This is a genomic window from Luteibacter sp. KNZ12-1A, assembly GCF_056755675.1.
In genome coordinates this window covers 1-57,519 of the sequence record NZ_JBPGXU010000005.1, presented here as the reverse complement: position 1 = coordinate 57,519, position 57,519 = coordinate 1, and the positions used below count along the sequence as shown (strand labels likewise).

Genomic DNA, 57,519 nt, shown 5'->3' with positions numbered 1-57,519 from the left:
CTGATTGTATAATCGCCGGCGCCGCCACCGGGGCGCGTGTCAAAGGGGATCGCCTTGGTTCACTGGAAGCAAGCATGGGTCACTCGTCGCGCGTGGGTGCTGCCCCTGGCGATATTCCTGGGCCTCGTCCTTCTCCATGCGGACCTACCCGGCATCTATATGGACGCGGCGAACCCCGACTTTCTCGCTGCGCGCTGGCTGCACCACGGCCATAACCCCGGGGCAGGCATACCGTCGAAGATCTTTCCCATCCTCGGCAGCTTCTACCACGGTATGCAGAATGCCTACCTGGGCCTGCCCTTTTTCGCCGTGGCTGGGTTCAGCGTCACTTCCCTTCGCCTCGAACAGGCGGTGTTCGGCGTTATCCTGCTGCTGGCGCTGTACCACCTGACCCGCCGGCTCACGGGATCGCCTGGCGTGGCCTTTGCAGTGAGCATCGGCCTTGCTACGGAACTCGCATTTACCGCGTCGTTTCGTACCCAGTTCTACATCGTGCTTGGCGGCGCGGCGTGGTTCATCCTATCGATGCTGCTGGCGCTTCCCGCCGAGATCGGATCCCGGATCGTGCGTCGCCGCGTTTTCTGGTCGGGCGTGTTTTTCGGCCTCGCCAGTTATGGCTACTTCGTCCTCTCGTTCTTCGCACCCGCCATGGCCTTGCTGGTCGCGTGCTGGGTCCCCCGTCGCGACTGGGGGCGTTGGGTGGCGGGCGCCGTCCTTGGCGTAAGCCCCTTCCTGCTCGGCTTCCTGTCGCTGCTAGCGAAGAAACACGGCCTGGAGCCGACGCTCGAGTTCGTGCGCGGGATGCTGGGTCAATTGAAACCCTTCGACGCCAGTGGTGCCTCGGGAAACAACCTCACTTACGCGTGGGACATGGTCGGCCTGGCGACGAGCGATGCCGCCAACGAGGGCATGATCTTCGGCCAGGCGATATCCGGTCCTTGGGGTGCAAGCAAGGTATGGTGGCTTGCAGTCAGTGTCCTGGGCCTGGTCGTACTCGGCATCATTCACCTGCTCGGACGTCAGCCGCGCTTGACGATGACGATCCTGCCGGCGGTGATGCCGATCTCGTTCGTCGCGGTCGCCTCCTTGTTCGGTCATCGGCTCTGGGCCCACCACTTCAGCGTGTTGCTGCCATTCGTCTACCTGCTGCCCGCGCTGCTGATGGTCCAGATCTTTGCGACGATTCGCCAGCCGGCCCCGCGTGCGCGGGCCGCTGCTCTCGTGGTGCTGGCGACCGTCGTACTCGGCGGCAATTTGTTCCAGCAGACTCGCTTCCACGAATGGCTCGCCAAGACGGGAGGCCGGGGGCATAGCAGCGACGCGTTGACGACACTGGCCATCGAGGCGCGCGGCGTACCGAAGAATGTCGCCTACCTTTTCCCTGAGTGGGGATTCTTCACTTCGTTTGCCTTCCTCACGGAGAATCGCGTTCCCTACAGGGTGGACATCGAGCCCGGCACGATCGACCAGCTCAAGGAAGACGGCATCACCGAATTTCGCCTCGTTTACTGGAATGCTGGCGATGAGGACCGCTATCGGCGGGCCTTGCAGGCTAGTGGTGTGCCTTCAGCGGAACATCGTACCTTCCTTTCCCGGGAGGGCGAGCCGGTATTCCATTGGCTGCGTGGTAGCCTCGGCGAAGCCCCTCGGCCTTGAGGGGCGGGGCCGGTGCGGCGACAATAGAGCGCTGAATCGCCGGAACCACACTCATGAAGTGTTTCAAAGCCTACGACATCCGCGGCCGTGTGCAAGACGAACTGAATGACGACATCGCGTACCGCCTGGGGCGCGCCTTTGCGCGTACTGTAGGCGAGGGTGCCGTCGTCGTCGGCTTCGACATCCGGCGTGATAGCCCCGGACTGGCGGAGGCCATCGTCCGAGGACTCAACGACGAAGGTCGCGATGTGATCGACATCGGTTTGTGCGGTACGGAAGAAGTCTACTTCCAGACCTTCCATCGCCAGGTGGCCGGCGGGATCATGGTCACCGCCAGCCACAATCCCATCGACTACAACGGCATGAAGCTGGTGCGCGAGGGTGCGCGGCCGATCAGCGGCGACACCGGCCTGCGCGACATCGAGCGCTTGGTTGAAGAAGACGCTTTTGGTAAGCCATCGGACGTACGCGGCGGCATTGTCCACGACCACGACAAGAATGCCTATATCCAGCACTTGCTGGGGTACATCGATCCTGCGGCGTTCAAGCCCTTGAAGGTGGTGGTGAACGCCGGTAACGGTGGTGCAGGAAGGATCGTCGACCTGCTCGAAGCGCACCTTCCACTGCGGTTCGTTCGCGTTAATCACGAACCTGACGGCAGCTTCCCCAATGGCATTCCCAACCCGCTCTTGCCTGAGAACCGTTCGGCCACGGCAGATGCCGTACGCGAACATGGAGCCGACTTCGGCATCGCATGGGACGGCGATTTCGATCGCTGCTTCCTGTTCGATGCACGCGGGGAGTTCATCGAGGGCTATTACATCGTCGGTCTGCTGGCGGCGCAGATCCTGGAAAAGCATCCAGGTGCGAAGATCATCCACGATCCGCGTCTGACCTGGAACACGATCGACATGGTGGAGCGGGCAGGCGGCGTAGCCATCGAAAGCAAGACCGGGCATGCCTTTATCAAGGAGCGAATGCGCACGGAGGATGCCATCTACGGCGGTGAGATGAGCGCGCACCACTACTTTCGCGAATTCGCCTATTGCGACTCGGGCATGATTCCCTGGCTGCTCGTTGCAGAGCGATTGTCACGGACGGGTATGAGTCTTGCGGACATGCTGACCCAGCGTATGGCCGCCTATCCCTGCAGTGGCGAAATCAATTTCGTGGTGGACGACGCGAAGGCGGCGGTGGCTCGCGTCCTCGCGTATTACGAGAAAGATGCGCCTTCGCTGGAATACATCGACGGCACCAGCGCCGATTTTGGAACGTGGCGCTTCAATCTACGCTCGTCGAACACGGAGCCATTGCTGCGCCTCAATGTCGAATCGCGAGGCGATTCCAGTCTCATGTCTGCGCGGACGGCCGAGCTTTCCCGGCTGATCCGGGGTTAGCCCGCCCTGCCGTACACGTCGTCGAAGCGAACGATGTCGTCTTCCCCGAGGTAGCTTCCCGACTGCACTTCGATCAGTTCGACAGGAAGCTTGCCCGGGTTGCGAAGGCGGTGCTTGCTACCCAGTGGTAGGTAGGTGCTCTGGTTTTCCGAAAGCAGGAAGACATTGTCATCGCACGTGACTTCGGCCACGCCTTTAACGACGATCCAGTGCTCTGCCCGGTGGTGGTGCATCTGCAGGCTGAGCGCGGCGCCTGGCTTGACGACGATGCGCTTTACCTGGAATCGATCGCCGGACTCCAGTGAGTCGTAGCTGCCCCAGGGCCTGTGGACGACGCGATGGAGGTCGTGCTCGGTACGGCCGGCGGCCTTCAGTTGTTCGACGACCTTCTTGACGTCCTGCGACGCGTCGCGGCGGGCGACCAGCGTGGCGTCGGGCGTCGTGACGACTACGACATCATCGAGCCCGATCGTGGCCACCAGGTGACGGTCGTGAGACCTGACCAGGGAGCCGCGTGTGTCGAGGGCGATGACGTCGCCTTCGAGATGATTGCCGTTGGCGTCTTTCTCCGTGGAAAGCCAGAGAGCGTCCCACGAACCGATGTCGCTCCAGCCACAGGTAACGGGGACTACAGCAGCCCGCGTCGTCTTTTCCATCACTGCATAGTCTATGGAATCGCTAGGTGCGGCAGCGAATGCTTCGTGGTCAAGCCTGATGAAATCGAGATCCTTGTTCGCTTTGCCGAAAGCCGATTCCACAGCCTGCCGCATGGCCGGCGCGAACTGGCTTAATTCGTCGAGGTAACGAGATGCGCGGAAAAGGAACATGCCGGAATTCCAGTCGTATTCGCCGCTGGCGAGATACTGATCCGCGATCTCCTGTTTTGGCTTCTCAACGAACTGGCTGACCCGGAAGGTGTCACCTTCAAGTGCCTCGCCGCGGCGGATATAGCCGAATCCTGTTTCGGCACGATCAGGGCGAATGCCGAAGGTAACGAGCCAACCCTGCTCGGCCAGTGGCAGGGCTCGGGCAACGGCGTCCGCGAAGGAGACGCTGTCGCCGATCAGATGATCCGCGGGAAGGACGAGGATCAGGGCGTCCGGATCCTTCTGGATGGCCTGCAAGGCACCCGCCGCTATCGCCGGCGCCGTGTTCCTGGCTGTCGGCTCGAGCAGGATGCTGGCGCCCTCCACGCCGAGTTCCTGCAACTGCTCCGCCGCAAGGAAGCGCTGATCGTCGCTTGCCACGACGATGGGCGCGGCGACGTCGGGAAGACCGCTCGCGCGCTGAATGGTCTGCTGAAACAGCGTTTCCTTCCCGGCAAGGGAGAGGAACTGTTTAGGCAGGTTACGACGCGAGATCGGCCAGAGGCGCGTGCCGCTGCCGCCGCTGAGGATGAGGGGGATTAGCATGGTTGCCTCACTGCGATGCGAGCGAGTGGACGATATCGTGCAGGCCGTCGCGCCAAGCCGGCAGGGCATGACGGAACGTCTCCGCAAAGCTGCGATTGTCCAGTACCGAATAGGCTGGACGGCGCGCGGGCGTTGGAAAATCGCTCGTGCTGATCGGATGCACCATGGGCCGCCGCGCAAGGACTCCTGCGGTAACGGCTTCGTCGAATATCGCTTCGGCAAAGCCGTGCCACGTCGTCTCGCCGCTGGCGGTCAGATGGTAGGTGCCCGTGAGTGCAGGGCGGTTGGTCTCTTCGACAAACCGGTCGATGGCGACGATGCTCCCTTCGACGATAAGGGTGGTCGTTGTGGGTGTTCCACGCTGATCGGCAACCACTTTGAGTTCATCGCGCTCGCGGCCGAGACGCAACATGGTCTTCAGGAAGTTGTGTCCCACGGTCGAATATACCCATGCCGTGCGCAGGATCAGGTGGTTTGCGCCGCTCGCGCGAAGCGCCAGTTCGCCGGCAAGCTTGCTTCGGCCGTAAGCGCCTTGCGGGCCGGTGGTCGCATCGGGCACGTATGGCGTTCGAGCGTCGCCGGGGAAGACATAGTCCGTGGAATAGTGGATCACTCCCGCATCCCTTGTCGCAGCCCAGCGACCCAGGATGGCGGGGGCCTGTCCGTTGACGGCCGTAGCAGTCGCTTCGTCCGTCTCCGCCTTGTCCACGGCCGTATACGCTGCCGCATTGACGATGAGATCCGGGTTTACATGGTCCAGGACGGCTCGCAATGCGCTCTCGTCGGCGAGGTCGGCCTGCACGCCCCTGGTGCCTGCGGGAACATTCCCATCGCGGGACGCGGCGATCAGTTCACCGCGAGCGGCGAGACCGCCGTGGGCGATGAACGTCTGCCCCAGCTGGCCCTGGGCGCCCAGCAACAGGATTCTCACGCCAGGTACTCCGGGAGCCTGCCTGCGGGAACCTCGGCCAGGAGCGGGGCTTTCGCATCCTTGTCAGACAACAAGGGCGACGACACAGGCCAGTCGATACCAATGGCGGGGTCGTCCCAGCGAACGCCGCCGTCAGCCTTGGCGTCGTAAAGGTCGGTGCATTGATATGAGAACGTCGCGTGCTCGGACACGACACAGAAACCGTGGGCGAAGCCCTCCGGTATCCAGAAATGTCGATGGTTCTCCGCGGTCAACATCACGCCTGCCCACCGGCCAAACGTGGGAGAGCCTCGCCGAATGTCGACAGCGACGTCGTAGACCTCTCCTTCGAGCACGCTGACCAGCTTTCCTTGGGGATTGGGCCACTGGTAATGCAGGCCCCGGAGCACGCCGCGCGCGGATCGGGAGACATTGGACTGGACGAACTTGCGGTCGATGCCCGCATCGCGGAATTTCGCCTCGTTGTAACTTTCGTAAAAAAAGCCCCGGGAATCGCCAAAAACCTGCGGCTCGATCACTACGCATCCGGGCAAGCTGGTCTCGATGAACTTCATCCGACGTAGCCCTGCTTGATCAGGTTCTGCAGATATTGGCCATAACCGGTCTTGGCCAGTGGTTCGGCGAGGCGCAATAGTTGCTCGGCATCGATCCATTTGTTCACGTAGGCGATTTCCTCAGGGCAGCAGACCTTGAGGCCCTGGCGGTTTTCGATGGTCTGAATGTACTCGCCGGCTTCCATCAGCGACTCGTGCGTTCCGGTATCGAGCCACGCGTAGCCGCGACCGAGTTGCTCGAGGTGCAGCGAATGGTCGTCCAGATAACAGCGGTTGAGATCGGTGATCTCAAGCTCCCCACGCGCAGACGGCTTCAGGTCGGCTGCGTAGTCGACGACCCGGTTGTCATAGAAATACAGGCCGGTAACGGCATAGTTCGACTTCGGTTTAGCCGGTTTCTCTTCAAGGCCGATGACCCTACCGCCGGCATCGAACTCTGCCACGCCGTAGCGCTCCGGATCCTTCACGAAGTAGCCGAACACGGTGGCGCCGGTTTCGCGGGTCGCCGCGCGCTTCATGCGTTCGGTCAGGCCCACACCGTAAAAGATATTGTCGCCCAGTACGAGACAGCTCGGGTCCTTGCCAATGAACTCCTTGCCGATGATGAAGGCCTGGGCGAGGCCATCGGGGGAGGGCTGCACGGCATAGGTGATATTGATGCCCCACTGACTGCCATCACCGAGCAGGCGCTGGAACAGGGCCTGCTCATGCGGGGTGTTGATGACCAGGACGTCCCGGACCCCCGCCAGCATCAGCGTTGCCAGGGGGTAATAGATCATGGGCTTGTCGTACACCGGCAACAGCTGTTTGCTCACTGCCTGGGTGATCGGATAGAGCCGGGTGCCGGAACCACCGGCAAGGATGATGCCTTTGGTCGTCATGCGCCCAGTCGCTCCAGTTGGTAGCTGCCGTCGAGGATGCCCTGCACCCACGGCGTGTTATCCAGGTACCACTGCACGGTGGCCTGGATCCCGCTCTCGAACGTGTGCGCCGGGGTCCAGCCCAGTTCGTCCCTCAGCTTGCTTGCATCGATCGCATAGCGGCGATCGTGACCTGGGCGGTCGCGGACGAACGTGATCAGGCTTTCGTGCGGCTTGCCATTGGCGAGGGGGGCGACCTGGTCCAGGATGGCGCAGATAGTCTTGACCACCACGATATTCGCCTGCTCGGAATTGCCGCCCACGTTATAGGTTTCACCCACACGGCCCGCTTCAAGAACCCGGCGGATGGCGCTGCAGTGGTCTTCGACGTAGAGCCAGTCGCGAACGTTCATGCCGTCGCCGTAGACCGGGAGGGGTTCGCCTGCCAGTGCCTTCTGGATTACCAGGGGGATCAGCTTTTCAGGGAACTGGTAGGGGCCGTAGTTGTTCGAGCAGTTGGTCGTCAGCACCGGCAGGCCGTAGGTGTGGTGGAAGGCGCGGACCAGGTGGTCGGACGCAGCCTTCGACGCGGAATACGGTGAATTGGGGGCGTAGGGGGTGGTTTCGGTGAAGAAACCCTCGGCGCCCAGCGATCCGTAGACCTCGTCCGTGGAAACGTGGAGGAATCGGAACGCCTTGCCGCCGGCCTCGTCGAGCCCGCGCCAGTAGTCGCGGGTGGCCTCGAGCAGGCCCAGGGTGCCGACGACGTTGGTTTCGATGAACGCGGCGGGGCCGTCGATCGAACGGTCGACGTGGCTTTCGGCGGCGAAGTTGACGACCGCAACAGGGCGGTGTTCAGCCAGTAAGCGTGCAATCAGTTCACGGTCGCCAATATCACCCTGTACGAACACATGCAGGGGGTTCTCCGCCACCGGCTGGAGCGTCTGGACGTTGCCCGCATAGGTGAGTTTGTCCAGGTTGACGATCTTCAAGCCATCCTGAATGGCCTGAAGCACGAAATTTGCGCCAATGAAGCCGGCTCCGCCGGTTACGAGCAGGGTTTCCATGTGTCCTCTGAGGTCGACCTTTCAGACCGGTATTGTGTCACGGATGACCCGTGCCGCTGTCCCCTTATGGGAAGGATGCTGAACAAAAGTTCATGCTCACTGGGGGGCTGCGGGCGTTGGGGGACGGGGCCCCGGCCTCCGTCAGTGTATGATTCGCCGTTGATCTTGGCCCCGCCATTGGCGATGGGTCAGCCCATTTCTACCCTACAAAGCGGTAACCACTTATGGCAACGAGCGAGCGAGCGCAGAAGCTGGCGACCCGGGTGATCCATGCCGGGCAGGCGCCTGACCCGACCACCGGTGCGGTCATGGTCCCGATCTATGCAACATCCACCTACGCCCAAAAAAGCCCCGGAGTACATTCGGGATTCGAGTATTCGCGGACCCAGAACCCCACGCGCTTCGCCTATGAGCGATGCGTCGCGGACCTGGAAAGTGGCGATGCCGGATTTGCCTTCGCGTCGGGAATGGCGGCGACGGCCACGGTCCTGGAACTTCTGGACGCAGGCTCGCACATCATCGCGATGGACGACCTCTACGGCGGCACCTACCGTCTGTTCGAGAGGGTTCGTCGGCGTACCGCTGGGCTGGCCATCACCTATCTCGACCTTAACGACGGCGATGGCCTGGCTGCGGCACTGACCCCGGCTACAAGGATGATCTGGGTCGAAACACCTACCAATCCAACCTTGAAGCTGGTGGATATCGCTGCGGTCTCGGCGTTTGCAAAAAAGCACGGCCTGATCATGGTCGTGGACAACACCTTCGCGTCTCCGATTCTGCAGCGTCCGATCGAGCTGGGTGCAGATCTGGTCCTCCATTCAGCCACCAAGTATCTAAACGGGCACTCCGATATGGTCGGAGGCATGGTTGTCTCAGCGACGAAAGAGATTTCGGACCGAATGGCCTTCCTTCAGAACTCGGCAGGAGCGGTTCAGGGGCCCTTCGATAGCTTTCTTGCTCTTCGTGGGCTGAAAACCCTCGCGCTGAGGATGAAGGCACATTGTGAGAATGCGTTCGAGCTTGCTCGGCGTCTCGAACGGCACCCGGGCATTGCAGAGGTGATTTACCCGGGCCTTGAAAGTCATCCGCAGCACGCACTGGCCGCACGGCAGATGGCCGGCTTTGGCGGCTTGATTTCGATTCGTCTGAAGGGCGGTGAAGCCGCCGCTATTCGGGTCTGCGAGCGCACTCAGCTTTTCACCCTCGCGGAGTCGCTTGGAGGCGTCGAGAGCCTAGTCAATCATCCGGCTCTTATGACGCATGCGTCGATTCCCCCGGAGAGGCGGGAAGCTCTTGGCATCACGGCGGACCTGGTCCGTCTCAGCGTGGGCGTCGAGGACGTCGACGATCTGTACGCAGATATTGTCCAGGCGCTGGGCAGCTAATTCCGTACTGGAACTCCATGCAAAAGCACGCCCATCTCATCTTCTTGTTCAAGCAGCTCCTCGGCCGGGAGCTCGCATCGCGTTATCGGACGACGGCGTTAGGCTCGATCTGGCTGGTGTTGCAACCGTTGCTGATGCTCGGCGTGTACACGCTTGTCTTCAGCGGCATCTTCAAAGTCAAGTGGACTGGTGCCGCCACGACGTCGGGTTTCGCCTTGGTCCTGTTTGCCGGGCTGATTGTCTTCACGTTCTTTTCGGACGTGCTGGTGACTGCTCCATCGCTGATCTCGTCCCAGCCCAACTATGTCAAGAAAGTCGTCTTTCCAGTCGGAATTCTGGCGGTGGTGCGCGTTGCCGCAGCTTACGTGACGGCCCTTGTCGGTTTGGCGATCCTGATCATTGCACAGTGCGTCAGTGGTGCCTGGCCTAACGGTTGGGTAATCGTCTCGCCGCTTATCCTGGCTGAGCTAATACCGATGTTGCTGGGGATTGCGTGGCTGATGTCTGCGCTGGGTGTGTACCTACGCGACATCGCGCAGTTCACAGGTATTATTTCGAGCGTAATGCTTTTCGTTAGTCCCATTTTCTTTCCTCCGACCGCAATCCCTGAGCAGCTACGGGCGCTGGTGGATTTCAATCCGCTCGTTCTGCCCATGGGTGCCTTGCGTGCCGTGACGGTCCAGGGTCAAGCCCCGGAATGGGCCGGTTTGACAGAGCACTTCGTGGTTTCGTGTGCTTTCGCCTGGATGGGATATTTTGTGTTCCGTCGCCTTTCACGCGGTTTCTCGGACGTCCTATGAAAGATGTACGCACATTTCATGATGGCGAGTTGGCGATTTCTGTCCAGGACGTCGTCAAGGACTATCCGGTCTACGGTAGTCCCCGCGATCGCCTTGCCAGCCTCATCCGGCCGAGTAGAGAGGCGAAGGTTCGTCGGTTCCGTGCGCTCGACGGCATTTCCTTCGATGTGCCTCGCGGCGAAACAATGGGAATTATCGGACGCAATGGAGCAGGCAAGTCAACGCTCCTGCAGATACTCTGCGGCACGGTTAATCCCAGTTCGGGTAGCGTATCCATTAATGGTCGATTCGCTGCACTGTTAGAGCTGGGTGCCGGCTTCAACCCGGATTTCAACGGACGCGAGAATGTGTATCTCAATGCGTCGCTCCTGGGCTTGTCGCGCGAAGAGATCGACAGCCGTCTTGACGACATTCGCGCGTTCGCGGATATCGGCGATTTCTTCGACAGGCCGGTCAAGACCTATTCAAGCGGCATGTATGTGCGCCTCGCCTTCGCGGTGGCCATTCATACAGAACCCGACGTGCTCATCATTGACGAGGCGTTATCTGTCGGCGACATTCGTTTCCAGATGAAGTGCCTCGCGCGCATCGAAGTGCTGCGCGCACGCGGAGCCACAATCCTTTTCGTTTCGCATTCCTTGGAACAGGTAAAGCGATTCTGCCAGACGGCGGTATGGCTGGAAGCCGGCAAGGTCAAGCTGCGTGGAGACGCAGCCTTCGTGGCGGATCAGTTCCGCGACCACGAACTAGGACTTTCCGAGCCTGCGGATGTGGTGCCGCGCGAACAGCTGACCCACAATACGTCGGCGCCTGCGTTCCTCGAGACCGTGTCTGCGTCCACCGATTTCATGAGCCCGTTCGAGCCATTGTCGGTTGATGTTACGTATCAGGTCCGAGATGAGTCGATCAGCGGCCTTCTGGTGGGTGTCGCAATCAAAGGGCTAGACGGACTGCACATCTTCGGACCCAATACACACTTGGAACGTGTCCACATCCCGACGGACCGTGGCTCGCACCGACTGACTTACCATATTCCCTCAATGCCATTGCTGAGTGGCACGTACCAGATCGACGTGGGCCTGTTTACCGACAAAGGCCTTGTGTGTCTGGACTATCTCGGCGATGTAGCCCGCGTGACCGTCGCGGCGCCTTATTTCAGCGAGGGCGTCGTGTACATCCCGCACGAATGGAAGATCCATGAAATCTGAGCTCACCAGCCTTCCGTTCGATCATTTCCAGCGCTACGGGGCCGCATCGTCCGTCGTGGAATCCCTGGGTGGCGATCCGGTGCGTACGGTACTCGAAGTAGGTGCCAACCGGCAGCGGATACTCAAAGACTTCATGCCTGGCGCGCGCTTCGTATTTAGTGACCTCGAACCGCAGGATCCGGTCGAGGGCGGCGAAGACGTCTTCGTACAAGCCGATGCGACTCAGCTTCCGTTCGTGGACCGCGAGTTCGACATCGTCGTGTCGCTCGATGTGATGGAGCACATTCCCCCTGAACTGCGCCGCCAGGCAACGAGCGAGATGGCCCGCACAGCGGCCCGCGCGGTTATCATTGGCTGTCCGCTCGACCATGCCTGGGTGCACGCGGCAGAGGCAGAGGCAAATACGGTATGGGAGCGCCATTTCGGTACGGCATACCCATGGCTGGAAGAGCACAAAGAATTCGGCCTCGTCGACCCGGTAGTGGTCGAGGACGCGTTGCGCGACGCCGGAATGCGGGTCATTCGCTTTGGTCAGGGTGACGTATCCGTCTGGACAGGAATGATGAGCGCTCACTTCGTGAAAGAGGCGGTGCCGGAACTTGCCGAACTCGTGGCCAGTGCCGACCGACTTTACAACGAGCGCGTGTTCGCCGGAGATCGCTCGAACCACGCATATCGCGAGTTTTTCGTTGCTGTCCGCTCCGAAGCGGACTACGAGGCTTTATCGGCCTCCCATTTTCTGAATGCTCCTCCTGAGGAGTCGATCAAACGCGTCTTCGCGGCTCTTCCCGGGCATTTGCGTCCTGTCGTCGAACGTCTCGCGCGCGCGGAACAGGAATGGAGCAATACGGCCTTAGTAGTTCGTGGCCTTGAAGAAACGCTCCACGCCGAACGTGGCGAGGCGGAACAGGTAGCGAAAGCGACAGCGGAACTTCATGCGTCGGTGATCGCCGAGCGCGACGCCATTCTTGCAGAGCGCGACGATGCGCTCCGTCGCAGCGAGGAACGAACCATCGAGCTTGCGCTGTCATCGGGTCAGCTGATATCGGTCGCCGACAGCTTGCGAGATTATAACGATGAGCTGAGGCAGGACCTAGCGAGGTGCAACTCCCATCGCGAAATACTCACTGACCGTGTACATACATTTGAACGTCGGCAGCGCTTTGTCCTTTGGATTTCCAGCCTGTTCCTCGCTGTCGCGGCAACCGCTGCGCTGGTTTACCATTTCGTCGGCTGACGGAGGCCTTGATGACTAAATCCTCGCTTCAGCGACCAAGCCTTGTGACGCGACTTCGTGCGTTGGTACAGGCCTCTGTGAGTGCCTTCCAGTTCGCCCGGCGCTCAGGGCTGAGCATCCCCGCAATGTTCGGGCTCGTCCTGCGGAGACTGGCCGAGGGGCCGCGTCCCTTCGCCCGTCGAATTATTGCCCTGTCCTCGCGCGCTCGAGTGATCGAGGAGCATTTTGAGGTGCGTTCCGATTCCGGCTTATCGACCTACGAAGCGTGGATCGAGGACGATGCGTCGCGTTTTCCTTACATTGCCGGATCGTCACAACGGCTGGTGAGTATCGTCATGCCCACGTGCAACACGCCGGTGCTCTTCCTGGAAGAGGTGGTAGCCAGTGTACGGGGTCAAAGCTACCCGTATTGGGAGCTATGCATTGCCGACGATGCATCGACCGAGCCACACGTCCGCGCACTACTTGATGCCTATTCGGATAACGACTCCCGCATCAGGGTGACCTACCGGACGGACCGCGGCGGGATATCCAACGCGAGCAACGATGCCCTCGCCATGGCGCGTGGAGAGATCATCACGTTCCTCGATCACGACGATGTTCTCCACGTCGATGCCCTGGGGGAGGTGATGGCGCGTTTTGATGCCGGCGACGTCGATGTCGTTTACACCGACCATGACGCACTGGGCGAGGACGGTCGCCGTCGCTTCCCGTTCTTCAAGCCCGCGTTCAGCCCTGACCTGTTGTTGTCGCAGATGTACATGGGCCATCTCGTTGCATTCGACAAGCGGATGCTGGATCGCGTCGGATCCTTGCGGCCGCAATTCGACGGCGCTCAGGACTACGACTTGATGCTGCGTTGCATGGGGGCGCAAGCACGAGTGGGCCACGTTCCCAAGGTGCTTTACCATTGGCGCCAGCACAGTGGATCCACGTCATCCAACGTGGATTCAAAGCCCTATGCACACGTTGCGGGCGTGCTCGCAATCCAGGACTATCTCGATCACCATGTTCCGGGTGCCCGAGCTACGGATGGCGTTGGCACATTCTGCTATGACGTCCGCTATCCATTCGCGGACGATGAGCCGCTCGCAAGCATCATCATTCCCACACGAGACGGTGTCGACCTCCTCGAGACTTGCGTAAATAGCATCATCGAGCGCACACGTTATGCGCGCTACGAGATCCTCGTGGTCGACAACGGGTCCGTGCATCCCGAGACTCACGAGTGGCTCGCACGTCGTAGCCAGTCAGGGGACGTCCGCGTCATCGACGCACCTGTGCCCTTCAACTGGTCGCATCTCAATAATCTCGCCGCGGTGGACGCCCGCGGCGAGGTATTGGTATTCCTGAACAACGATACCGAAGTGCTTGACGAAGACTGGTTACGCCGGCTTTGCGAGAACGCGCTGCGTCCCGACGTCGGCGTTGTGGGTCCGTTATTGCTCTATCCGGACTGTACCATCCAGCATGCAGGCGTCGTCGTGGGCATGGGTGGCTGGGCCGACCACGTATTCAAGGCACTCGAGCCGGTCCATGCGCAGATGCTGTATGTGTCTCCCGTGATACGTCGTAACGTTCTTGCCGTGACCGGCGCTTGCATGGCGATCGCGCGTTCGACATTCGCAAGGCTTGGCGGTTTCGATGAAGCGTTCATTGTATGCGGCAGCGACGTGGAAATCTGTCTCAGGGCCTTCCACGCTGGCCTGCTCAATGTCTACTTGCCCGAGGCCCGTCTCGTTCACCACGAATCCAAGACGCGCGATCCTCGCGCGATCCCCGAGAACGATTTCGTGCTCTCGGCGCGTGCCTATTCGCCATACCGCGAGGACGGCGATCCGTACTTCAGTCGAAACCTCGACTCGATGTCGCCGGTACCTGCGTTCCGGAGAAGTGCATGACTGACCTGTTCCAGCGTGCGGCACGTCGCGTCGCGCGCGGCATGTTGCGTTTTGCCGATGGCGCCGCCAGCACGCCGCCGGCGACGCATGTGTACGAGACCACCCCGATGACTCCACGTGTGTCGGCGTTCCGGCCGCGTCGTCTTAACCTTCTCGTGCCGTCGATCCGTGCTCAGCACTACTTCGGGGGCATTCACACCGCGATGCAGATGTTTGACGCCATGGCTTCGCACTTCGAAGCACGGCGTATCATCCTGACTGATTCGCCCCCCGATCAGGCGGCACTCTCCCGGTTTTCTCGCTACCAGTCCGTGGTCGCATCGGACGATTCCGACGCCCTGGCCCAGGTCGTTGCCTTTAGTGATCGCTACGGCGAGACCTTGCCCGTTGGTCGGGATGACCAGTGGTTAGCCACTGCGTGGTGGACAGCGCACGGGGCGCAGCGCATGGCCGCATGGCAGGGCCACACGTACGGAGTCGAGGGCCGGTTGGCGTACATGATCCAAGACTTCGAGCCCGGGTTCTATCCGTGGTCGAGCCAGTCGGCGCTGGCGTTGGCGTCGTATCGTCCCTCGCGTGACGTAGGTATTTTCAATACCTCGCTGCTTGCGGAGTACTTCGCAACACAAGGCATCGGATACGACCGGAGTGTCATCTTCGAGCCGACGATCAATGATGGCTTGCGTGCGGCCCTGTACGCGGCACGCACGGAGCGCGTGCCGCGTGCCCGGCGTATCGTGGTTTATGGACGTCCCTCAACGCCGCGGAATGCGTTCCCCTTGATTTGCGAGGCGCTTCGCACATGGGGCTGGAATGATTCGCGCGCGAAAGAGTGGGAGGTGGTTGCGCCCGGCGAGCTCATCGACGACGTCGATCTCGGCTCCCTGACCGTGCGTGCGCTGGGCAAGCTGGACATCGAAAGCTATGCCGAATTGCTCCGCACTTCCTCCATTGGCCTGTCGTTGATGGTGTCACCTCATCCTAGCTATCCACCCCTCGAGATGTCGGCTTTTGGTATGGAGGTCGTTACGAACCGCTTCGCGAACAAGGAGCTCACGCCCTTCGCGCCAACGATTCGGTCGGTTGGCGAGATGACTCCCGAGGCGATCGCGGCTGCGCTCAGTTCAGCTTGCGATGCCTGGGAGAGCCGTGCGATGGCGCCTGGCTGGATTATGCCGGCAGACCATGCGTTTCTAGGCGAACCGGCGTTTTCGCCACTGGCCGCACTGGCTGTCCAAGCTCTCGATACGGACTAAAACGACTGGCAACGGCTTTCGCCAGCCAAGGTAATCTGCGTCTGCTAACATCCGGAAAGGTTGTTTCGTCGGTCTTGCCTATGAACTGGAGAGCTCATGAACATGCACGAGAACACGCAGCCGCACGCGTCCGTCACGAAGCTGGAACTCGGGTGCGGTAGTAACAAGCGGGAAGGGTTCTTTGGCATCGATATTATTGATGCGCCCGGCGTCGACCTAGTATTGGACTACGAGAGCAACCCGCTCCCATTCGCGACGGATTCAATCGACTACGTCTATTCCAGCCATTCGTTCGAGCACATTACCCGGTATCCGGAAGTGTTCCGTGAACTGCTCCGGGTCTGTCGGCACGACGCAACCATCGAAATCTGGACGCCGTATGGCAAGAGTGACGATGGCCTTCTTTTCGGCCACTACACGTTCTTCAGTGAAACCTCGTTCAAGCACATCTGTTTTGAGTATGACCGCTTCTATCTCGGTGATAGCCACGGTTATTTCCGGTGGGAACGAAGCCACTACAACCTTCATCCCGATATCCTCGACGGCCTGCGGAAACTGAAAGTATCGCTGGACTTTGCGCTTACGCACATGTTCAATGTCGCGTTGGAGTGGGGGGTCTTTCTTCGAGTGAAGAAGGACGCGCCGCGGGCTCCAGGCCCCCAGGGCCAGGTCCGCGCTTACTCCGTTGCCGGCCGGTCGCCTCTGATCGAGCCAAAGATTTGAGACGTACGACGACGCGCTCAGCATGAAGCGCAGTCGGGGGGAGCATACTAGATGAAGATGCAGCTGCTTGTCCGGCGATGGGCGACGTCGCTTCCGGCGCTAATCGTGCTTGCCGCCCTCGTATTCATGTGGCGGCGCCCTGTTGAGTTGCACCATCCGTATATATGGGTCGAGGAGGGGACGATTTCGCTTCCGGCTTACCTGACTATGGGGTGGCGTTCGCTCTGGGACCCCGTGGCCGGTTATATCGTCCTTCCCGCGAAGCTGATCTTCCTTACCGCGATCAGTCTTTCCGCGTCGCACTCGGCAGCTATCGCCTACTGGCTCACGCTGATCTTCGAGATCGGCACGATCTGTCTGGTGGCGTACAGCCCAACTCACCTCCGCTATCCGAAGCTAGCGGCCATTGCGATCGCGTTAATTCCTACGCAGCCCGAAGTGTTCGCTGTTTCCGAGTACGCATTCTGGTGGGGTACCCTTTGGAGCTTCGTGGCGCTCTTCTGGCGAGAAGGCGAAAATCCGCGAACGCTTTGGCGAAGTTTTCTCGTCGTGTTCGGCGGACTATCGTCACCCATGGCGCTGCCCATTGCTGTATTTTTAGGTTATCGGGCGGCTCGTGAGCGTAAGCGCGCCGACTGGATCGTGTTTGGCGTGGGCGTCCTGGTTGCGGCCATCCAGTGCATTATGGTCGCGACAGCGAGTGTGCCGGTGGGGTTCGGCAAACGGCATTTCGACGGCGTGCAGGTGGTGGTGCGATTTTTCGGGCACTTCGTCCTGTCCACCGAACGGCCGCCTGTAATCGTCCTGTTCTTGCTGGGTGCCTCGATCATCGCTGCTGGCGTCTACTTCGCCATCACGCGGCGAAAGTGGAACGACACGTACTTCGTGTTACTCGGCGGCGGCTTGTGTGCGGGTGTTCTCGCTGCGATCAGTCGTGTCCCCGTAGAGGTAATGCACCCGGTGCTGGCTGGACCGCGCTACTTCTTTTACCCCTTCATTTTCTTGGTGTGGGCGCTGCTGTACATGTACGGCGAGACAGGCGTTCGATTCCGTGCCTTCATCGGCGTCGTTCTCCTCTTGGCACTATCGCAGTTCGCAATGCACGGCCGACTTGAGTACGACACCTTCCACTGGCGAGGTGAGCTGAAACGCTGTATTGCGGAAGGAACCGGCACTTACCAGTTCCCCGTGCAATTCGCAGGGCCGAAGGAGATCGCATGGCACGTACCGTTAACTGGCGTGCAATGCCAGTCGCTGGTGAATCGTAGCTTGCTCAAGTAGGAGGCTACGTCAGGGGGGCGCGGGTGCTGATGCCGTCGCGATGGCCGACCATTCGCCCCACCCGTCACCATGATCCGTGATTACCACATCAAAGGTTTCTGGCAGTCGGGGATCGTCCAAGGCGAGACGATGCCACTCCACCGCCAGCGGTAGCGGGCGTTCGTCGAACATGCCAGGAATCGAGACGGTTTGACGTCCAGGTGTCGGTCCGGTCCGGTAATAGATAAACTCGCCGCGACGCACCGTCAAACGCACGGCGCCTGTGTCTCGGTCCGATGTCTTCATTGAGCCGGCGACGTCCAAGCCATCGAAATGGCTGTGGTCGATATCGGTGCCGAGAAATGTATTCGGTCCCACGGTGCGCTGGCTCGGTACTAACCCGAGAGCTACGTGCGGTGCTTCAAGTACCGTGGAAACGGCGAGTGGCAACTTAGCAGTGAACTGGCAGGCAGCGCCCCGCAGCACAAACGTGAGATCTCCAGGCGCAGGTTTCGTAACCAGATAGCCCATGAAGCCGTCACCCTGGCGGCGGGGCTGACCGTCGACGGCGAGCCCGACGACGTGCCCACGGGTATCGACGATGTCGATTCGATCCGGCGCATCGCGCGCCGGGCCAACCACCCACCCAGATACTCGCAAGGCAAAGCGGTTCAGGGCTGCTACGTCTGCCACCTCGACGTGCCCTTCGCAAGCCGCGCCTTCGAATACCTCGCTCGTGCCTATGCGGTCGCGCGCGCCAACGAGCGGTTCACTGCCGAATACGGAGATACGGTCGCGCTGCGCGCGGTCCGCCAACGATAGAGCCATGTCAGTAAACGGGAATACCTGTCCGATGATAAGCTCGTCGCGCACTCCAAGGGTCAGGGCAGAGGCCGCTACCATACGGTCGAATCGCATTTTCCCGCGTGGTGAGAGTGCCGTTCGTTGGTACGGCACCATGGCAATCAACAGCGCTATGGCAGTGGCGCTGGCCCATACGAGCCGACGCGGTCGGGTGATAATCCATGGCAGGCCAAGGATGATAGTTGCCATCCACGCCATGATCGCTGGCGTGGTATAGCGGCTGGACAATGCTTGCGCCAGTCCACCCGTTACCCGCCCGAGCGCTGTGCCACAGGCGGTCATGTCGATATACAGAAGGAAGGCCAACATGGCTAGTTCGAGCGGATGCTGTCTGCGCACCCGCCAGATTGCTATGGTACGCAACGCGGCGATGGCGATGAGCGAGGCACCGGCAACCATCGCTGCCACGCCGGCACCTTTCACATGCATTAGTGCGAAATAGACCGGGCTGCCCAGGTACATGAGCATGAACTTCGTGACTTCGGCAGGCTTGGTCAGAAGCACGCTCGACAGCGGAACGTTGCCAACGGCGACATAGCTTTGGAAATAGGCTGCGAGCGTCGCGCAGGCAAGGACGGCCAGGAAAGTGATATGTCGCCACGAAAGTCCGGCAGCTATGGCGAAGACGAGCATGGCTGGGAGTGCGAGGGTGCCATTGGCCATCGTGCCTGCTGACGCTATGCCCAGGACCACGCCTACAAGGAACCATGGAGTGCCATAGGACTCGGAGCACTGCGAGCGAGCAAGGCAGTAGAGCGCCGTTGCCGGCAGCAACTGGGCAAGCAGGAACTGGCTCTGGAACCCCCACGTCAGGTTGTTCTCCTGACTCCAGAAAAAGGCCATCGCCAGGAACAGCGCGTATATCAGGGGTGCGGACGACTCTCCTGCGGTTCCCCGAAGTGCCCAGCGCGCCGCGCGACAGAAAAGAATGCCTGTGCATGCGGCGAGCGATGCGTTGACGACAAGCAGGGAGATTCCCTGTCCACGGAACCAGTGAAGGTCAGCCCAGAACAGCAGTCTCGACAGGAAGATTCGATGCTCGTTGTGCTGGCCCCACCATGCCTGGGGCACACTGTCTTGGACGCGGTAGAAGAAGCCGATGTAGCCGTCCCACATGTCCCAGAAGGGCACCGGGGAATAGGCTCTGATGACACCGAATAGAGCCATCGCGACTATAGATGCGCCGAGTACGAGGGCAAGCCAGTGCGCTACGCGGCGGACATGGACTTTGCCGTCGGAGGAGTTCCTCATCATCATGGTGTGGGGCGTGCTCTGGAAGAGTCAACGAAAGGAGAGGTACTTGTGGCCAAAATAGCTCGTGAAGACCGGGACGGCGACGCCGACTGCGTGAGCGCACAGTTCCAGTTGCCACGTCCATCCCAGCACCGGGAGAAGCCAGCGCGCCAGCAGCAGGCTGATGGCAAGCGTCTGCGCCACGGCAAACAGGTTTACGATGATGAACCATATCGCCTGATGGCGTAGCGGCGTTGTGGTCTCGCGGAAGACGAACAGGCGGTTCAGGCAGAAGGCCGTCGTCATGCCCAGAAGGTAAGCCACGACGATCGCGACCGCATAGCTAAGCCAGAGGCTAAAGACGATGCGGGAACTGAAGTTCACAGCCGCCGCGGTCCCACCTACCAGTACGAATAGCAGGAACTGTTGACTCACCCGGGACTTGCTCTTGGGAGACGCTGCCGTGCCGGCAGTCACGACACCGCCTCGCGAGCCATCATTCGGCCAAAATCGATGCTCTCGGAGATGCCGCGGTCTTCTGGGTAGTAGTGCGACGTATCGGCCACCCACAGACCGTCGATGGGTAGCTTTCTCGAGGGAATGCTGTCCAGGTACCCGGGTGGGCAGATCGGTTGTGCATAGCGGTAACGGTTGGCGCGGATATCAATGAAGTCGTCGTCAGTCAGGGACGGATTGATCATCTTGAGGTAGCGGCGCACCTTCCCCGTGAACACTTCGTCGGCGTCGCCGTACTTTGGATGTTCTCCGGGCATATAGAACGGGACGTACACCACATGATGATCGAGGGGGCGCAGGTTGGTGTATTCCACCAGGCCCGGGATATCCATGTCGTCGTCGTTCGTATTGAGCCAGAAGTTCTCGGTGACCTGCCTTTTCAACTTTGCGATGACGCAGACGACGGCAACATTTTTCAGTGCGGAGAACTTCTCGCGAATATCGCTCGGAAGGTCCGGCATCAGGCGCGGGACAAACGGCAGCGGAACGGTGCTGATGACCTTATCAAATGATTCAGTGCCGTTGACCGTCTCTAGCCCCCTGACCGCGCCACCCTCGATGACGACCTTGCGCACCGGCGTTGAGAGCCGGATCTCGCCGCCGTTGCTTTCGATCCACGCCTTCATACCGTTGAGCAGTGTGTCGGAACCACCTTCGAGATAGCCTAACTTTTCTCGAAACAAGTCGTAGCGCGAAGTGCCAATACGGCGAATGCGGCTCCAGATCCATGCGGCCGACAAGTTGTCACTGTAGTCGTAAAACTTGTAATCGAAAAGGCGCTGCCACAACACGCGCCAGGCCTCTTCGCCAACCCAGCGGCGAATCCAGCTGGTAGCCTCGACATGGTCGAGAGGACGCCAGTCCTCGCGCTTGCGCTTCGTGGACAGGAAGGCGTGCAGCCCGTAGCGGACTTTGGCCACCATACCCAGTCCTTTGAACTTCAGCAAAGCAATCGGGTTACCCCAAGGCTGCAGTCGCTTGTTGTACCAGTAGCCCATCTTCGTTTCGGTCCAGTGCATGCGGTTGGCGAGGCCAAGCTCGTCCAGCATGGTGAGGAAGCCTGAATCCGAAATACAGTGGAAGTGGTAGTAGCGTTCAATGCTCAGGCCGTCGAAATCGAAGCACGCAGTCATCCCACCCACTCGGTCGTCGGCTTCGAACACCACGGGGTGGTGCCCGTCGCGGGCTAGTTGATAGGCGACAGCAAGACCCATCGGGCCTGCGCCAAGGACGGCGATGCGTTGTGGCTGGGTCATGGTGAACGATCCGGTGGTCGCGCGTCAGCGCTTCAGGACAATGGCGGAATAACGGGGGTCGCAATAGCTTTCACGAACAGCATCGGCAAATGGCGTCTGCTTCACTCCAAACACGGCTTCCGTGTCGACGCCCTTGAAGTCATCGCCCGCGCTTAGCGCTTTGAGCTGGCTCTCAGTAAACGGCGGCTTGCCACTGAATAGTGCGAATACGCGAAGCAGGAAGCCAAATAGCCCATACGGAATGTGCAAGATGAAGGTCTTCAGTCCCTTCGCCCGCTTGATCGTATGGATGATGTCAACATAGTCGATGCGGGTATCGCCGACCACGTCGTACACCTCCCCATTGCGTTCGCGCACGATGCAATCCGCGATGCAGCGGCAGAAGTCGCGTTCGTAGAGAGGCTGGCGCATGTAGCGACCGTCGCCGGGGATCGGGAACACTGGGGTTTTTGCCATGAATCGTGACAGCCAGCCAAAGTGCTTGGGATCGAACCAGCCGAACATGAGCGTCGGCCGAAGCACACAGTGGCGGATGCCCGACTCGACGACCAGCTTCTCTTGGGCCTTCTTGGTGTTCGTATAGTCATCGTTGGAAACGGACACGACCACCGATGAGCTGATGTGCACCAGGTAAGGCACTTGGTGACGTTTGAGCGCGTCGAGCACGATGCGCGTGGCGTCGATGTTGTTGCGGACGAACTCTTCTGTGAACTTGCTCGTGATCTGCGCGTGCAGTTGGACTACGCACGCCGCTCCGGTGAACGCCTTTTCCCAGTCGCCCGGCACCGCTACGTCTGCCTCGATGGCGACGACGTCCGGATGCAGTTCACGCAGGATGCCCATGTTGTAGGCATGCTTATCGATAGCGACGAGCTGGCTGAACCCCTGGTTCTTGAGCTCGACGATAAGGTTCTGGCCGACGAGTCCGGCGGCGCCGGTGATGACGATCTTGCTGTTCTTGTCTGCCATGGTCAGAGGTTGAGGCGCTTGAAGAGGAATTCGGGAATGCTGCGGATGATTGTCATGATGCCGAACCAGAACCAGGGCAGGTACACCACCGAACGGCCGTTATCGACAGCTTTCACGATGCCAGACGCGATGGCCTCGGGTTTTGCCCAGAGGGCGCCCTTCTTGAACTCGCGAGTCATAGGCGTATCGACGAAGCCGGGCTTGATGGTGATGACGTCCACGCCATGCTTGGCCATGCGTTGGCGCAAGCCGCCGAGGAAGGCGGATACCGCAGCCTTGGCCGAGCCATACAGGTAGTTGCTGGAACGACCACGGTCGCCAGCGACTGAAGAGATAACCGCGATGCTGCCGCGACCCGCCTGTTGCATGCGGTTGGCGATGAGCGTCAGCAAGGCGATGGTCGAGGTGCCATTGGTGGCGAACTCGATCAGTGTCGTTTCCACGGATGCTTCGCACGCCTTCTGGTCGGGCAAGGTGCCGTGAGCGATAAGTACAACATCGACGTCGCCAAGGTCGGCCCACGCGGCATCGAGAACGGCGGCGTGCGCGGACACATCATTCACGTCGAGGCTGCCGTGGCCGATCTCCGCTGCGCCGCGGATACGCAGGTCTTCGGTGATGGTCTTGAGGCGATCGGCGTTACGCGCGACCAGATGCAGCCGTGACCCGCGCTCCGCATAGACGCGAGCCGTGGCCTCGGCGATGGCGGATGTGGCGCCGATGATCAGAACTCGTTGCATCGTTACTCCGTGACCCTACGCCAGAAACTTGAAGAAATCCCCGGATCGACGAACCGGGAGAATGCTTCCCACTGCGGGAAGTAATGACGGAAATGCTCACCGGACATGCGAGCATCCTTCGCCGGATAAACAGCGCCACCAACGGCGTCCACGATCGCGTCGAGGCGGTCGAGCAGCGCAAACGTCGGCGCGCCACCGTTCGGGAAATCCAGGGCCAGCGTGGCGCCAGGCCGCGGAAACGACAGCATGCCCAGCGAGGGTCTATCGCCGAACTGTTTGAGCACCGCGAGGAACGATCCCGCGCCACCGGCTGAAATATTCGAAACCAGTTCGGCCATGGTGGCTTCGGCGGCTTCCGGCGGCACGACGCACTGATACTGGAGGAAGCCCCGGGGGCCGTAGATCCGGTTCCAGTTGGCAATGCTGTCCAGCGGATAGAAGAACGGCTGGTAATGCGTCGTCGCGTGGACTACCGACTTCCGCTGGCGATGATAGTAGACCTGGTTGAACGCGCGCAGACTGAGCGGGTTGATCAGCGAAATCGGCGGTGTGAACGGCACGCCGAGCGTCCTGCTTCCTGCCGCTGGACGCGAGTCGGGGCTGGCCGGTGCGTGATTCGCACGGCTGAACAGGCCTCGCCCCAGCGCTTTCCCACTCGCCACGCAGTCGATCCACGACACCGTGTACTCGTAGTCGCGATCGGACGCGCGTGAGAGCTCGAAAAACTCCGAGAGGTTGCCGAACCGGTGGTTTTCCGTGGACATCCAGGGCCCGGCGATGCGCCGCAGCTGGATAGTCGCCCACGTCACAACACCGGTAAGACCAAGGCCGCCGACGGTCGCCGCAAACCAGTCCGCGTTTTCCGTGGGGGTGCAGCGCAAGTGCGTGCCATCGGTACGGAGCAGTTCGAACGCGAGCACATGGTGGCCGAACGTCCCCGCGCGATGATGGTTCTTTCCGTGTACGTCGTTGGCAATGGCGCCACCGACCGTGACGAAGCGCGTTCCGGGAGTGACCGGAAGAAACCATCCCTGCGGTACGGCCAGGTCTAGGATCTCGGAAAACAGCACACCCGCTTCACAGGTGAGAACGCCGCTGGCCGGGTCGAATGCGATGAAGTGATCGAGGCCACGCGCGGCCAGCAATACGCCACCGTCATTCAGGCAGCTATCGCCGTAACTGCGAGCGTTGCCCAGTGGAAGGACAGGCAGGTTGCTCTTCGGCAAGAGGGCGTGGCGGTCCGCGAGGGCGACGACCTGCTCGGTCGTCACCGGATAGCGACCCCAAGAGCGTCCCACGGTCGCCATCAGATGGCCGCGGCAACGATGACTGCAGCAATCACGCCGAGGACCTGGCTGGTCCGGTCCAGTACGGCGAACACTACCGGATCGTCGTGCATGACGCCACGATGGGCGATAGCCCAGGTGCGGCTGATCCAGTAAAGCAGAAGCGGGCAGAGCATCCACAGGTAGTGCGGATGACGATAGAGTGACATGCTTGCCGTGCTGTCGACATAGAGCGCGAGCACGAGCACCGCGAGATAGCCGCTCGAGCTGCCCATCGACTGTATCAGCGGGATGTCGTCGACGTCGTAGCCGCGACCGCTGGCCGTGACCTTGCCGCTGGCTTGTAGGGCGAGGAGTTCGGTGTAGCGTTTGACCATGGCTAGGCTGAGAAAGATGAACATCGAAAAGGCGAGCAGCCAGAACGACGGCTTGGTGTGTATGGCCGCGATGCCAGCAAGGATACGCGTGGTATACAAGGTGGCGAGCACGACTACATCGAGCATCATGATCCGCTTCAGCCGGATCGAGTACGCGCTCGTAAGCAAGTAATAGCCCAGAAGTACTGCGACGAACTGGTGCGAGACGAAGAAGGCCAGCCCGAACCCCGCGATGAGCAACAGTGCCGCTGCGATCGGACCGGCGATCAACGGAAGCGTACCAGCCGCGAAGGGGCGGTTGCGCTTGCGGTGATGTTGCCTGTCGGATGGCAGGTCCAGCAGGTCGTTGGTTAGATATACACTTGATGCACACAGCCCGAAGCACATGAATGCCAGCAGCGTTGTCGCCAGGGCATCGATTTCGAACACGCGGTGCGATGCGAGCATCGGCAGAAAGACGAGGACGTTCTTGATCCACTGGTGCACGCGCAGAGCCTTGGCCCATGCCTTGATGCCGCCAGCGCGCACTTCGAAACGCTTCTCGACCGAGGCGATCTTGGCGGCAGCCTTCGAGAGCGCGTGGCCGCTCTCAACGACAAGCGCGGCGCGGGCGTGCTTCCACACCGCCAGATCGATCGGCGCGTTGCCGATGTAATCGAAGCTCTTGTCGCCGAAACGATCGACGAGTGCTTTGGCCTTGTTCGATCCTGACAGGTTGATATCGCCATCACTGGCGATGACCTCATCGAAGATGGCCGTGTGTTCGGCGACGGGTGTCGCCAGCTTTACGTCGGAAGCGGTGCAAAGTACGACATGCCGCTCCGAGCGTTGTTCACTTACCCACGCGATCAGTTCCTGGTTATATGGGAGTGTAGCGGGGTCCAACTCGACGCGCTGCGCAATCTGTCGCTTGAGATGTGCCTTGCCCCGGAGGAACCAGCCGAGCATGGAAAAAATTGCCAACGGCTGGCGGGCAAGCAAGGCCAGCGATGACTCGACTAACAAGTCGGATCGGATAAGTGTTCCATCCAGGTCGACGCAAAGAGGTATACCACCCTTCGCTGCGTGATCCATCGCCGTGACCGCCATTTGCATCCCCTTTCAAGCATAACGGCCGCGACACGCGTCGCGGCCTCTCGCACAAGACCCTGGGCGCTGCGGCGCCTGGTTGTATAGATCAACCAATCGCCGCCTCCAGCTCCGGAAGAATCTTGAACAGATCCCCCACCAGACCGATATCCGCAATCTCGAAGATCGGCGCTTCGCCATCCTTGTTGATCGCGACGATCGTGCCGGCGTCCTTGATACCTGTCAGGTGCTGGATCGCGCCCGAGATACCGATCGCCATATAAAGCTCCGGCGCGATGATCTTGCCCGTCTGGCCAACCTGCATCTCGTTCGGGCAGTAACCGGCATCAACCGCGGCGCGCGAAGCACCCACGCCTGCACCGATCTTGTCAGCAAACTTGTAGATGATCTCGAAGTTTTCCTTCGAGCCCACTCCCCGGCCACCGCTGACCACCTTGGCGGCGCCCTGCAGATCCGGACGGTCGCTCTTGCCCTGCTGCAGGTTCACGAAGCGCGTGTACGAGGGCAGGGTGGCGTCGACGGTCAGTGCTTCGACCGGAGCGGAGCCATTCGAAGCAGCCGCCGGCCACGAGGCCGTGCGGATCGTGGCAACGACGGTCGAGGCCGCGTCCACGTCCACCGTGACGATGGCGTTGCCGGCGTAAATGGGGCGCTTGAAGCTGTGCGCACCTTCCACGCTCATCACGTCGCTTACCTGCGACACGCCAAGCAGGGCGGCTACACGCGGGGCGAGGTCCTTGCCGAAGGTGGTCGAAGGCGCGAAGACGTGGGTGTAGCCGGCAGCGAGCTTGGCGATCTGGGGCGCGAGGATGGCGGCCAGGGCATGCGCATTCTCGGCGCGGGCCACGGTCAGCACCTTGCTGACGCCGTCGATTTTCGCGGCTTCGAAGGCGACAGCGTCGGGCGCGTCAGATAGCACGATGACGTCGATGGAGTCCGGCTTGACGGCAACAGCGGCGCTGACGGCACGAGCCGTGGCGCCATTGAGCTTGCCATCGAGGTGTTCGGCGATAACGAGGATCTTGGACATGTCGGTTCTCCGGTCGGCTGCTTTACAGCAGGCCCTTCTGCTTGAGGGCCGCGACGAGTTCGGCGGCGTCCTTCACCATCACACCCTTGCTGCGCTTGGCTGGGGCGGCGTAGTGCGTGGTCTTGATGTGGTCGGCGGCATCGATGCCCAGCGAGTCCAGCTCGATCACGTCGATCGGCTTGGCCTTGGCCTTCATGATGTCCGGGAGCTTGATGAAGCGGGGCTCGTTCAAGCGCAGATCCGTGGTAATCACGGACGGGAGGTCGGCTTCGATGGTCTCGAGGCCGGCGTCCACTTCACGGGTGACTGTGGCCTTGCCGTCGGCAATCTCGACCTTGCTGGCAAACGTCGCCTGGGGGCGGTCCCACAGGGCGGCCAGCATCTGGCCCGTCTGGTTGGCGTCGTCGTCGATGGCCTGCTTGCCCAGGATGACCAGGCCGGGCTGCTCTTTCTCAATGAGCTTGAGAAAAGTACGGGCGGCGGTCAGCGGGGACACGGCATCGGCGGTCTGGACGTGGATGGCCCGGTTGGCGCCCATGGCCAGGCCGTTGCGCAGGTGGGCCGTGAGGTCCACCGGGCCGATGCCGACCACGATGACTTCCTCGGCCACGCCCTTCTCGCGCAGACGCAGGGCTTCTTCGAGAGCGATGTCGTCGAACGGGTTGGCGGAGAGCTTCACGCCGTCCGTGACCACGCCGGTGCCGTCAGGTTTCACCTGGATACGGACGTTGTAATCCACGACGCGCTTGTAGCCGACCAGAATCTTCATTCGGGGTTCCTGTGGAAAAAGGGCGCCCGGGGGCGCTCAACGTAGAGGTAGACGGGGCATTCTAGCGAATCTCGGCCGAAGGGCCGAAACTTACGATTGTTGGGCGTATGGATACGGTCCGTGGGGCTCTGGGTCACCTACGATCGAAGCCGCCGTGGCCATGCGGAATCCGAGGCCGGACGCTGAAAGTGACACGGCCCGCTCGACGGCATGCGCCATCGTGCCGTCCACCTGGCCTGCCTCGGCAGCGAACTCGGCTTCGGTCAGCGGAGCGTCGATCAGCGGCGTCAACGCGGTCAGGCGGCACCAGAACATGCTTCCTGCCACAAAGCTGGCCAATGGGTCCGGGGCCTGCGCCAAGCCAGCCAACGAACAAAGGTAGGCCAGGTTTCCAGCATTCGCCCCCACGAAGGAGGCGAGCGGCTGGACGTGACCCTCGGCAGCCACCAAACCCAGATCCGGCTGGGTGCTGAAGGCTTTCGCGATGGCATTGGCGCGGAGCGGCGCGACTAGTCGCTCAAGGAGTTCAGCACGCCACGAGGCACCGTTCTCGCGATGCGTCGACCGCTTGGTATGCAGCTTGAGGACCACGTCCTCGCCCTCGTCAAGCAAACGCGCTGCCACCTTCAGGAACGGCAGGATGTCCCGCCCTCGGTTGGGCGATACGAACAGTTCCGCGTCGAACGACAACCTGGAGAGCTCGCGCCGGACGGCATCTTCGCGCTCGGTGGGCACGGTGAGGACGACGCGGAAGGGTAGCCCCGTCGCCCGGATCGCGTTGACGATTTCCTCCAGCAGTTCCACGTACCAGACGTGGACCACGGTACAGGGACGCTTGGGCGCGATTGCCTCATTGGTGAGTGCCCGCCGGATCGCCTCGAGCCACGCGTAACCGTATTTCGTATCGGGCTCGAGGACAGCTCCTTCGGCCCATTCGTTCCAGGCGTTCACAAAGACGAGGGGCGTGATGGGCGTGCGGCGCCGCGCGACTGCGATCGCTTCGCGAGTCCACGAAGAAAACGCTCGCGGCGTCGCGTACACGAGGCTGCGTCCGCGTCCGGCACGGCGCGCTTCGTTGTCCCAGCCCGGGTTCACCCCGGGATAGAGCAGGTAGGAGGGTTCCGGCGCGGTGACGCTCGCCTTTGCGAGCTCGCGCCAGTCCAGCACCTGGCCGGTGAAATCAGGATTGATCAGTCGCTTGGTCGCGGTGATAGGAGTGAGACTGGTGTTGTTCGGCGGGAACGCCACGGCGGCATCGAAACCGATGCTGGACGGATCGACATTGTCGAAACTCTGCACGTACGCGAGATGGATCTCGCCGATGCCGTTCTCGCGGCACCATGCACGCCAACGCGTCGACGTGGCACGCGGTTCCGGAAGCAGGCCCGGCCGATAGACCAGCAGCATGGGTTTGCCGTCGACGCGCAGGTAGCGTGCATCGCGCAGGTAGGGCGCCACGTACGCGATAAAGGCGAGATCGTCTTCGGCGCTATGCTTCTGGCTGATCAGCAGGTCTTCTTCGCGGCCATCCCAACGGCGGGACCAGTTTTCGTTGGCCCAGCAGAGGCAGATCGGCAGGTCGAGCGACGGATCGTCCAGCCATTGCCGCAATGGCGCTTCGAGCAGCGTCTTGCCCGCAAACCAGTAGAAATACGTACAGAATGCGCCGACGCCGTATTCGCGCGCGAGCGTCATCTGCTCGCGCATCACCTGCGGCAGGCGCAAATCGTAATAGCCAAGGTCGGTTGGAAGCTTTGGCTGCAGGTGTCCCTCGAACTGCGGCAGCGCCCGCGTGACGTTCCGCCACTCGGTGAAGCCCGGACCCCACCAGCGATCATTCTCGGGGATCGGGTGGAACTGCGGGAGGTAGAAGGCGACGACGGTCGCGGGCAACGGGTCGGGCAAGGAGGCATGCCGCCGCTCCACGTAGCCGAGCGTGCGGTGGGCCGCATGATCGTACGGTCGCATCGACACCGTGGTGGCCGCCTGGCCAACGGGACCTGCAGGGACGAGGTCGGCGTGACGGGCAAGGAAACGCTGGCGCAGGCGGTCCCGCGTCGCGGCGGGCATGGGTGTGAGCCGGAAGCCGAGGCGAAGGCTGCGAAATACCAGGGAGCGTAGGCGGTGTTTCAAGGGCATGCTCAGAGTATCGCGCGACGCAGCGCGTCACGTGCCGCTTCGGCGGAGAAGTGGGCACGGACGTTTTCGACCGCATTGTCGGACAGGGACGTCCAGAGTGACGTGTCGCGGACAAGACGCAGGTAGGCGGACGCAAACGCTTCGGCCGTATCGGCGACCAGCACGTCCACGCCGCTCTCCAGCCTCATTCCTTCGACCGCCACGGTGCTGGCGATCACGGGCAGTCCATGACTCATCGCCATGTTGATCTTCCCCTTAACTCCCGCGCCGAACCGTAATGGCGCGATCGCGGCCAGCGACGAAGACATCAAAGGCTCGAGATCGGGCACGCGACCGAGCATGTGGAGGCCTGCGTCGGATAGCAAACGGCGATTTCCTTCAGGTACGTCACCTGCGACGAGGATGTTCGCGCCAGGCGCCACGCGTCGCAGCGCCGGCAGGATCTCCGATACCATCCAGTTCATGGCATCCGCATTCGGCGGATGACCGAACCCTCCGACGAAGAGCAGGTCGCGACGACCATCATGACCGCCGGTCCGGCCATATACCTCGTGGATATTCGAAAGAAGCTCGACATTCGCGCTCGGTATCAGTCTGCTCAGCAAGTCCCGTTCGTAGTCGCTAACGACGAACGTGGTATCCGCTTCGGCAATCAGTTTCAGCTCCTGCTCTCGCGTTGTCGCCGCCTGCCGTGCCAGCGATGCGTTACCCCCACGCTCCGCCGCGCGCTCCTCGCGCAGGAAGTGCAGGTCCACCGTGTCGAAGATGACCTTTGCGTCGGGCGCATGCCGGCGAACGAAGCTCGTGTACTGCGAGGCGACCATGTGCCGGCTGAGGATCGCCGCATGCAAGTCCTCAGCAAAACATAGCAGCCAGGACGGAACGCCATCCACCCAGGGGCGCGCGATGACCTCGATGCCGAGGCGGCCCAGTTCCCGGATCCCTCCATCGTCGGCGCGGCCATCGTCTGGCGCGAACACGACGTGCCAGCCGTCTTCGACGAGCAGGCGCATCATCGAGATCAGGCGCAACGAACCCGAGTCGCGCGACGCATCCGGCGTCGCCACATCCACGACTAGGATAGTGCCGCGTCGTTTCGCCTTGGTCACGAGGGCGAGTGGCGTACCCGCCGCCGGCTGGGTGGTCAGCGCCGTGCGCCATTTGTCGGCGAACTTCCTCTGGTTGATAGCCTGGAACCGTTTCATCCCGGTTTCCATGCGGCCGTCGGAGCTGACGCCCTCCGCGTGCACTACAACGCTGGTCGGCACATACCACACCGAATAACCCGCCGCGCGGGCGGCAAAAGCGAGATCGGTATCCTCGTAATAGCCCGGAGCGAAGCGCGGGTCGAAGCCGCCCAACTCGGTGAAGACGGCACGGCGAATCGCTAGCGACGCCCCCGACACATAATCCACCTTGCGCGCATAGCGCACGGCGGGATCGCTGCGGGAATCGAAGCGACCAATGTTCCATGCCGACGCATCGGCGAACACCCAGGCGCCGGCTTCCTGCAGGCGGCCATCGGGATAGACAAGCTGGCTGCCGGCAATGCCACAGTCGGCACGCAGTTCGAAACAGCGGAGCAGTTCCTCGCTCCAGCCCGTCATCACCTGCGTGTCGTTGTTGAGGAAAATCAGAAACTCGCCGTGGGCTGCCGCCGCGCCGGCGTTGCAACTGCCGACGAAACCGAGGTTGCTGGCGTTACGTAAAAGGCGAATGCCCGAGACACGGGCCAGCGTATCGGCGCTATCGTCGGGCGACGCATCGTCCACGACGATGACTTCGAAGGCATCCGTCGGCGGACAGGCGGCGATTGAGCGGAGGCAGGCCAGCGTGTATTCGAGCTTGCCGTAGACGGGAATGACGATGGAGATTCGCGGCTGTTCGCTGGACGGTAGCGCAAACGGTTCGAACGCTACGTCCAACGGCAGCAGGCTAAGCGAATCATCCACCTCGGGTCGCGAGGCGAACTCCTGCGAGATGCGCGATATCGTTCCGCGCCATCCGCGCAGAGCAACGCTGGACCGAAGCCGCTGCGCAATGGAAACGGCTCGTCGGTAACGCCAGGTAAGCTTTCCGGACACGTCGTCAAAGGTTCTGGTAGTTCGGACCCGAGCCACCTTCCGGTGTCACCCAGGTGATGATCTGGTAGGGATCCTTGATGTCACACGTCTTGCAGTGCACGCAGTTCGCCGAGTTGATCTGCAGGCGTTTACCGGCGTCATCCTGGACGATCTCGTAGACACCTGCCGGGCAGAACTTCTCGCAGGGATTGCCGTATTCTGTGGTGCAGTGATCGATGCAGATGGACGTATCCGCCACCTTCAGGTGCACCGGCTGGTCCTCGTCATGCTCCGTCGCGGCGAAGTAAACGCTCGCAAGCCGGTCGCGCGGGGCCAGCGTCCGATCGACATAGTCCTTCTTCGGCGCTTCGTACTTGCCGAGCTTGCCCAGGGCCGACCAGTCCGCATGGTTCTTCAGCGTCCACGGCGAGCGCCCGCCGGTCACCGTTTCCCATGCCGCATTGATCAACCCCCACCACAGCCCCTTGTTGAAGCCGGGGCGGATGTTGCGCACCTTCTTCAGTTCATCGAGGACGGCGGAGCCGCGCAGCTTCGCATCCCAGCCGGCGGGTGACAGCTGCGACGCGACGAGGTGTTCGGCGGCGAGCATGCCCGAGGCGATGGCCTGGTGGGTGCCCTTGATCTTCGGCACGTTGACCAGGCCGGCGGAATCGCCGATCAGGATCGCGCCCGGCATCTCGACCTTCGGCAGCGACTGCCAGCCGCCTTCGATGATGGCGCGCGCACCCGCCGAGACGATGCTGCCGCCATCGAGCAGGCCCTTCACGTTTGGGTGGTGCTTGAACTGCTGGAACGCCTCGAACGGCGAGAAATTCGGATCGGGGTAGTCCAGGCCCACCACGAAGCCGACCGCCACGCGGTCGTTGTCCAGGTGATACAGGAAGCTGCCGCCATAGGTGTCGGTGGTCAGTGGCCAGCCGACGGTGTGCACCACCTTGCCGGGCTCGCCCCGGCCGGGCGGCAGCTGCCAGAGTTCCTTGATGCCGATGCCGTAGGTCTGCGGATCGCTGTCGGCATCGAGGTCGAACTTCTTGATCAGCGATTTGCTGATATGGCCGCGGCAGCCTTCGGCCAGGACGGTGACCTTGGCCCGGATGTCGATGCCCTCGGTGTAGCCGGGCTTGTGGCTGCCATCACGCGCGACGCCCATGTCGCCGATACGCACGCCGTTCACCGCGCCGCCTTCGTCGAACAGGGCCTCGGCCGCGGCGTAGCCCGGGAACACATCCACGCCCAGCGCCTCGGCCTGCGGCGCCAGCCAGGCGCACAGGGCTCCGAGGCTCACGATGAAGTTGCCGTGATTGTTCATCTGCGGCGGCGTCATCGGCAGCCTGGTGCCGGAGGCGTGGTCGCGCAGGAACCAGAACTCGTCCCTGGCCACCGGCACGCAGACCGGCGGCGGGTTCTTGCGCCAGTCGGGCAGCAGGCGGTCGAGCGGAGCCGGCTCGATGACGGCGCCGGAGAGGATCTGCGCGCCGATCGTCGAGGCCTTTTCGATCACGCAGACCGATACCTCGGGATTGAGCTGTTTCGTACGAATGGCGAACGCCAGGCCCGCCGGGCCGGCCCCGACGACGACGAGGTCGTATTCCATGGTTTCGCGTTCGCTCATGGCTGGCTCACTCATCGGCTGGCTGCGGAATCAACCCGGCATTGTCCGGTTTCGCCGGGAGCGGGGCAAATCGGCGTTTCAAACATCAGGGGTTGCACGATCTTCACATGGCGCGTTCATAATCGTCCCACGTGCAAGGAGATTTCATGAATACGATGCCGCCGGTCGCCGATGTCGACATGCGACGGGCCACACTGCTGCAGATCCTGCATTGGCTGGCCATCGGAAGGGTCCAGCCACAGGCCCTTTCCGACGTTTACCAGGGCGCCATCGAGCGCCTGAACCCCCGGCTCAACGCTTTTGCCGACTACAGCGTCTCCCTGATCCAGGAACAGGCCCTGGCGGCGGACAGGCGGCGTCGCGACGGTGTCATCGGCCGTCTCGATGGCCTGCCGATCGCCATCAAGGACAATTTCGACGTGGCCGGGGTGCCCACGCGGGCCGGCATGCGTCGACGCACCGTCGTGCCCGAGGAAGACGCCCACATCGTCGCGCGGCTGCGCGCGTCGGGGGCCGTGCTGGTGGGCAAGACCAACATGGACGAAGGTGCCCTCGGCCTGACCACGAACAACCCGTTCCATGGCGCGACGCACAATCCGCATCGCCTGGGCTATACGGCGGGCGGATCATCCGGCGGCGCGGCCGCCGCCGTGGCCGCCGGGCTCGCGGTCGCGGCCATCGGCTCGGACACCCTCGGTTCGATCCGCGTACCCGCCAGCTATTGTGGTGTTTACGCGCTCAAGCCCACCCACGGAGAAATCTCGACCCGTGGTCTCGTACCTGCCGCCCGTCGCCTCGACGCCGTAGGCCTGCTCGCCCGTGGCGTGGACGACCTCACGGTGCTCTTGCAGACGCTGGCCGGCTATGACGCCGACGACGCGCGTTCCCGCCGCCGCCGCGTCGCCTTTTCGCCACCGGATTGGGAGCCGGGCAACCTCCGCGCGGGCTTCCTGCCGGATCTCGCGGCCGTGGGTGTGGAACAGGATGTCGTCGACGTGTTCAACGACGCCCTGTCGAAGCTGAAGGGCGAGCTGGGCGAACGCCGGACCGTGGATTTTTCCGACTGGGATTTCGCCCGGACCCGCCGCGCCGGCCTCCTGCTGATGGAAGCGGAAATGCTCAACACCTTCGCGGCCGAACTGGCCGACGAGGCCTACCCGGTATCGAACGGTTTCCGTGACATGGTCGGTTTCGCGGCGAAGAAGTCCGCAGCCGACTACGTGGCGGCCGACCTCGTGCTCGACGCGGCCACGTTGAAGATGCGCCGCCTGTTCGCCCAGGTCGATGTGCTGGTGCTGCCCACGACGCCGCAGGGCGCGTTCCCGCTCGATGGACCGGTGCCGTCCTCGCAGGCCGACCTGTGCAGCTTCGCCAGCCTTGCCGGTTGCCCGGCCGTGAGCATTCCCATGGGCACCTTGTCCAACGGCATGCCGATCGGCCTGCAGTTGATCGGCGCGCGCGGCTCGGATCTCCGCTTGCTCGAACTGGCCGGCGTATGTGCGTCCTCGCTGGACGCCGAGCCGGCTTACCCGGTGGAGCCGGCCTGAACTCCGGCTGGTATCGCATCGCGCTGCCCGGCGCGGACGTCACGTTCGCGCCGGCGTGGCTGGGCCGCGAAGAGGCCGATGCCTTGCTCGCGCGGCTGCTCGATGAATTGCCCTGGGAAGTGCATCGCATCCGCCTGTTTGGCCGTGTCGTGGACTCGCCTCGGCTGAGCGCCTGGATCGGCGACGAGGACGCCACTTACCGCTATTCGGGCACGCGCTTGGTGCCGCACCCATGGACGCCGGCGTTGGCGACGCTGCGTGAGCGCGTCACCGAGGCGTGTGGCGGCCGCTTCAACAGCGTCCTGGCGAACCTGTATCGCGATGGCGGCGACCGCATGGGTTGGCACAGCGACGACGAACCGGAGCTGGGTCCGGAGCCATTGATCGCTTCCTTGAGCCTGGGTGCCAAGAGGACGTTCCGCTTCCGGGCGAAGGCGGGCGGCGAGCCGATGGCGATCGATCTGCCGCATGGCAGCCTGCTACGGATGGCGGGGGACACGCAGCGCTTGTACAAGCATGAGTTGCCGGTGCGGAAGCGGGTCGCGGGGCCGCGGGTCAACCTCACCTTTCGGTGTATCGGGGAGCTTCGCCGCTGAAGCGGTTCCCACAGGGGCATCGCCGACCGGGTCGGCTCCCACCAAGAGCGGGTCGGCTTCCACCAGGCGCGGCACGTTCTTCTATACTCCGCCGCGAAACCAGACCTCCGCGGCGGAACATTGAATCCAGACATTCACTCCTTTCGCCGGCTGTTCGCCGTGCTTTGCGTTGTCTGGATCGTACTGAACTTCAACGTTCTCTTCGGCGGCCGTGTCTTGCCCTGGGACGCGCTGGACCAGTTCTATCCCACCGTCTACTTCAACGCCCATAGCCTGCGTGGGGGACTTGCGCCTTGGTGGAACCCATATATCTATGCGGGTTACCCGCAGATTGGTGACCCCCAGGGAATGATGTTCTCGCCACTCCTCATGGCGTGGATGCTCTTGCCGGCAAACCCTGGGGCGGTCTGGTTCGCTTGGGGTGTCTTGCTTCACGTGCTCATGGGTGGCGCCGCGATGCTCGACATCTTGAGGCGCTATGGGGGTAACGCGCTGGGCCCCTTGCTTGGCGCCTCGGTGTTCATGGCGGGTGGTGTCGCGGCATCCCGCCTGGAACACGTCCCCGACGTCATCGCATATGCCTATGTTCCGGTGGTTCTCCTTGCGCTGAGTCAATTCCTACGGAACCCGGGATGGCGGCGCGGCCTGCCACTGGGACTCGCTGCCGGTGCGATGGTCACGCAACTCGTCCAGATCACCTATTTGTTCGTCCTCGTCATCGTGGCAAAGGCTGTGATCGCCACCGCCCGATGCTGGAAGGGTTACTCGCCAGCCCAACGTCGACACTGGTTCGTCGGCACGTTCCTCGCCATCGTCGTCGCGTCCGTCCTGGGCTTGCCCCAGCTGGTTTTCAGTTGGGCGGCCATGTCCGTTTCGAACCGGATGGACCTGCCATTGGCCGCCGCGGCCGCAGGATCGCTGGATGTCCGGGCATTCCTGTTCCTGCTCGACCCCAATGCCTTCGACGGCCTGCGCAACTTGTCGAAGGCGCCACTCGATGTCGTTTCAGCATTTCTCTACATAGGGACGCTTCCGCTCCTGGCGCTATGGGGCCTGCCGCGTGCCTGGGCCGCTTCCACCTTGCGTCCCGCGCTGGCATCGTCCGGCATCCTCGCACTGCTTGCGGTCGTCTACATGCTCGGCACGAATACGCCCATTTACGGCTTGCTGTATTCCTGGTTGCCTGGGCTCGTCCATTTTCGACGACCTGCCGACGCCGCCTACCTCTTCAACTTTGCGATGGCCGTCATCAGCGGGATCGCCGCGAGCCGGATACGACTGGAGTCGCGGCGAGAACCGGTGGTGCTTCTCGCAGGCGCCACGTTGTGGCTCGTCGTCCTTTGCCTGGCCACGGAAGATCGCCATGCGGCGATCTTCCTGGCGGTGGTGGTGGCGGGCGCGGCGCTCTGGCAATTGGGGCGTCCAGGTAGCTCATGGCGAGCCGCGCTTTGGTTCATGGCGGTGCTGGTCGCCGACTACCGGAGTTTCAACCTCAACGGCACGTTCAACGAGACGGCTAATGGTGCCGCGCGCTTCGTGAAGAGTCCGGCGGTGGGTTACCTGGTGGAGAGCCTTGGCCACGAAGGCGACGCATTGCCTTACCGCATCAGCACGATCGATACGCGTACCACATGGGACAACTCCGGCTCCTTGCTGGGTATCTCGTCCACACGGGGCTATAACCCGTTGCGTTACGCGCTGTATGAAACGTGGTACCGACCTCGCGAAAGCAGCAATGGCCCTCAAGGCCCGGCACCATACAACGAGCCGCCGGGAAACCGACTGGATGATTTGTTGAGCGTGAGATACCTCGTGGTGGGTCATCGCACCGACCGGCCATCCTTCCATGCACCTGCCGGCTATTCGATCGCTCAGTCAACGAAGGACGTGGATATCTGGCGCAACGAAGGTGCCTATCCACGCCTGCTCAACCCCACATCGGCGACGCTATTGGACGTCGACGTCGCGCCTGACGTGGACGAGTTCACCCGTACCGATTTCAGCCGCATGCTCTGGCTTACGCCCCGAGACGATGAAGACTTCGCGGTGGCCAGTGCAGTGGCGGATTCGTGCAAGGGCACCGCTACCGCCGTGGTCGTCGCGGCGACCCCCACGCGCACGGACCTGCGAGTGACGGCGGCATCGGATGCCTGGCTCGCCATGGGCGATCTGGATTACCCCGGCTGGAAAGGGGAGCTGGATGGCGAGACCATTCCCATCCATCGGGCCAATGGCATGTTCCGCGCCGTCTGCGTGCCTGCCGGAGAGCACCGTCTGGGGTTCCGCTTCGATCCCCTTGCGTTGGTCGCCTATGCGTGGCGCCACCGACACTAGGCCTGCGGACGGAGAAAACCTTATTTCGCCGGCACCGTCTGCAACGTCCATCCCACCACGTCCGCCGACACCTTATCCATCGCCCGTCCGAATGCCTCGACCACCCGCGGTACCTCCTTCCCATCGACGGGCTCGTGCACCTCGAAGCGACGGCTACCCACGATCTGGTGCTTGCGCGTGCTCGCCAGTACCGCGTCGTAGCGGATCACTACTTCCGGCTTGCCGCCCACGTACTCGGTCTGGAACGCTCCCAGCCCGCCGCCCAGTTCGTAGTCGGCCGCGAGGTTGCTGTCGTCCGTGCTGATCGCGGCGACGCGCCCGGTATCGCGGAAGGCATCGGCCAGGCGTTCGCGGAAGAGGTGCGGCGAGGTATCCGCCCAGCGGGCGCCGCCGTACACCGTGATGGTGTTCGATTCCGGCACGACCGCGATGCGCGAGTTGTCCAGCGCGCGCGGCGCATTCGGTGCCGCGACGCGCAGTGCCCAGTTCACCGGTGCCGGCGAGGCGGGGCGAGCGCCGGGCGCGGCCGGCAACGTATAGATATGTGGCGTTTCCGTCTTGGGCAGGATCGAGCACGCCGTCAGTAGCGCGAGAACCAACGGAGCGGCGAGGCGGGCACGGCTCATGGGGTGAACTCCTTGGTCTTTTCGCGGCCGAACAGATAGCCGCTGGGATTCTCGTCGAGGCGACGCGTGATGGAACGCAGAGAGCCCAGCGTGTCGCGCAGTTCGCGCAACGCGGGCCCGAGTTCGCCCAGGCTCGCGGCACCACCATTGATCGCATCGCTGTTGTCGTTGAGCAGGCGGTCGACCGACGCCATCGAATGCTCCAGCGAAGCCATCGCACGCTGCGCGCTTTCCAGCGTCGCCTTGCCCTGGCCATCGATGAGCCCGTTGGCGTTGTGCACCAGGGTACGGCTCTCGGCCAGCGTGTCGTTGGCCTGTTGGGTGGCCAGGGCCAGTTGCTTGATAAGGGAACGGATGTCCTCTCGCTCGTCTGCGATCACGCCCGTGGTCTTGTCCAGGTGATCGAGGGTGTTCTCGATCCGGTGCACGTTTTCCTTGGAGAGGAGTTCGCTGGCCCGCGCCGCGGCCTGGTTGATATTGGTGATGAGATCCTCGCCGTTGGCCAGCAGGCGGGCGAAGGGGGAGGGATCGGCGATGATCACCGGCACTTCGCCATCGTGGCCCACCAGCAGCGGGCTGCCCGGCGAGCCGCCGGAAAGCTGGATGATCGCCACGCCGGTCACCCCGGTCAGGGCGAGCTTGGCATGGGTGTCCTTGCGCAGGGGCGTGTCGCCCTCCACGCGGACGCGGGCGAGCACGCGGCGCGGATCTTCCGGGTCCAGGCGCAATTGCATGACGTCGCCCAGGCGGATGCCGTTGTACTGCACGGCGCCACCCTTGGAGAGGCCGGTCACCGCCTCGTTGAAGACGATGTCGTAGTAATTCCACTCCTGGTCCGAATGCGCCTTTGCCAGCCAGACACCGAAGCCGAGGCCGAAGAGGACGACGAGGACGGTGAACAGTCCTATCAAGACATGATGGGCACGGGTTTCCATGGTCTTCAGTCCTTGCCGGGATGAGCGGCGCGGGTGGCCGCGCGGCCGCGCGGTCCATTGAAATAAGCCTGGACCCAGGCGTCGTCGGTGCGGGCCACGTCGTCGATCGGCGCGGCGGCCAGCACGCGCCGTTGCGAAAGCACGGCGACGCGGTCGCAGGTGGAATACAAGGTATCGAGGTCGTGGGTCACCAGGAACACCGTGAGACCCAGCGCGTTGCGCAGGGTCACGATGAGGCTGTCGAACGCGGCGGCGCTGATCGGATCGAGCCCGGCGGTGGGCTCGTCGAGGAACAGGATCTCCGGATCGAGGGCCAGTGCGCGTGCCAGGGCCGCCCGCTTGATCATGCCGCCGGAAAGCTGCGAGGGATATTTTCTCCCCGCATCCACGGGCAGGCCGGCCAGGGCGAGCTTCACCCCGGCCAGCCGTTGCGCATCCACGCGGGGCAGGCCCGCATGCTCGACCAGGGGCAAGGCCACGTTCTCCGCCACCGTAAGGGAGGAGAACAGCGCGCCGCTCTGGAACAGCACGCCGAAGCGTCGCTCCACCCGGGACCGCCGTTCGTCCGACAGGGCGAGCAGGTTCTCGCCGAACACGCGCACCTCGCCGGCCACCGGCCTCACCAGCCCGATGATCGTGCGCAGCAGCACGGACTTGCCGGTGCCCGAGCCCCCGACGATGCCGATGATCTCGCCTCGATAGACGTCAAGGTCGAGGTTCTCGTGCACGGTCTGCGACCCGAAGCGGTTGACCAGCCCGCGGACCTCGATGACGGTCTCGCGCGTCACCAGCCCATCTCCATATAGAAGAGGGCGGCGAGCGCATCGAGCAGGATCACCACGAAGATCGATTGCACCACGGCCGAGGTGGTGTGCTCTCCGACGGACTGCGCGCTGCCGGAGACCTTGAAGCCTTCCATGCAACCGATCACGGCGATCATGAAGGCGAAGACGGGCGCCTTGGCGATGCCGACCAGGAACTGGGTCAGCGAGATGTCCGCCTGGAACATCGACAGGAACATCGATGGCGACATCTTCAGCACCGCCATGCAGACCACCCCGCCGCCGACGATCCCCGCGATCATCGCCAGGAAGGTCAGCAGCGGCAGGGCCACGAGCAGGGCGAGTACACGCGGCAGCACCAGCAGCTCCACCGGGTCGAGACCGAGGGTGCGGATGGCGTCGATTTCTTCCCGGGCCTTCATCGAGCCGATCTGCGCCGTGAACGCACTGGCGGTCCGGCCCGCCAGCAGGATGGCGGTGAGCAGTACGCCGAACTCGCGCAGGAAGGCGAAGCCGATCAGGTCCACCGTGAACAGGCTGGCGCCATAACTCGCCAGCGCGGTCGAGCCGAGGAAGGCGACCACGCAGCCGACCATGAAGGAGAGCAGGGCGAGGATAGGCACCGCATCGAGGCCCGTCTGTTCGATGTGCGACACCAGCGAGGTGACCCGCCAGCGGCGCGGCCGCCATGCCGTGGCGAGGAAGCCCTGCAAGGTGATGCCTATGAAGGCCAGCAGCTTGGCGGTCTGCTTCCAGAACCCCTGCATGGCCTTGCCGATGCGCTCCAGCGCGGCGACGAAGCCGGCATCGCGAGGCCGTTTCACGCCCGTGCAGTAGGTATCGATGGCATCGCCCACGGTCTTCAGCAGCGCGCGGCGCGCTGGCGGAAGGGCTTCGTCCTGGGCCAGGGCCTGGGTGCGCGAGCTGCCCAGCAACTCGGCGATGACGAAGGCGCCCGAGGTGTCCATGGCGCCCAGCTGGTGGATGTCGACGGCGACGCCGGTGTCGATCGACCCGGACAGCTCGTTCGCGCGGTGCTGGAGATTGGAATAATGGGCCAGTGTCCAGTCGCCGGCGATGGTCAACCGCGTCCCGCCCGTGTCGCGGGTGAGCGTGGCCGAGCCGGGGAGGGGGGGTACTGTCGCCATGCGCCAAAGGCTAGCAGGACTACCGCACGAAATCGCCGATGCTGCGGCCGCGCTTGGACTGGAACCGCCCGGGGCCCGATAATGCCAGGCTGCACCCGCCGCCATTCCCCTGCAAGGTACGACGATGACCGACAAGACCGCACTCAACGCCACCCACCGCGAGCTCGGTGCCCGCATGGTCGACTTCGGCGGCTGGGACATGCCCATCGCCTATGGCTCGCAGATCGAGGAGCATCACGCGGTCCGCAAGGACGCCGGCATGTTCGACGTATCGCACATGACGGTGGTCGACCTCACCGGCGATCGCACCCGCGAGTTCCTTCGCAGGCTCGTGGCCAACAACGTCGACAAGCTGGCCAAGTCCGGCAAGGCGCTCTACACCTGCATGCTCGACGAGAACGGCGGCGTCATCGACGACCTCATCGTTTATTTCCTGCGCGAGGATTTCTTCCGCCTGGTCGTCAACGCGGCGACCCGTGCCAAGGATCTGGCCTGGATCGAGAAGCAGGCGGCCAGCTTCGGCGTCACTGTCCGCGAGCGTCCCGAATTCGGCATGATCGCCGTGCAGGGGCCGAATGCCCGCGTGAAGATGATCGGCCTGCTTCCCGAAGAGGTTCGCGAGAAGGCCACCAAGCTCGGCAAGTTCGCGGCCATCGAGATCGAAGGCCCCAACGGCATGCCCCTGTTCCTCGCCCGTACCGGCTACACCGGCGAGGACGGATTCGAAGTGGTGGTACCCAACACGCGCGTGGTGGAGCTGTGGAACCTTCTGCGCGAGGCGGGCGTCGCCCCGGCCGGCCTGGGTGCGCGCGATACGCTTCGCCTCGAAGCGGGCATGAACCTCTACGGCCAGGACATGGACGAGACGGTGACGCCATGGGAGGCTTCGCTGGCCTGGACCATCTCGCTGGACGAAGGCCGCGACTTCATCGGCCGTGCCGCGCTCGAGAAGCAAAAGACGGCGGGCGTGCCGCGGGTCATGGTCGGGCTGGTGATGGACGACAAGGGCGTATTGCGCCACGGTCAGAAGGTGCTGACCTCCGCCGGCGAGGGTGAAATCCTTTCGGGCGGTTTCGCGCCCACCCTGGGCAAGTCCGTGGCGTTCGCCCGTGTGCCCGCCGGTGAACTGGGACAGGTTCGCGTGGATATCCGTGGCCGTGAAGTGCCGGTGCGCGTGGTGAAGTTCCCGTTCGTCCGCGACGGCCAGCCGATGCCGGGCATCGTCGACTGATTCCTCTCTGTAGGCACCGGAGTGGAGGAGTGGCCGTCGGGCCACCCCTCCACCGACCTCACCGGGACTTCACGACATATGGTGCGAGCACCATCTTCGCCTCGCCCCGCGCGCCGACCAGCGGCGCCACATCACTGCCGTACTTGCCACCGCGCTCGATCACGTAGAAGGAATCCACGTAGTCGGCATCGTTCTGGAACCACTTTTCGTCCATGGCGTTGATGATCTCGGCACCTACCTTCGATACGCCGGCGACGATCAGCGCGGGCGGTGCGCCCGGGGACACGACGAGCGCCAGGTCCCCGACCGCCTTGGTAACGGCCACGGCGAGCGCCTTGAAGTTCGTGTTCCCGTCTTCCTCGAAGAACTGCACGTTGACGTAGTTGGTCCCGTAGTCCGTCCAGTTGATGAGGTCCATGCCGGGCTTGTACCAACGCTTGTCGTGGTCCAGCCATGGCATGTCCTTGGTGACGAGTCGCGGTGTCCCGTCCGGTGCCACGCCGGAGACGATGGCGAAGATCTCCGCGTCGCCCTGGATGTTGGGCTCGTGGTCGTTTTCCAGCCGGATCTCCCGCAGGATCGTCAGTTCTTCCGATGCGTTGACCGCGCGCGAACTGCCGGCGGTGGTGGGGGCCTGCATGCCGCTGTTGCGGAGGACCTCGTTCATGACGGTCATGCCGGCCTGGAGCGCCGCCGAACTGTCCGACTCCACGATCAACATCGGTACGTCCGGGGCCGCATCGAGCGAGAACCGCTGCTCACGCCCGGAGGGGTCGTAGGCCACGAGCTGCTTCTGGCCGGTGGCCAGGTCCTTGCTGACGGTCGCGGTCCAGAAGCCGCGGATGCTCGTGATCGGCTGGCCCTTGTCCACGCCATGTACGCGAATATCGAAGAGGGCGTCCAGTGCGCCATCGAGACCGCGCAGGCGAATGGCCTGGCGCTCCAGGTCGCGCAGGTCGGTCGTCACGTTTTCCCTGGCCTGCGTTCCGTGCCCGGCGTAGTTGCGTAGCACGTCGGCCAGCGGCGCCTTACCCTTGCTCAATTGTTCCCGAAGCGTGGCGTCGAAGGAGGGATCGTTGACCAGCGCGGCGATGGCCTTCGCCGTTTCTTCCCGTGCCTGGTTGACCGAGGTGACCTCCGCGGCCATGAGCGGCGAAGAAAGGGCGAGGGCGAGGGCCGCGCCGACGAGGGTGAGATTGAGGATCCGTTTCATGGGTAGTCCTTGATATGGGTTCGCGGCTCGCACCGCGGGGGATGTGGGCTGTCACCTCATTGCAGGGGAAGGTGAGGCCGATGCGGCGTCGTCGAGGTCGAGCCGCATGGATAAGGTAGTCGCCCGCGCCGACGGTCTTCTGTCGGTGGAAGCGTGAGGTTCGTGTCGGCGAAAGACTTGTGCGCCGCCCCGGCTCGAACCACAGGGCGCTTCTTTTTTCCCCGCGGCCAGCCCGAACGCTTTCCTGAAACGCATAGAACGGTACAATCGGCCGTCACATCAGCGACCGTCCCGAGACAACGAGGCATACCCCATGAGCGAAATCCCTGGCGATCTGAAATTCCGGAAGTCCCACGAATGGGTCCGGGTCGAGGACGACGGCACCGTCACCGTCGGCATCTCCGAACACGCGCAAGAGGCGCTGGGCGATCTCGTCTACGTCGAACTGCCGGAAGTGGGCACGGAAGTGACGGCCGGCAACGGCGTCGCTGTCGTCGAATCCGTGAAAGCCGCCTCCGACATCTATGCTCCCGTTTCCGGCAAGGTCACCGCCGTGAACGATGTCCTCAGCGACAAGCCGGAGACGATCAACGAGGACGCGTACGGCAAAGGCTGGATCTTCAAGTTGGAGATCTCCGACAAGGGCGAACTCGACGACCTGCTCGGTCCGGATGAGTACGCCGAAGAGATCGAGAACGAAGATCACTGATCCCCTCCTCGAACCCCGAACATGGTGCCGGTCGACCTCGACCGGCATTTTTTTGTCCGTTTGGGCGGGTCCGGCAAAAATATTTTTTGCCCCCCAGTTGAACTCCGTTCATCCCCCGGGAAGGGGTCCGACGACACCATCCAGGCGATCTCTCACGAGCGTCATCTCGTGTCCCCGCTTGTCGTCGTCGTTTCTCGTGGCGAACGAAAAATGCCTTTATTTAAGGCGTTTGCTGAACCGATATGTTTGCGCGGTATGTTTTGTTTTAGATGTCCAAATATCCGCGGTGCTCGTCGCGACGGGTGCGATCGCACCTCGGCGATGGCGGGGAAGGCCCGGCTATGCGTCCGCAAGGTCTTCAATTTAGAGCCAAAATTTATTGACAGCGGAAATGTTCAGGAATAGCTTTTGCGTCAATTGACGGGGAACCGGAAATGGAAACAGGAAAATTCATCAGGCCGTACGTGGAGCATGGTTCGAAAGCGGGCTCGGTAAGAAAGATCACAGTATCGATTCCGCTGCACATCCTCCGCCTGCTTTCCGATGAACGTACTCGCCGCCAGGTGAACAATTTGAGGCACGCTACGAACAGCGACCTGCTGGTCGAAGCGTTCCTCCACGCTTTTACTGGGCAACCACTGCCAACTGATGAGGAGCTGAGAAGAACTATGGCCACTGCCAAGAAAGCCACTGCCAAGAAGTCCGCCGCCAAGAAGGCGTCGAAGAAGTCCACCGTGAAGAAGACCGCCGCGCGCAAGTCGCCGGCAAAGAAGGCCTCGACCCGTAAGGTCGCGACCAAGAAGGCCGCGACCCGCAAGTCGCCGGCGAAGAAGGCTGCTGCTAAGAAGGTCGCCCGCAAGGCGCCCGCCAGGAAGGTCGCCGCCAAGAAGGCGGTGAAGAAGGCCGTTCGCAAGGCCCCCGCCAAGAAGGCCGCGCGCAAGGCTGCACCGCGCAAGGCTGCTTCGAAGAAGGTTGCCGCCGCCAAGGTGGTCCGCGCGACCAAGGCCGCCAAGGCCAAGTAAGCGTCACCTTCCAATAAGAAAGTACGTTTTGCGAATTAGCTCCCCGCGGTGCCCAGCGCGGGGAGTCACTTCGAAAACTTGACCCCGGCCTGGCCGGGGTCGTTCGTTTCTGGAGCAGGGGTTTTGCCGGCCCGGGAAAAGCTCCTAGGCCGCCCAACTGGATTCACGCGCCCATTACGGTTACCTTGTCGCCACATCGCGCTGCGGAGGACGGGGGGTTCTCCGCGTCAAGCCATCAGGGGGCGCGCGCCTTGCGGAGTCCGTTCTGTAACGCCATGGATAACCGTCATCGCTTTTCCGCGCGCTCGCGAGCCCGCGGCGCCGTCAATCCCGTCACCCTCGCCGTCATCGCCATCGTGCTGGCGCTCGCGGTCGCGGCCTGGTTCCTGATCATCAAGCCTTACCGCGATGCGGCCGCGGGCGTATCGCCGGTACCCACCGCCTCGCAAAAGGCGGCGGCTACCCGCGAGACGCCTCCGGCGAACGTGGACGCGCTCAGCGTCGACCAGCTGCTGGCCGAGGCGCGCACCGCGATGAACGAGCAGCGGCTCGTCGCCCCGGCGGGCAACAATGCCTTCGAGTTCTACATGAAGGTGCTGCAGAAGCAGCCGGGAAATCCGGTGGCCGCGGATGCGCTGCGGGAGACGTTCTCCTACGGTGCCGCCGCCACGGAGCAGACGATCAACCAGCGTGACTTCAACGAGGCGCAGCGGGAAATCGATCTCCTGGCCAAGGCCGACCCCGAGAACTACACGTTGACGATCCTCCGCTCCAAGCTCGACGCCCAGCGCAAGACGCTGGACCGGGAGCAGCAGCAGGCGGTGGATGCGCAGAAAGCCCAGCTTGCCCAGCAGAATGCCGCCGCGGCCGCGAGGCTCCAGGCGGAGCAGGCGGCGGCCGCCGAAGCCCAGCGCCAGCAGGCGGCTCGCGAGCAGGCGGCACGCGTGGCCCAGCAATCTCAGGCGGCGAGCCCCACGACTCCCACGCGTCCGGCCGCCGCGGCGCCACGTGCACCCGCCGCGGACGCCGACGCCATCAGCGACGCCGTCCTCATCCGCCAGGTCAGCCCGCGCTATCCGACCGCCGCCATGCGTGCGAACCAGGAAGGCTGGGTGGACGTCGAGCTGACGGTGGGTACGGATGGCACGGTGACCAACGTCGCCGTGGTCGACGCGCAACCCAAGCACGTCTTCGACCGCTCGGCGATCGACGCCGTCAGCCGTTGGGAGTACAAGCCGGCCACGCGCAACGGCGAACCGATGACCGTGACGCTACGGCGGCGGTTGCAGTTCAACCTCGGCCGGTGACGACAAAACCAGCCGCGGCCGGTGCCGCGGCTGGATCAATCGGGTTTCTTCTTCCTGGCCGGCTTGGCCGCGCTCTTCTTCGCAGGTGTCTTGGCGGCGGCCTTCGCGCGTGATTTCGCCGGCGCCTTCGCGGCTTTCGCCACCGGTGCGGTACGCGCGGAACCTTCCACGCCGGCCCAGTCCACGTGCGGCAGGCCGAGCAGGCTGTCGAACACCATCGGCATGAGGCCGGCCGGGATCGGTCCCGCGGCGTTCCACATCGTCACCACGCCCGCATGGTACTTGGGGAAGAAGCCGATCATGGTGCGGTAACCGGACACGGCACCCGCGTGGTAGATGAGGTCTTCGTTGGCGTACTTGAACACGCGCCAGCCGAGCGCGTAGTGCGCGTCGGTCACGCGTGCCCGGCGCCAGGGCAGCGAGCGCTCCTCGGAAGGCGTCGCCACTTCCGGTGCGTGCAGCACGTCGAGCAGGGGCGTGGGCAGCACGTCGGGACGCCCGCCCATCTGCGCCATCAGCCATTGCTCCATGTCGCGCAGGCTCGCATTCACGCCCGCCGCCGGGGCGACGCGGTAGTAGCTGTCGTTGGGCTCGTAGGGAATCCAGTTGTGCGGTCCGCCGCGATGGGGGCGGGCCCAGCTCTTGCTTGCCTCGAGCGCGTCGCGGCCGTAGCTGGCGGTGGTCATGCCCAGCGGCGCGAAGATGCGGCGCTCCACCTGGCGGAAGAAATAATCTCCCGTGACCGCGTAGACGACGTCGCCGATCATGCTGAAGGCGACGTTCTGGTACCCGTAGCATTCGCCGACCTTGCAGGAGAGGTCGACCTCGTCGAGCTTGCGCACGAGTTCCTCGTACGGCGCGTCGGATTCGAGCATGGCGTCGTAGGTGTTGCGCGGCAGGCCCAGACGTTGGCCGAGGATGTCCCTCACGGTGGCCTGTTGGGCCGCCTGCATGTCCTTGAGCTTGAAGTAGGGGATGGTGTCGATGAGCTTGGTGTCCCAGCTCAGGAACCCGGCGCGGACCAGCACGGCGGTGACGCCGGTGGCGAAGGCCTTCGACAGGGAGGCGAGGCGGAACACCGTTTCCGGCGTGGCGGGTTCCTTGGTCTTCGCGTTCGCGTAGCCGATGGCGCGTTCGTACACGACCTTGTCGTCGACGATCACGGCGGTGACGATGGCGGGGGCGGCATCACGAGCCTCGGCGGCATCCAGCCACTGTTTGTAGCTTTCGACGGTCGCCTTGACCCGTTCCGCTGGCAGCCGGGAGGCTTCGGGGTCCACATGGACGACGGGCGGCTTCGGCGGCGGCGCGGCGAGCGCGAAGGGAGCGGCAACGGCGCAGGCGAAAGCGCAGGCGAGCAGGGAAGCGGAACGGAACGACATGCTTTTCTCGCGGGGTCGAGGCGTGGGGGCACGCCGCGGAGTGGGGACGCCGGGAGGGGTCCGGACGTCGTTCCCGGCATTGTCTTTTACTTCCTCGTCCGCGACAACGGATGGTGCCTTGACGACGCTGAACGGAACGTCTCGCCATGCTAGGCTTCACCGACTCCACCGGACACGCCGGCCATCGTGAACGCAGCACCGCATGCCGCCCGGAGCAAGGGAACCACCCTGGCGCTCTCGGTCATCGCCTTCTTCCTGGTGCTGACTTCCTATTACGTCCTGCGACCCGTGCGCGACCAGCTCGTCGGCGCCGCGGGTTCGTCGTCGCTGCCGATGTTCTACGCGATCGTGTTCGTGGTCATGCTGGCCCTGACTCCGGTGTTCGGCTGGCTCGTCGCCCGGTTTCCCCGGAGGCAGGTGCTGCTGGGCAGCTACCTTTCCTTCGTCGTCTGCCTGGTCGCCTTCGTTCCTGCCTTCGCCGCCCAGGACCGGATCGGCGCGGTGGTGCTCGGCCGGGTGTTCTTCGTCTGGGTGAGCGTCTTCAACCTGTTCGTGGTCTCGCTCTTCTGGAGCGTGATGGCGGACGTGTACCGGAGCGTGGAGGCGCGCCTGGTCTTCCCCTTCATCGCCTTCGGCGGGATGATCGGCGCGCTGGTGGGACCGTTGCTCACGCGATCGCTGGTGGTTCGCCTGGGCGTACCGTCGATGCTCGTGGTGTCCGCGGTGATCTTGTTGTTGGCCCTGGGGGCGCTCCTGGCGCTGCCCACGGACAGGGAAGGTAACGACCGCAGTGGGGGCGCACCCGTGGGCGGCTCGATCCTGCAGGGTGCCAAGGCGGCGTTCTCGCAGCCGTTCCTGCGCTACATGACCCTGCTGATGCTGCTGAGCGACGGCATCGCCACGATGGCGTACGCGTTGATGGCCGACTACACGAAGGCCCACTTCACGGACAACGCGGCACGTACCGCGTTCTACGCCGACCTCGACCTGTGGATCAATGGCTTCGGTGCCCTGCTGCAACTCACCCTGACGCCACTGCTGATGCGCGGCTTCGGTCCGCTCTGGGCGCTGGTGCTGCCTTCCGTGGTGAACTTCGGGTTGCTCCTGCTGCTGACCCTGCACGGGCCGGACACGATGCTCTTCGGCATCGCCGTGCCGCTGATCGTCATCGTGCAGGTGGTGACGCGCGGGACGACCTACGGCATGACCAAGCCCGCTTCGGACGCCTTGTACACGCGTATGCCCCGCGAGGCGCGCTACAAGGGCAAGAACTTCATCGAGACGGCGGTATGGCGTTTCGGCGACCTTCTGGTCACCAGCGGGCTCACTGGCCTGCATGCCGTGGGCGTGGGCATCGCGGGCATAGGACTGATCGGTTCGGGGCTGGCCGCTATCGCGACCGAGGTGGCCCGGCGCGCCGCCACCTCGCCGGACCTCGAACCCGAGTCGAAGGACACCTAGCCGACGATGTAGCTCTCGAGCTGGTTGATCGTTTCCTTCTGCTCCGAGATGGTGGCCTTCACCAGGTCGCCGATGGAGATCATGCCCAGCACGCGGCCACCTTCCAGCACGGGCAAGTGGCGCAGGCGGCCATCGGTGCACAGGCGCATGCACTCGTCGACGGAAGCGTCCGGCGCGACCGTCACCACGCTGGCCGTCATGATGTCGGCCACGGGCGTGTCGCGCGAGGAGCGATCCTTGAGGATCACCTTGCGCGCGTAGTCGCGCTCGGAAACGATGCCGACCAGTTCGCTGCCCCGGATGACCGCCAGCGCGCCGACGTTCTTCTCGGCCATCTGCTGGATCGCTTCATAGACGGGCGCCTCGGGTGCGACGGCGAAAACCGCCGTGCCCTTCGCTGCCAGGAGATGCTTGACCTGCTGCATGCTCGACTCCCCGGATGGACGCGGCGCGTGCCGCTCGGGCTCCAGTCTACCGCCGCGACGGACCGGCCAGGGTAACGATCAGGTGAAGGGCGGACGGCCGCCCCGGCGCGATTCCACGTAGTAGAGCGGGCGGCGTTTGGACTCGGAGTAGGTACGGCCCACGTATTCGCCGATGACGCCCAGCGCGAGCAACTGCGCACCGCCGAGGAACAGGATCACCACCATGAGCGTGGGGTAGCCGCGGACGGGATCGCCCCAGATCAGGACCTTCAGCAACACCCAGAGGCCGTAGAGGAAGGCGAGCGTGGCGGCGGAGACGCCGAGCCACGTGGCGATACGCAAGGGCGCGGTCGAGAACGAGGTGATGCCTTCGACGGCGAGGTTGGTCAGCCGCCAGTAGTTCCACTTCGTGCTGCCGGCGTAGCGGGCGTCGCGGTGGTAGGTGACGGCGGCCTGCCGGTAGCCGATCCAGGCGAACAGGCCCTTCATGAACCGCTGGCGCTCGCGGAGTTCGCGCAGCGCTTCCACCGCGCGCCGCGACAAAAGGCGGAAGTCGCCGGTGTCCCGGGGCAGCGGGGTGTCGGATACGCGTTCCATGACGCGATAGAAGGCGGCCGAGGTGAATTTCTTCGTGCGCGTTTCGCCATCGCGTTCGCCGCGGGTCGCGTAGACCACGTCGTTGCCTTCGCGCCAGCGCGCGATGAGCGCGGGGATGACCTCGGGCGGGTCCTGCAGGTCCGCGTCGATGACGACCACGGCGTCGGCATCCACGTGGTCGAGGCCGGCCGTCAGGGCGGCTTCCTTGCCGAAGTTGCGCGACAGCCTTATCGCCTCCACGCGCGGGTCCTGCTCGGCCAGCACACACAGGCGCGCCCATGTCTCGTCGTGGCTGCCGTCGTCGACGTAGATGACGTGCGCGTTCGCGTCGATGGTGCCGAGGACGGCGCCGAGCCGGGCATGGAAACTATCGATGACCAGCGCTTCGTTATAGGCGGGGACGACGATGGCGAGGGAAAAGGACATGGGCGGTCTCAGCGGACACGACCGGCGACGGGCGCCGGGCGGGTGAGGTAGGCGGGGCCGCCGAGCTGGCCCATCTGCTGGGCGATCCATGCCGTGCGCCGCTGCACGTACGCACTGGGTGCGTCGACGCGGAATCGGCGCGGATTCGGCAAGACGGCGGCGAGTCGCGCGGCCTGGACGACGCCGAGGCGGTCGGGCGTGGTGTGGAAGAACACGTCGCTCGCGGCGCCGACGCCGTAGACGCCATTACCCAGCTCGACGATGTTCATGTAGACCTCGAGGATGCGCCGCTTCGGCCACAGGGCTTCGATCAGTACGGTGAAATAGGCCTCCATGCCCTTGCGCACGAAGCTGCGTCCATTCCAGAGGAACAGGTTCTTGGCCACCTGCTGGCTGATGGTGCTGGCGCCACGCAGGCGCTTGCCTTCATCGGCGGCATCGATCGCGTCCTGGATCGCGTCCACGTCGAAGCCATGATGGAACGGGAACTTCTGGTCTTCGCCCGCGACCATCGCGATGCCGACCTGCGGAGAGATGCGTTCCCACGGGACCCAGCGATGGCGGTAGGCGAAATCCTTCTCTCCACCGACCAGCGCCTCCACGCGGCGCTCCATGATCATCGCGCTCGTCCATGGCGGCACGAAGCGCAGGACCAGCACCACCAGGCACGACAACGCCAGCCACGAGACGAGCGACAGGCCCACGAGGCGGGCGATCCGGCGGAACGGTGAACGGGGCGTCGGACTCATGGCGGCGCGGTGACGAAGGATGGCGCAGTATAAGGGCCTGGACCTTCGCGGGCTTGCCGGCGCTCCGGCGAGTCCCCATCTTCCGTCGGATCACCAGGAGACCGCCGTGACCGATTCGATCGTTGAAACCCTTGCGTCCGAAGACGTATTGCACCGCTTCATGCTCGAGAAGGCGGGCGTGCGCGGTGTGCTGGTACGCCTCGGCGCCAGCTGGCACGAGATCGCCTCGCGTGCCGATTACCCGGCCGCCTTGCGCGACACGTTGGGGCAGGCCGTGGCCGCCAGCGCGCTGCTCACGGGCAACATCAAGTTCGAGGGATCCCTCTCCCTGGAATTCAAGAGCCAGGGGCCGCTGCACCTGCTCTTCGCCGAATGCAGCGACAGGGGTCGCCTGCGCGGCCTCGCGCGGTACGACACCAAGGCCTTGCCCGCGCGACTCGCGCTGGCGGGCCTGCCCGAGGCGATGCTCGCGATCACCATCGGCCATGCCGAGCGGGGCCGTTACCAGGGCGTCGTGGAGCTGGACGACACGGAGTCGATCAGCCAGGCACTGGAAAACTACTTCGAACGCTCGGAGCAGCTCCCCGCACGCATCCTGCTCGCCGCGAATGGCGAGCATGCGGTCGGCCTGATGCTACAGCCCGTGCCGGGAGAGGGTGGCCACAGCGCCGCCGAGGACGACGACGAGGCCTGGTCGCGCGTGGGCCATCTCACGGCCACCCTCAGTGCCAGTGAAATGCTCGCCACGCGGCCGGAGGAATTGCTGTACCGCCTCTACCACGAGGAATCGGTGCGCCTCTACGAGCCCAAGCCGCTGGCCTTCGGCTGCACCTGCTCGCAAGAGCGCGTGGAGGGCATGCTGCGCGCGCTCGGGCGCGAGGAGGTCGAAGCCACGCTGGACGACCGCGACGGCGAGATCGAGGTGATCTGCGAGTTCTGCGCCACCCGTTACACGTTCGACCGCGTGGATGCGGAGCGCCTGCTCACCCAGGTGGAAACGCCGCCCTCGCCCTCGACCCTGCAGTAGCGGGGTCAGGCGTCCAGCGATAGCGGCGAGCCCAGCCACTTGCTGGCAGGGGCGGGCTGGGCGAAGAGGAAGCCCTGGCCGAAACGGCATCCGATCCGGCGCAGGGCACGCATCTGGGATTCCGTCTCGATGCCTTCCGCGATCACCTGCATGCGCAGCGAATTGGCCAGGGCCTGGATCGCCCTGACCACCGCCGTGCTGTGCGCCTCGCTGTCTTCGGCGGGCAGTTCGATGACGAAGGAGCGATCGATCTTCAGCGTCTCGATCGGATACTGGTGCAGGTAGCTGAGTGACGAATAGCCGGTACCGAAGTCGTCCAGCGCGATGCCCACGCCGTGGTCGCGCAGGTTCTCGAGGATGCGCTTCACCTGGGCCGGGTTCTCCAGCAGCGCGCGCTCGGTCACTTCCACGCGGATGGAGCGGGCCGGCACCTTGTGTTCGATAAGCAGGTCGAGCAGGCGCTGGTCCAGGTCCGGCGAACGGAAATGGCTGCCCGACACGTTGATGCTGATAAAGCCTTCGTCGCCCACCAGCGCCCGGGCCTGGCGTGCCACCTGCTCGAAAATCTGCCAGTCGATCGCCTCGGAGCAGCCGGTGTCCTCGGCCACGGAGAGGAATTCACCCGGCGACAGCAAGCCGCGCTCGGGATGGCGCCAGCGCAGCAACGCTTCGTAGCCGACCACGCGGTGGTCTTCCAGATCGACGATCGGCTGGTAGAACGGCACGAACTCGTTGCGGGTGAGCGCCCGGCGCAAGTCGCCCTCCAGTTCCAGCAACGAAAGCGCTTCGCGGCGCAGACGGTCGTCGAACACCGCGGCGCGGTGCCGGCCCTCGTCCTTCGCCCTGTACATGGCCGAATCGGCGTCACGGAGCAACTCTTCCGGACGGGTGTACTCGGGCGTGGGCAGGGCGATGCCGATCGATGCCGACGTGAAGATCTCTTTCGCGCCGAGCCGGAACGGGGTCTGCAACTGGGCGATGATGCGTTCGGCGATATGCGTCGCCGACTGCGGGTCGACGATGCCTTCGACCAGCACGGCGAATTCGTCGCCACCGAGGCGGGCTACGACATCGCGGGTCTTCAGGCAGGCGCGGATACGCCCGCCCACCTGGAAGAGGAGATCGTCGCCGACGAGGTGGCCGACCGAATCGTTGATGACCTTGAAGCGGTCGAGGTCGATGAAGAGCACCGCGAACAGGTCGACGGGATTCTCGCGGTAGTGGTTCAGCGCCTGCTCGAGCCGCTGCAACAACAACGTGCGGTTGGGCAGCCCGGTGAGCGAGTCGTGCAGGGTCTCGTATTTGAGGCGGCGCTCGACGCGCTCGCGCTCGGCGATCTGCTCGCGCAGGTCGCGGTTGGCCAGGGCCAGCGCACGCGTGCGCTCGGTCACCCGCCGCTCCAGGCTGGCGTAGGCCTGCTTCAGCGATTCGGTGGTGTACTTGCGCTGCAAGGCGTTGGCGATGTGGTAGCTGACGAAGGTCAGCAGTTCCTGGTCGCGCGCGCTATAGGTGTGCTCGGGCGTATAGCTCTGCACGGCCAGCACGCCCATCGACTTCTCGTTCCAGATCAGGGGCACGCCCAGCCAGTGCAGCGAACGCGCGCCGCTGGGGGAGAGCACGTGGTCGCGGTTGAGCCGGTCGATCTCCTCGCGGTCGGCGAGCAAGGCCTTGCCGTTGCGCAGCACGAATTCGGTCAGGCCACGGCCCAGCTCGCGCGGTTCGCGCACGCCATCCAGTTCGTCGACCGAATAGGGGAAGGTCAGCTTGTTCTGGTCTTCCGAGAGCAATGCGATGTAGAAGTTGCGCGCATACAGCAGGCCGCCGATGACCCTGTGCACGGCGGCGTAGAAGTTCTCGATGCTGTCGGAGGTGTTGGCCAGTTCCGCGATGCGGAACAGCGCCGCCTGCAGGCGTTCACCGCGCTGGCGTTGCAGGACTTGCTGGCGCAGCACGCGGTTGGCCTCGCGCAGGGCCGCCGTTCGCGTGGTGACGCGGCGCTCCAGTTCCTCGTGGGCCTGCCGGCGTTCGAGCGCGGTCTGCACATGCTGCGCGACATAGGTGAGCAGCTCGCGATCGTTTTCCGTGTAGTGCGTGTCGTCGCGATAGCTCTGCACGACCAGGGCGCCGACGACGTCCTCGCCGCGTTTCATCGGCACGCCCAGCCAGTCGTCGCTGGGCGGCCCGATGGGGACGCGCGGACCGGGCAGGGTCTTTTCCAGTTCGCTGCTGGCACCCATCATCGACCGGCCGCTCTGCAACACGTTCCAGGTGAGCGTGTTCTCGATGGCCTCGATGGTGCGGACGCCTTCGGGATCGGGAATGTCCTGGTCTTCCGTATCGACGAAATACGGGAAACGCACCGTGCGGTTCTGTGCGTCGTAGAGGACGATGAAGAAGTTCTCGGCATACATGAGGCTGCCCACGATGCCGTGCAGCGCACTCATCATGTCCTTCATGTTGTGCTCGGCGCCTGCCTGCTCGGCGATCGCGTACAACGCGCGCTGGAGCCGTTCGGCGAGGGCGAGGCGCGAGATCGCCTCGTAGAGGTTGGCCGTTTCGGCGAGCTGGCGCAGGCGCGCAGAAGCGAGCCTGCCCAGCCAGGCGAGCATGTCGCCCCCGGTGGACAGGTCGGCGTCGCTGGTCACGACCTCGAGGATCCGTTCGCTCTGTGGGTCGACGGCCAGTTCGAGCACGCCCGGAACGGCCGCCTCGCCGCTTGCCGCGGGTCGCCACGTCACCTTCGCATCCGGCAGCAAGCACTGGACGAAGGCCTCGCATTCCGTACGCACGCCCTCCGCATCCGCTGCGCGCAGCAATCGCTCCACGGCATCCTGCAACGGCTCTACCTCGCCGTGACCGGGCGCCTGCAAGGTCGGGCTGTGGGATGGAGCGAAAGTCATCGCCTGACGAGGTTCCGGTCGTGGTCGGGTCAGTCTATATGTGTTAACGCGGCCGTGCGATGGGGCGGGGAACCCAATCTCACGGGGCCTGCGCCTGGGCGCCCGAATCTTCCCTTGCGTCATAAACGGCAGCTAATCCGAATCCTGAAGAGGGCCTCCCCGGGGTGTTAGTAAAAAGTAAAATGGTTTAGACTCGAGTCGTTCCCGTCAGGCTGAGGCGGGACCTCGGGGAATCTCAGCCGCTGCCGATAAAGACCACGATGCGCAGATCCTTACTCACCATGCTTCTGTTCATGCCGCTCGCCGCGGCAGGACAGGTCGCGCCGGTGGGTTCGGACGCCACGGCATCGCAGCTGCTGGGCCAGCAACCGGCCTCGTCCGCTCGTGCGGACCAGGGCAGCCTGTCGTTGTGGCGCGCCCCGGATGGCCGCACGCTGTCCCTCCAGTCCGACGATCGCGCCGACCAGGCCAAGCCACTGGCCCTGCGTCCGGTGGACTCGGGCCCCTTCCTGTCCAGCGGACTGCAATACGACCTGGGGCCGCGTGTCCAGGCCCATGCCAGCGTCAGTGGCCAGGGTTGGATCAACTCGGTGGAATCCTGCGGTGCCTCGGCGGGCCATAGCGACCGCTGCAGCACCCCCGGTGCGCCTCCGCGTATCGTCGGCAGCGAAGTGGGCGCCACCTTCCGCGGCACGGGTTACAGCGTGGGCGTCGGCGTCGGTTCCAGCCGCCCGACCGGCACGGGTGCGGCCTTGCCTCGCGTGTTGCCTGGCCTCGCCACCGCTTCGGGCTTGCCGCTCAGCGCACTTTCCTCCAGCACCGAACTGAATGCCCATGGCCGTGTCGACCTGGGTGCGCGCAGTGGCATCGACCTCGGCGCGAGCATCGGCCGGATTCGCCTGCTGCCGGGCAACCTTCTCGGCATCGGCACGGTGGACCAGAAGGCGCTCAGTTTCGGCGTCGATCGCGGTCCCTTGTCGGGTTCGATCACCGGCCGCACGATGCAGCCGGAAGCCAACGCCGTGAACGGCATCAACCCGGACCGCCGCTGGAGCGCGATCGACCTCGGCGTGACCTGGCGCCTGCCCTGGCGCGGTGAGTTGTCCGTTGGCGCGCAGAACGTGTGGTCGTCGGGTAACGCACCGAGCAGCCCCGCCGGTCCCGAGCCGGACCAGTCGCGTACGCCTTACGTGCAGTATCACCAGGATCTCTGAGGCCAGAACCGCCGGTTCCCGAAGGCAGGTACTTCGAGTGGAGCCGATCCTGGTGGGAGCCGACCTTGTCGGCGATCCCGCGGCAGCGGGCCCGGTTGCATGTACGGCTCGGCTTCGCCCTCGCGTTCGTTGCGTGGCGTGGCGGGGGAGCTGCCGGGCGCCACCCTCGGCGCGACGGTAGTCGCCGTCCCTTGGGGAGGGATGCCGCTGCGCGGCCGTGTTTGATGGCTGCGCCCCTTCGGGCTCGGACGGTCGGGCGGGGGTTTCCGATTCG

47 protein-coding genes are annotated in these 57,519 nt (G+C 63.5%); 20 read left to right on the top strand and 27 right to left on the bottom strand.

Translation table 11 applies throughout. The features are described from left to right. The first annotated feature begins 54 nt into the window (after positions 1-54). Both ACR9ZJ_RS02425 and ACR9ZJ_RS02420 read left to right on the top strand, forming a co-directional pair. Entirely contained in the window at positions 55-1,656 is a 1,602-nt protein-coding gene (locus ACR9ZJ_RS02425) for a hypothetical protein (protein WP_481286776.1), read from the top strand. Between the two features lie 53 nt (positions 1,657-1,709). After that, on the top strand, positions 1,710-3,053 hold the full coding sequence (locus ACR9ZJ_RS02420; protein WP_481286775.1) for a phosphohexomutase domain-containing protein: 1,344 nt from the start codon (positions 1,710-1,712) through the stop codon (positions 3,051-3,053). On the opposite strand, the gene ACR9ZJ_RS02415 is transcribed toward ACR9ZJ_RS02420, so the two are convergent. From ACR9ZJ_RS02415 to rfbB, 5 genes are read right to left on the bottom strand one after another with little or no spacing between them, the layout of a single operon-like run. Beyond that, a complete protein-coding gene (locus ACR9ZJ_RS02415) occupies positions 3,050-4,465 on the bottom strand; it encodes a mannose-1-phosphate guanylyltransferase/mannose-6-phosphate isomerase (RefSeq protein WP_481286774.1) in 1,416 nt (471 codons plus the stop codon). The genes ACR9ZJ_RS02420 and ACR9ZJ_RS02415 overlap by 4 nt on opposite strands. 7 nt (positions 4,466-4,472) lie before the next feature. After that, positions 4,473-5,396 (bottom strand): dTDP-4-dehydrorhamnose reductase, encoded by a 924-nt coding sequence (rfbD, locus tag ACR9ZJ_RS02410; protein ID WP_481286773.1) that lies wholly within the window; start codon positions 5,394-5,396, stop codon positions 4,473-4,475. Beyond that, on the bottom strand, positions 5,393-5,950 hold the full coding sequence (rfbC, locus tag ACR9ZJ_RS02405) for a dTDP-4-dehydrorhamnose 3,5-epimerase (RefSeq protein ID WP_481281364.1): 558 nt from the start codon (positions 5,948-5,950) through the stop codon (positions 5,393-5,395). Before rfbC ends, rfbD begins: the two co-directional genes overlap by 4 nt. Continuing rightward, complete coding sequence (gene rfbA / locus ACR9ZJ_RS02400; RefSeq protein WP_481286772.1) at positions 5,947-6,831, bottom strand: glucose-1-phosphate thymidylyltransferase RfbA; 885 nt, start codon at positions 6,829-6,831, stop codon at positions 5,947-5,949. The genes rfbC and rfbA overlap by 4 nt, the downstream gene beginning before the upstream one ends. Beyond that, the gene (gene rfbB, locus ACR9ZJ_RS02395) at positions 6,828-7,877 is read right to left on the bottom strand and encodes a dTDP-glucose 4,6-dehydratase (RefSeq protein ID WP_481286771.1); all 1,050 of its coding nucleotides are present in this window, start codon (positions 7,875-7,877) and stop codon (positions 6,828-6,830) included. The genes rfbA and rfbB overlap by 4 nt, the downstream gene beginning before the upstream one ends. Positions 7,878-8,101: 224 nt before the next feature. On the opposite strand from rfbB, the gene ACR9ZJ_RS02390 reads away from it, so the two are divergent. The 8 genes from ACR9ZJ_RS02390 to ACR9ZJ_RS02355 all read left to right on the top strand — a co-directional run bounded on the left by ACR9ZJ_RS02390 (position 8,102) and on the right by ACR9ZJ_RS02355 (position 17,671). Beyond that, positions 8,102-9,265 carry a cystathionine gamma-synthase gene (locus tag ACR9ZJ_RS02390; RefSeq protein WP_481286770.1) on the top strand — a complete coding sequence of 388 codons (1,164 nt, stop codon included), beginning with the start codon at positions 8,102-8,104 and terminating at the stop codon, positions 9,263-9,265. 17 nt (positions 9,266-9,282) lie between these two features. After that, positions 9,283-10,065, top strand: a complete 783-nt coding sequence (locus ACR9ZJ_RS02385; protein WP_481281360.1) for an ABC transporter permease — start codon at positions 9,283-9,285, stop codon at positions 10,063-10,065. Beyond that, a complete protein-coding gene (locus ACR9ZJ_RS02380) occupies positions 9,963-11,273 on the top strand; it encodes an ABC transporter ATP-binding protein (RefSeq protein ID WP_481286769.1) in 1,311 nt (436 codons plus the stop codon). The genes ACR9ZJ_RS02385 and ACR9ZJ_RS02380 overlap by 103 nt, the downstream gene beginning before the upstream one ends. Further along, complete coding sequence (locus ACR9ZJ_RS02375) at positions 11,263-12,510, top strand: class I SAM-dependent methyltransferase (RefSeq protein WP_481286768.1); 1,248 nt, start codon at positions 11,263-11,265, stop codon at positions 12,508-12,510. Before ACR9ZJ_RS02380 ends, ACR9ZJ_RS02375 begins: the two co-directional genes overlap by 11 nt. Positions 12,511-12,521: 11 nt before the next feature. Next, positions 12,522-14,411, top strand: a complete 1,890-nt coding sequence (locus tag ACR9ZJ_RS02370; RefSeq protein ID WP_481281357.1) for a glycosyltransferase family 2 protein — start codon at positions 12,522-12,524, stop codon at positions 14,409-14,411. Next, positions 14,408-15,667 (top strand): rhamnosyltransferase WsaF family glycosyltransferase, encoded by a 1,260-nt coding sequence (locus ACR9ZJ_RS02365; RefSeq protein ID WP_481281356.1) that lies wholly within the window; start codon positions 14,408-14,410, stop codon positions 15,665-15,667. The genes ACR9ZJ_RS02370 and ACR9ZJ_RS02365 overlap by 4 nt, the downstream gene beginning before the upstream one ends. A gap of 96 nt (positions 15,668-15,763) precedes the next feature. Beyond that, positions 15,764-16,390, top strand: a complete 627-nt coding sequence (locus ACR9ZJ_RS02360) for a class I SAM-dependent methyltransferase (protein WP_481281355.1) — start codon at positions 15,764-15,766, stop codon at positions 16,388-16,390. 51 nt (positions 16,391-16,441) lie between these two features. Further along, positions 16,442-17,671 carry a hypothetical protein gene (locus tag ACR9ZJ_RS02355; RefSeq protein WP_481286767.1) on the top strand — a complete coding sequence of 410 codons (1,230 nt, stop codon included), beginning with the start codon at positions 16,442-16,444 and terminating at the stop codon, positions 17,669-17,671. A 9-nt stretch (positions 17,672-17,680) separates the two neighbouring features. Here ACR9ZJ_RS02355 and ACR9ZJ_RS02350 read toward each other — a convergent pair whose 3' ends face one another. The 12 genes from ACR9ZJ_RS02350 to ACR9ZJ_RS02295 form a co-directional block, all read right to left on the bottom strand. After that, a complete protein-coding gene (locus tag ACR9ZJ_RS02350; protein WP_481286766.1) occupies positions 17,681-19,771 on the bottom strand; it encodes a hypothetical protein in 2,091 nt (696 codons plus the stop codon). 24 nt (positions 19,772-19,795) lie between these two features. Then, a complete protein-coding gene (locus ACR9ZJ_RS02345; protein ID WP_481286765.1) occupies positions 19,796-20,224 on the bottom strand; it encodes a GtrA family protein in 429 nt (142 codons plus the stop codon). Continuing rightward, positions 20,221-21,519: an NAD(P)/FAD-dependent oxidoreductase gene (locus tag ACR9ZJ_RS02340; RefSeq protein WP_481281351.1), complete on the bottom strand. Its 1,299-nt coding sequence runs from the start codon at positions 21,517-21,519 to the stop codon at positions 20,221-20,223. Before ACR9ZJ_RS02340 ends, ACR9ZJ_RS02345 begins: the two co-directional genes overlap by 4 nt. A gap of 24 nt (positions 21,520-21,543) precedes the next feature. Further along, the gene (locus ACR9ZJ_RS02335) at positions 21,544-22,488 is read right to left on the bottom strand and encodes an NAD-dependent epimerase/dehydratase family protein (protein WP_481286764.1); all 945 of its coding nucleotides are present in this window, start codon (positions 22,486-22,488) and stop codon (positions 21,544-21,546) included. A gap of 2 nt (positions 22,489-22,490) precedes the next feature. After that, entirely contained in the window at positions 22,491-23,228 is a 738-nt protein-coding gene (locus ACR9ZJ_RS02330) for an SDR family oxidoreductase (protein WP_481286763.1), read from the bottom strand. Between the two features lie 2 nt (positions 23,229-23,230). Then, on the bottom strand, positions 23,231-24,535 hold the full coding sequence (locus ACR9ZJ_RS02325; protein ID WP_481286762.1) for an FAD-binding oxidoreductase: 1,305 nt from the start codon (positions 24,533-24,535) through the stop codon (positions 23,231-23,233). Beyond that, a complete protein-coding gene (locus ACR9ZJ_RS02320) occupies positions 24,535-25,986 on the bottom strand; it encodes a UbiA family prenyltransferase (RefSeq protein ID WP_481286761.1) in 1,452 nt (483 codons plus the stop codon). Before ACR9ZJ_RS02320 ends, ACR9ZJ_RS02325 begins: the two co-directional genes overlap by 1 nt. Positions 25,987-26,068: 82 nt before the next feature. Next, positions 26,069-27,010 (bottom strand): electron transfer flavoprotein subunit alpha/FixB family protein, encoded by a 942-nt coding sequence (locus ACR9ZJ_RS02315; RefSeq protein WP_481286760.1) that lies wholly within the window; start codon positions 27,008-27,010, stop codon positions 26,069-26,071. A gap of 22 nt (positions 27,011-27,032) precedes the next feature. Beyond that, entirely contained in the window at positions 27,033-27,779 is a 747-nt protein-coding gene (locus ACR9ZJ_RS02310) for an electron transfer flavoprotein subunit beta/FixA family protein (protein WP_481286759.1), read from the bottom strand. Between the two features lie 90 nt (positions 27,780-27,869). Then, complete coding sequence (locus tag ACR9ZJ_RS02305) at positions 27,870-29,924, bottom strand: glycoside hydrolase family 99-like domain-containing protein (RefSeq protein ID WP_481286791.1); 2,055 nt, start codon at positions 29,922-29,924, stop codon at positions 27,870-27,872. Next, positions 29,921-31,870, bottom strand: coding sequence for a glycosyltransferase (locus ACR9ZJ_RS02300; RefSeq protein WP_481286758.1), 1,950 nt, complete (start codon positions 31,868-31,870; stop codon positions 29,921-29,923). The genes ACR9ZJ_RS02305 and ACR9ZJ_RS02300 overlap by 4 nt, the downstream gene beginning before the upstream one ends. A 136-nt stretch (positions 31,871-32,006) precedes the next feature. Next, entirely contained in the window at positions 32,007-33,614 is a 1,608-nt protein-coding gene (locus ACR9ZJ_RS02295) for an electron transfer flavoprotein-ubiquinone oxidoreductase (protein ID WP_481286757.1), read from the bottom strand. Positions 33,615-33,760: 146 nt separating this feature from the next. Here ACR9ZJ_RS02295 and ACR9ZJ_RS02290 point away from each other — a divergent pair, with 146 nt between their 5' ends. The 3 genes from ACR9ZJ_RS02290 to ACR9ZJ_RS02280 all read left to right on the top strand — a co-directional run bounded on the left by ACR9ZJ_RS02290 (position 33,761) and on the right by ACR9ZJ_RS02280 (position 38,091). Beyond that, positions 33,761-35,161, top strand: coding sequence for an amidase (locus tag ACR9ZJ_RS02290; RefSeq protein WP_481286756.1), 1,401 nt, complete (start codon positions 33,761-33,763; stop codon positions 35,159-35,161). Then, positions 35,110-35,757 (top strand): alpha-ketoglutarate-dependent dioxygenase AlkB family protein, encoded by a 648-nt coding sequence (locus ACR9ZJ_RS02285; RefSeq protein WP_481286755.1) that lies wholly within the window; start codon positions 35,110-35,112, stop codon positions 35,755-35,757. The genes ACR9ZJ_RS02290 and ACR9ZJ_RS02285 overlap by 52 nt, the downstream gene beginning before the upstream one ends. Before the next feature lie 120 nt (positions 35,758-35,877). Further along, complete coding sequence (locus ACR9ZJ_RS02280; protein ID WP_481286754.1) at positions 35,878-38,091, top strand: hypothetical protein; 2,214 nt, start codon at positions 35,878-35,880, stop codon at positions 38,089-38,091. A 20-nt stretch (positions 38,092-38,111) separates the two neighbouring features. On the opposite strand, the gene ACR9ZJ_RS02275 is transcribed toward ACR9ZJ_RS02280, so the two are convergent. From ACR9ZJ_RS02275 to ACR9ZJ_RS02260, 4 genes are read right to left on the bottom strand one after another with little or no spacing between them, the layout of a single operon-like run. Then, positions 38,112-38,717: an ABC-type transport auxiliary lipoprotein family protein gene (locus ACR9ZJ_RS02275; RefSeq protein ID WP_481286753.1), complete on the bottom strand. Its 606-nt coding sequence runs from the start codon at positions 38,715-38,717 to the stop codon at positions 38,112-38,114. Further along, on the bottom strand, positions 38,714-39,652 hold the full coding sequence (locus tag ACR9ZJ_RS02270; RefSeq protein ID WP_481286752.1) for an MlaD family protein: 939 nt from the start codon (positions 39,650-39,652) through the stop codon (positions 38,714-38,716). The genes ACR9ZJ_RS02275 and ACR9ZJ_RS02270 overlap by 4 nt, the downstream gene beginning before the upstream one ends. Before the next feature lie 5 nt (positions 39,653-39,657). Then, positions 39,658-40,440, bottom strand: a complete 783-nt coding sequence (locus ACR9ZJ_RS02265) for an ABC transporter ATP-binding protein (protein ID WP_481286751.1) — start codon at positions 40,438-40,440, stop codon at positions 39,658-39,660. After that, positions 40,437-41,582: an MlaE family ABC transporter permease gene (locus tag ACR9ZJ_RS02260; protein WP_481286750.1), complete on the bottom strand. Its 1,146-nt coding sequence runs from the start codon at positions 41,580-41,582 to the stop codon at positions 40,437-40,439. The genes ACR9ZJ_RS02265 and ACR9ZJ_RS02260 overlap by 4 nt, the downstream gene beginning before the upstream one ends. Positions 41,583-41,706: 124 nt before the next feature. Here ACR9ZJ_RS02260 and gcvT point away from each other — a divergent pair, with 124 nt between their 5' ends. After that, entirely contained in the window at positions 41,707-42,813 is a 1,107-nt protein-coding gene (gene gcvT / locus ACR9ZJ_RS02255) for a glycine cleavage system aminomethyltransferase GcvT (protein WP_481286749.1), read from the top strand. A gap of 58 nt (positions 42,814-42,871) precedes the next feature. Here the strand turns inward: gcvT and ACR9ZJ_RS02250 are convergent, their stop codons facing one another. Continuing rightward, positions 42,872-44,026 carry a DUF3103 family protein gene (locus ACR9ZJ_RS02250; protein WP_481286748.1) on the bottom strand — a complete coding sequence of 385 codons (1,155 nt, stop codon included), beginning with the start codon at positions 44,024-44,026 and terminating at the stop codon, positions 42,872-42,874. A 313-nt stretch (positions 44,027-44,339) separates the two neighbouring features. On the opposite strand from ACR9ZJ_RS02250, the gene gcvH reads away from it, so the two are divergent. The 3 genes from gcvH to ACR9ZJ_RS02235 all read left to right on the top strand — a co-directional run bounded on the left by gcvH (position 44,340) and on the right by ACR9ZJ_RS02235 (position 47,064). Next, the gene (gcvH, locus tag ACR9ZJ_RS02245) at positions 44,340-44,735 is read left to right on the top strand and encodes a glycine cleavage system protein GcvH (protein WP_481281335.1); all 396 of its coding nucleotides are present in this window, start codon (positions 44,340-44,342) and stop codon (positions 44,733-44,735) included. A 434-nt stretch (positions 44,736-45,169) separates the two neighbouring features. Then, positions 45,170-45,757, top strand: a complete 588-nt coding sequence (gene metJ / locus ACR9ZJ_RS02240; RefSeq protein ID WP_481281334.1) for a met regulon transcriptional regulator MetJ — start codon at positions 45,170-45,172, stop codon at positions 45,755-45,757. A 275-nt stretch (positions 45,758-46,032) separates the two neighbouring features. Beyond that, positions 46,033-47,064, top strand: a complete 1,032-nt coding sequence (locus tag ACR9ZJ_RS02235) for an energy transducer TonB (protein WP_481281333.1) — start codon at positions 46,033-46,035, stop codon at positions 47,062-47,064. A gap of 35 nt (positions 47,065-47,099) precedes the next feature. On the opposite strand, the gene ACR9ZJ_RS02230 is transcribed toward ACR9ZJ_RS02235, so the two are convergent. After that, on the bottom strand, positions 47,100-48,446 hold the full coding sequence (locus ACR9ZJ_RS02230; RefSeq protein ID WP_481281332.1) for a serine hydrolase domain-containing protein: 1,347 nt from the start codon (positions 48,444-48,446) through the stop codon (positions 47,100-47,102). 186 nt (positions 48,447-48,632) lie between these two features. Here ACR9ZJ_RS02230 and ACR9ZJ_RS02225 point away from each other — a divergent pair, with 186 nt between their 5' ends. Next, on the top strand, positions 48,633-49,907 hold the full coding sequence (locus ACR9ZJ_RS02225; protein WP_481281331.1) for an NTP/NDP exchange transporter: 1,275 nt from the start codon (positions 48,633-48,635) through the stop codon (positions 49,905-49,907). Here ACR9ZJ_RS02225 and ACR9ZJ_RS02220 read toward each other — a convergent pair. From ACR9ZJ_RS02220 to mtgA, 3 genes are all read right to left on the bottom strand, one after another. Continuing rightward, positions 49,904-50,332 carry a CBS domain-containing protein gene (locus ACR9ZJ_RS02220; RefSeq protein WP_481286747.1) on the bottom strand — a complete coding sequence of 143 codons (429 nt, stop codon included), beginning with the start codon at positions 50,330-50,332 and terminating at the stop codon, positions 49,904-49,906. The genes ACR9ZJ_RS02225 and ACR9ZJ_RS02220 overlap by 4 nt on opposite strands. Before the next feature lie 78 nt (positions 50,333-50,410). Beyond that, positions 50,411-51,355, bottom strand: a complete 945-nt coding sequence (locus tag ACR9ZJ_RS02215) for a glycosyltransferase family 2 protein (protein ID WP_481286746.1) — start codon at positions 51,353-51,355, stop codon at positions 50,411-50,413. An 8-nt stretch (positions 51,356-51,363) separates the two neighbouring features. Further along, on the bottom strand, positions 51,364-52,104 hold the full coding sequence (gene mtgA, locus ACR9ZJ_RS02210) for a monofunctional biosynthetic peptidoglycan transglycosylase (protein ID WP_481281328.1): 741 nt from the start codon (positions 52,102-52,104) through the stop codon (positions 51,364-51,366). Positions 52,105-52,210: 106 nt separating this feature from the next. On the opposite strand from mtgA, the gene hslO reads away from it, so the two are divergent. Then, entirely contained in the window at positions 52,211-53,131 is a 921-nt protein-coding gene (hslO, locus tag ACR9ZJ_RS02205) for an Hsp33 family molecular chaperone HslO (protein WP_481281327.1), read from the top strand. A gap of 5 nt (positions 53,132-53,136) precedes the next feature. Here hslO and ACR9ZJ_RS02200 read toward each other — a convergent pair whose 3' ends face one another. After that, positions 53,137-56,031 carry a bifunctional diguanylate cyclase/phosphodiesterase gene (locus ACR9ZJ_RS02200; RefSeq protein WP_481281326.1) on the bottom strand — a complete coding sequence of 965 codons (2,895 nt, stop codon included), beginning with the start codon at positions 56,029-56,031 and terminating at the stop codon, positions 53,137-53,139. Between the two features lie 260 nt (positions 56,032-56,291). On the opposite strand from ACR9ZJ_RS02200, the gene ACR9ZJ_RS02195 reads away from it, so the two are divergent. Then, positions 56,292-57,245, top strand: a complete 954-nt coding sequence (locus tag ACR9ZJ_RS02195; RefSeq protein WP_481286745.1) for a hypothetical protein — start codon at positions 56,292-56,294, stop codon at positions 57,243-57,245. The last annotated feature ends 274 nt before the right edge of the window (positions 57,246-57,519 follow it).

Bases quoted from the DNA above. Each gene is read 5' to 3' on its own strand.
- ACR9ZJ_RS02310 (WP_481286759.1), bottom strand. From the start codon at position 27,779: ATGAAGATTCTGGTCGGCTACAAGCGCGTCGTGGATTACAACGTCCGT.
- ACR9ZJ_RS02415 (WP_481286774.1), bottom strand. From the start codon at position 4,465: ATGCTAATCCCCCTCATCCTCAGCGGCGGCAGCGGCACGCGCCTCTGG.
- ACR9ZJ_RS02360 (WP_481281355.1), top strand. From the start codon at position 15,764: ATGAACATGCACGAGAACACGCAGCCGCACGCGTCCGTCACGAAGCTG.
- ACR9ZJ_RS02320 (WP_481286761.1), bottom strand. From the start codon at position 25,986: ATGCAAATGGCGGTCACGGCGATGGATCACGCAGCGAAGGGTGGTATA.
- ACR9ZJ_RS02365 (WP_481281356.1), top strand. From the start codon at position 14,408: ATGACTGACCTGTTCCAGCGTGCGGCACGTCGCGTCGCGCGCGGCATG.
- ACR9ZJ_RS02250 (WP_481286748.1), bottom strand. From the start codon at position 44,026: ATGAAACGGATCCTCAATCTCACCCTCGTCGGCGCGGCCCTCGCCCTC.
- rfbC (WP_481281364.1), bottom strand. From the start codon at position 5,950: ATGAAGTTCATCGAGACCAGCTTGCCCGGATGCGTAGTGATCGAGCCG.
- ACR9ZJ_RS02285 (WP_481286755.1), top strand. From the start codon at position 35,110: ATGTGCGTCCTCGCTGGACGCCGAGCCGGCTTACCCGGTGGAGCCGGC.
- ACR9ZJ_RS02290 (WP_481286756.1), top strand. From the start codon at position 33,761: ATGAATACGATGCCGCCGGTCGCCGATGTCGACATGCGACGGGCCACA.
- ACR9ZJ_RS02385 (WP_481281360.1), top strand. From the start codon at position 9,283: ATGCAAAAGCACGCCCATCTCATCTTCTTGTTCAAGCAGCTCCTCGGC.
- gcvT (WP_481286749.1), top strand. From the start codon at position 41,707: ATGACCGACAAGACCGCACTCAACGCCACCCACCGCGAGCTCGGTGCC.
- rfbB (WP_481286771.1), bottom strand. From the start codon at position 7,877: ATGGAAACCCTGCTCGTAACCGGCGGAGCCGGCTTCATTGGCGCAAAT.
- ACR9ZJ_RS02340 (WP_481281351.1), bottom strand. From the start codon at position 21,519: ATGACCCAGCCACAACGCATCGCCGTCCTTGGCGCAGGCCCGATGGGT.
- ACR9ZJ_RS02330 (WP_481286763.1), bottom strand. From the start codon at position 23,228: ATGCAACGAGTTCTGATCATCGGCGCCACATCCGCCATCGCCGAGGCC.
- ACR9ZJ_RS02325 (WP_481286762.1), bottom strand. From the start codon at position 24,535: ATGGCGACCGTGGGACGCTCTTGGGGTCGCTATCCGGTGACGACCGAG.
- mtgA (WP_481281328.1), bottom strand. From the start codon at position 52,104: ATGAGTCCGACGCCCCGTTCACCGTTCCGCCGGATCGCCCGCCTCGTG.
- ACR9ZJ_RS02215 (WP_481286746.1), bottom strand. From the start codon at position 51,355: ATGTCCTTTTCCCTCGCCATCGTCGTCCCCGCCTATAACGAAGCGCTG.
- ACR9ZJ_RS02420 (WP_481286775.1), top strand. From the start codon at position 1,710: ATGAAGTGTTTCAAAGCCTACGACATCCGCGGCCGTGTGCAAGACGAA.
- ACR9ZJ_RS02195 (WP_481286745.1), top strand. From the start codon at position 56,292: ATGCGCAGATCCTTACTCACCATGCTTCTGTTCATGCCGCTCGCCGCG.
- ACR9ZJ_RS02295 (WP_481286757.1), bottom strand. From the start codon at position 33,614: ATGAGCGAACGCGAAACCATGGAATACGACCTCGTCGTCGTCGGGGCC.
- ACR9ZJ_RS02270 (WP_481286752.1), bottom strand. From the start codon at position 39,652: ATGGAAACCCGTGCCCATCATGTCTTGATAGGACTGTTCACCGTCCTC.
- ACR9ZJ_RS02235 (WP_481281333.1), top strand. From the start codon at position 46,033: ATGGATAACCGTCATCGCTTTTCCGCGCGCTCGCGAGCCCGCGGCGCC.
- ACR9ZJ_RS02370 (WP_481281357.1), top strand. From the start codon at position 12,522: ATGACTAAATCCTCGCTTCAGCGACCAAGCCTTGTGACGCGACTTCGT.
- ACR9ZJ_RS02390 (WP_481286770.1), top strand. From the start codon at position 8,102: ATGGCAACGAGCGAGCGAGCGCAGAAGCTGGCGACCCGGGTGATCCAT.
- metJ (WP_481281334.1), top strand. From the start codon at position 45,170: ATGGAAACAGGAAAATTCATCAGGCCGTACGTGGAGCATGGTTCGAAA.
- ACR9ZJ_RS02315 (WP_481286760.1), bottom strand. From the start codon at position 27,010: ATGTCCAAGATCCTCGTTATCGCCGAACACCTCGATGGCAAGCTCAAT.
- ACR9ZJ_RS02380 (WP_481286769.1), top strand. From the start codon at position 9,963: ATGGGCCGGTTTGACAGAGCACTTCGTGGTTTCGTGTGCTTTCGCCTG.
- ACR9ZJ_RS02220 (WP_481286747.1), bottom strand. From the start codon at position 50,332: ATGCAGCAGGTCAAGCATCTCCTGGCAGCGAAGGGCACGGCGGTTTTC.
- rfbA (WP_481286772.1), bottom strand. From the start codon at position 6,831: ATGACGACCAAAGGCATCATCCTTGCCGGTGGTTCCGGCACCCGGCTC.
- ACR9ZJ_RS02230 (WP_481281332.1), bottom strand. From the start codon at position 48,446: ATGTCGTTCCGTTCCGCTTCCCTGCTCGCCTGCGCTTTCGCCTGCGCC.
- ACR9ZJ_RS02350 (WP_481286766.1), bottom strand. From the start codon at position 19,771: ATGATGATGAGGAACTCCTCCGACGGCAAAGTCCATGTCCGCCGCGTA.
- ACR9ZJ_RS02275 (WP_481286753.1), bottom strand. From the start codon at position 38,717: ATGAGCCGTGCCCGCCTCGCCGCTCCGTTGGTTCTCGCGCTACTGACG.
- ACR9ZJ_RS02355 (WP_481286767.1), top strand. From the start codon at position 16,442: ATGAAGATGCAGCTGCTTGTCCGGCGATGGGCGACGTCGCTTCCGGCG.
- gcvH (WP_481281335.1), top strand. From the start codon at position 44,340: ATGAGCGAAATCCCTGGCGATCTGAAATTCCGGAAGTCCCACGAATGG.
- ACR9ZJ_RS02335 (WP_481286764.1), bottom strand. From the start codon at position 22,488: ATGGCAGACAAGAACAGCAAGATCGTCATCACCGGCGCCGCCGGACTC.
- ACR9ZJ_RS02260 (WP_481286750.1), bottom strand. From the start codon at position 41,582: ATGGCGACAGTACCCCCCCTCCCCGGCTCGGCCACGCTCACCCGCGAC.
- ACR9ZJ_RS02200 (WP_481281326.1), bottom strand. From the start codon at position 56,031: ATGACTTTCGCTCCATCCCACAGCCCGACCTTGCAGGCGCCCGGTCAC.
- ACR9ZJ_RS02375 (WP_481286768.1), top strand. From the start codon at position 11,263: ATGAAATCTGAGCTCACCAGCCTTCCGTTCGATCATTTCCAGCGCTAC.